Source organism: Pseudomonas jinjuensis (assembly GCF_900103845.1).
In the GTDB taxonomy this organism is placed as follows: Bacteria; Pseudomonadota; Gammaproteobacteria; order Pseudomonadales; family Pseudomonadaceae; genus Pseudomonas; species Pseudomonas jinjuensis.
In genome coordinates, this window is record NZ_FNIJ01000005.1 from 56370 (window position 1) to 114040 (window position 57671).

The following is a 57671-nucleotide window of genomic DNA, read 5'->3' on the forward strand; positions in this document are numbered from 1 at the left end:
ATGTTTCCGCATTGTGCCGGGCATTGCCAGGGGCTTCAATCTGGCTCCGTTGACATGCGATCCGAGCGTCCTATGCACGATTCTGTTATGTACCTTCTGCTGTTGGTCGGCACCTTTTTAGCTGCTGGTGTGGTGAAAGGCGTCACTGGTATGGGACTGCCTACGGTCGCCATGGGGTTGCTTGGAACAGTGATGCCCCCGGCTGCCGCTGCGGCAATTCTCGTCGTGCCTTCCTTCGTGACCAATGTGTGGCAGCTGTTTTCCGGCCCGTCGGTAGTACAGCCGGTACGCCGGCTCTGGCCGATGATGCTTTGCATCGTCATCGGCACGGTTGGAGGCTCGGCATTACTGGTTTGGGTCAATCCGGTTTGGTCCGGGTTCGGTCTTGGCGTAGCCCTGATTGTTTACGCAACCTATGCACTCGTCGCGCCGGCTTTTTCCGTCCCAAGACGAATTGAGTGGTGGCTGTCAGCAGTGATCGGTCTGATAACCGGAGTAGTTACCGGGGCCACCGGCGTTTTCGTGATGCCGGCGGTCCCGTATCTCGGGTCACTGGATATGAACCGGGAAGAACTGGTTCAAGCGCTTGGCCTGTCGTTCACCGTTTCCACGGTGGCACTGGCCATAGGGCTCTTCACGTATGGTGCATTTCAAGTAGGGCAGCTCGGTACATCCATGATGGCTATCGTTCCGGCTTTGATCGGAATGTGGGCTGGTCGATTCGTGCGGCTGCGGATCAGTCCCAGGCGCTTCCGCCAGTGCTTCCTGCTCTTCCTTATTGCGCTCGGCCTCGAGCTTTCGTTCCGACCTTTCCTTTGATCCTTCGACATCGGGACCCGGCGCCCGCTTCTGACTAACCCTTCAGCGCAGCTTCGATCGCGGCGATATCGATCTTGTGCATGCTCATCATCGCTTCGAACGCACGCTTGGCCGCTGCTCGATCAGGATTGGTAATCGCGGCCGTCAATACGCGTGGGGTGATCTGCCAGGACAGCCCCCACTTGTCCTTGCACCAGCCACAGGCGCTTTCCTGGCCCCCGTTGCCGACGATCGCGTTCCACAAGCGGTCCGTCTCGGCCTGGTCGTCGGTCGCCACCTGGAACGAGAACGCCTCGTTATGCTGGAACGCCGCGCCGCCGTTAAGTCCGAGGCAAGGAATGCCCATCACCGTGAACTCGACGGTCAGGACCTCGCCCTGCTGGCCCGCAGGATAGTCGCCAGGCGCGCGGTGGACGGCGCCCACCGCACTGTCCGGGAAGGTCTCGGCGTAGAAGGTCGCCGCATCCAGCGCGGTGCCGTCATACCAGAGGCATATCGTGTTTTTGCTGATCATCTCGGTTCTCCGCCATTGGAGCTGATGCGCGGGCTCTGGCCACGCAGCGGGTCTGGAACCCGACAGGGCATGCCGTTTCCAGTCTGCGGTCGGCGCGCCACTGGTGGGCGGCGACCCATGACGGACATCGAGCAAGCCGCGGGTTCCCCTGGGGTTTTCGATCAGGGTTGCGCTTCAAGCCCCACCGACTTGCATTCCGTCCTGGCCACGTAGTGTAGCGATGTCCCGCCTGGGGGGCGTGCCGAACAGGCGGCTGTACTCACGGCTGAACTGGGACGGACTTTCGTAGCCCACCGCGAAGGCAGCTCTCGATACGTCCAGGTGCTCATTGAGCATCGACCGCCGCGCTTCGTTCAGGCGCAGCCATTTCTGGTACTGCAGCGGGCTCATCGCGTTCGCCAGACTGACCGCGTTCTTCCAGAACAATCTGAAGTAGTTCCGCCCGGTGCTCCTTCCGCACGTCACCCGCCTGGTGCCGTGCGCCTTCGAGCCGGTTCGATCCGGCGATGCTCCGCTCCGGCGGAGTGACGTTCCATGCAACACAGGATTTGCCGTTCCATGATCCCAACCGCCCATTCTGCAGGCGCTCATCGAGCAGGCTGAATTGCCCGTCGATTTCCTTGCGGCGATGCCGACCTGCGCGAGCCGTACTGGCGCCGAGCGTGGCGCTTACCTGGTTTTCGGCAGCGCCCATTGCGCCGGCCTGCCAGCGGCAGGCGCCGGGTGTTCGGCCGTGCGCAGTTCGCGCACCGGGAAGGCGAATTCGACGCCCAGGGCTTCGAGCCCGGACAGCAGCTGCAGGTTGATCGCCTGCTGGACATCCATGTAGCGGTTGTAGTCGGCCGTCTGCATGATGTAGACGACCTCGTACAGCAGGCGGCTTTCCTCGAAGGAGAAGAGGTGCGCCCGGTCGAACTTCGCCTCGCTCTGCTTGCCGATGATCTCCCTGACCAGTTCCGCCACGGCCTTGGCCTGGTCGGCCGAGGTGCGGTAGCTGATACCGAACTGGAACACGATTCGCCGCGTATTCATGCGCTTGTAGTTGTGCAGCGTCTGCTTGAGCAGCTCGGTATTGGAACAGACGATCTGCTCGCCGCTGAGGCTGCGGATACGCGTGGTCTTGAGCCCGATATGCTCGATGGTGCCGGCCACGCCGCCGAACACCACGAAGTCGCCGACCTCGAACGGCTTGTCGAAGCCGATCGAGAGGGATGCGAAGACGTCGCTGAGTATGGTTTGCACGGCGAGCGCCACCGCAATGCCGCCGACGCCGAGGCTGGCGATCAGGGCGGTGATGTCGACGCCCAGGTTGGCCAGGATGGAGAGCAGCATCACGGCCCAGACGACGATGAGGATCACCACCGAAATGATCGTCGCCATCACCGGGTTCTGGATGCCGCCGAAGCGTGCGAGGGTCAGGTCCCCGGTCCACAGCCGCACGCAGGCGTCGAGCCAGAGCGCCACCTGCAGCGCCAGGACGACGAACCATCCATGGGCCAGCGCGGCCTCCCAGTTGGCGGGAAGGGCGACCAGCTTGAGGGCCAGCATGAGCGAGAAGACGAATATCAGGATGTTGCTGGTCCTGTTCGCGATGGCCGAGACATAGCGGGCCCAGTGGCTCGTCCTGCCCTCCAGGCGCTTGCGCAGGGCGCGGATGACGAAACGGAGCAGTCCGTAGCCGACGATGGCCGCGATCGTCACCAGCAGCAGATGGCTGAGGAAGGCGATATCCAGCCAGGAATTCAGCTGCGCCATGGTGTCCTCCTTGTCGACTCGGTATGAATAGTTTTTGTCGGGTCGAGGCCGGAGAAGTTCAGGGGAATCGATGATCTGCGCGGGTTAGGGCTGGTCCAGGTCGCAGGCCCAGAAGTCCACCGCCGGGGTCGCCGCCGTCGGCGGTCCCAGCCAGTGCGACAGTGCCCGGCAGCCCCGTTCCGTGCACAGCTGGTAGTCGCCGGCCTCGGGTGTGCGGCCGGCGTGCAGCGGTTGCAGTGGCGGCAGGTGGCGCCGGTAGTGCCAGGCGCCGTCGCGCAATACGGCGTCATCGGGTATCTCCATGCCGGCGCCGTTGCCGCGTACCCGCGCCTCGCCCAGCACCAGTCCGGCCGGAGTCACCCGGTAGTCCTCCTCCCAGCGGATCTTCTCGATGCTGTGCTGCCAGGCGAGGGTGAAATGCTGCAGCGGCAGGCTGGCCCAGATCACCCCGGCCAGCCCCAGGCACATCCCGGTCATGCCGGCTGCCCGGATGCCGCGCGATGGCGCCACAGGTGCCAGCCGACCAGCGCCGCGCCAAGGGCGAAGCCCGCCTCGTCGCTGATCGGCAGGGCGAGGATCAACAGCAGCCCGGCGGCGAACGCCAGAGCGCGTTCCCACCAGGGCATGGGCCCGCTGAAGTGGCCGGTGGAGGCCATGCCCCAGAGCGCCACCGCGAAGATCGCCTTGACCAGCATGTAGAGGGTGGCCATCCAGCTGTCGCCCTGCATCATCAGCGCCGGGTCGTATACCGCCATGAAGGGCACGACGAAACCGGCCAGGGCGATGCGTACCGCCCAGAAGCTGATCTTCAGGCCCTTCTCCTGGGCGATGGGCGCTGCGGCGAAGCAGGCCAGCGCCACCGGCGGCGTCAGGTCGGCGAGGATGCCGAAATAGAACACGAACATGTGCGAGACGATCAGCGGCACGCCCAGCTCCAGCAGGGCCGGGGCGGCGATGGAGCTGGTGATGATGTAGTTGGGGATGGTCGGGATGCCCATGCCCAGCACCAGGCAGGTGAGCATGGTCAGCACCAGCGAGAGGAACAGGTTCTCGCGACCCAGGTCGAGGATATAGCCGGCGAAGGTGGTGGCGACGCCGGTCAGCGAGATGACGCCGATGATCACGCCGACCAGGGTGCAGGCGATGCCCACCGGCACCGCGTGGCGCGCGCCCTCGGCCAGGGCCATGACGCAGGCGCGCAGGGTGGCGCGGCCGCCCCGGATGAAGAAGCAGGCCAGCGCCAGGGCGGCGATGACCAGCAGGATCACGCCGATGCCCAGGCGGAAAAAGCCCGAGCAGAGCACCCCCAGCGCTACCCAGAAGGCGACGCGCAGCCAGGCGTTGCTGGCGCGCAGGATGATTGCCGAGCCGAGAATCACGATTGCCGTCAGGGCCAGGCCGACCATGCCCGAGTACAACGGGGTGCGCCCGGAGAACAGCAGGGCGATCAGCACCAGCAGCGGGATCAGCAGGAACCAGCGCTGGCGCAGCGCGCCCCAGGCGCTGGGACATTGCTCGCGCGGCAGGCCGTGCAACTGGCTGCGCCGCGCCTCCAGGTGGACCATCCAGTACACCGAGCCGAAGTACAGCAGCGCCGGGATCAGCGCTGCCTTGGCCACCTCGGCGTAGGGCACGTTGATGGTCTCGGCCATGATGAAGGCCACCGCGCCCATTACCGGCGGCATGATCTGGCTGCCCATGCTGGAGGTGGCCTCGACGCCCCCGGCGAAGGCCGGCGAATAGCCGAAGCGCTTCATCAGCGGGATGGTGAACTGCCCGGTGGTGACCACATTGGCCACCCCGGAGCCGGTGATGGTGCCCATCAGCGCCGAGGAGAACACCGAGACCTTGGCCGGACCGCCGCTGCGATGGCCGAACAGGCCCATGGCGAAGTCGGTGAACAGGCGGATCATCCCGGCCTGTTCGAGGAAGGCGCCGAACAGGATGAACAGATAGATGTAGGTGGCCGAGACGTAGGTGGGCGTGCCGTACAGCCCCTCGGTGCCGAACGACAGCTGGTTGACCAACTGGTCGACGCCGTAGCCCCGATGCGCCAGGTCGCCCGGCAGGTACTGGCCGAACAGCCCGTAGGCGAGGAACAGGGCGCAGATGATCGGCAGGGCGATGCCCATGACGCGCCGCGCGGCTTCGAACACCAGCACGATCAGCAGCAGGCCGATGAGCATGTCGCCTTGGGTCAGTTCGCCGGAGCGCTGGATCAGGTCGGCCTCGAAGATCCACTGGTAGGCCGCCGTGGCCATGCCCGCCAGGCCCAGCAGCCAGGCCAGCGGCTGCCAGGGACGCTCGTGGCCGCGGGCGGGGTAGCACAGGTACACCACCAGCAGCAGGAAGCCCACGTGTATGGAACGCTGGACCTGGGTGGAAATCAGCGGGAAGGCCGCGGTGGCGACCTGGAATATCGAGAAGGCCAGGGCGACGGCGAACAGGCTGGCGGGCCAGCGTTCGGTGTCGGCGTGCAGACCGTGCGGGGTATCGCTCATGCGGGGGGCTCCTGCGGGGGCCGGCTCCTCGCGCGGGGCCGGCCCGATGGCTCAGGGAAGCAGACCTTTCTCCTTGTAGAAGCGCTCGGCGCCTGGGTGCAGGGGGATCGGCAGGTTCTTCGCCGCGTTCTCCAGGCTGATGTCCTTGGCCGCCGCATGGGCGGTGACCAGGCGCGGCAGGTTGTCGAACATCTGCCGGGTCATCTGGTAGGCCAGATCGTCGCTGACGCCTTCGTGGGTCACCAGGATGTTGACGATGGTGGCAGTAGGCACGTCCGTGCTCTGGCCGTCGTAGGTGTCGGCCGGAATGTTGGCGCTCTGGTAGGCGTTGTTGCCGATCTTCGCCACCACCTCGGCGGGAATCGGCACGAAGACTACCGGCAGGGTCGCCGCCAGGTCGCGGATCGACGCCTGGCCGAGGCCGGAGGATTGCAGGGTGGCGTCGAGCTGGCGGTTCTTGATCAGCTCCACCGACTCGGCGAAGGGCAGGTACTCGACCTTGCCCATGTTCTCGTAGGTCAGGCCGGCGGCCTTGAAGATGGCGCGGGCGTTGAGTTCGGTGCCGGACTTGGGCGCGCCGACCGAGATGCGCTTGCCCTTGAGGTCGGCCAGCGAGCTGATGCCCGACTCCTTGCTGGCGACGATCTGGATGTAGTTGGGATAGGTGCCGGCGATGGCCCGCAACTTCTTCAGCGGGGTCTTGAAGCCTGCTTCGGCGTCACCCTTCCAGGCATCGGCCACCGAGTCGCCGAGGGCGAAGGCCAGCTCGCCACGGCCGGCCTGCAGCAGGTTGAGGTTCTCCACCGAGGCCTTGGTGGCCTGCACCGAAGTCTTGCTGCCTTCGATGCCGTGGCTGTAGATCTGCGACAGGCCGACGCCCACGGGGTAGTACACCCCGCTGGTGCCGCCGGTAAGGATATTGATGAAGGTGGGAGCGGCCTGGGCCGTGGCGCAGACAGCGAGGAAGGCGGCGCTGGCCAGTGCCAGGCGGGTGCGTCGTATCATGGGTCGTCTCCAGACTGTTGTTCTTATGCCTGAATGACTAAACCTAGAACGATTGGCGATGGACTGCCCACTTTTTTGGCCAGGAGTCCGCTCGCGTGAGATCGCCCAAGGGGCCGGGACCGGCAACTCCGGAGCCCCCGCCGGCCTCATGGTGGAGGTGAAAAACCACGTCCACCCTACGCCTGCGGATGCATCCCGGTAGGGTGAATGACGCCTGAGGCGTTATCCACCATCCGTTCTGGCTGAAGCAGTCGCTGCATATTTCCACCCAGCTGCCCCGCGGTCGCGTGAATGCTCCGGCATCACCGTTCCCCATGATGGTGCCGCGCACCGCGGCTGGCGGGTCCGGCAGTCCTTTTGGGGTATCGCCCCTCGGTATCGATCGACTTATATATGCGGGTCATCCGTTTCCCCCGTGGGTCGGCCGTACCGCTGGCCTGTCATAGATCTGAGGAGCACCTCGATGCACATCAGCTATACGCCGGACGAACTCGCCTTCCGTGACGAAGTCCGCGCCTTCCTGCGCGCCGAACTGCCGGAGCGCCTGTCCCGTCGCGTCCTCCAGGGCAAGCACCTGAACAGGGAAGATTCGGTCGAGTGGATGCAGATTCTCAGCAAGCGCGGCTGGCTCGCGCCGGGCTGGCCGGTCGAGCACGGCGGCACCGGCTGGAGCGTGGTGCAGAAGGACATCTTCGACGAGGAATGCTTCGCCGCGGGCGCGCCCACGGTAGTGCCCTTCGGTGTGAAGATGGTCGGCCCGGTGATCATCAGGTTCGGCACCGAGGAGCAGAAGCGGCGCTTCCTGCCGCGCATCCTCGACAACAGCGACTACTGGTGCCAGGGCTATTCGGAGCCGGGCGCCGGTTCCGACCTGGCCTCGCTGAAGACCCGCGCGGTGCGGGACGGCGACCACTACGTGGTGAACGGCCAGAAGATCTGGACCACCTACGCCCACTACGCCGACTGGATCTTCTGCCTGGTGCGCACCGATCCGGAGGCCCAGCAGCAGCGCGGCATTTCCTTCCTGCTGATCGACATGAAGACCCCGGGCATCACCGTGCGGCCGATCATCACCCTCGACGGCGAGCACTCGGTCAACGAGGTGTTCTTCGACAACGTCCGCGTGCCGGTGGAAAACCTGGTCGGCGAAGAGAACAAGGGCTGGACCTGCGCCAAGTACCTGCTCACCCACGAGCGCACCACCATCGCCGCCATGGGCCAGACCAAGGAGATGCTGTCCCGCCTGAAGCACGTCGCCAGCACCGAGCTGCGCGATGGCAAGCCGCTGATCGAGGACCCGCTGTTCGCCGCGCAGATCGCCGACGTGGAAATGCAGGTCATGGCCACCGACATCCTCAACCTGCGCACCCTGGCCGCGGCCCGTGACGGCGGAGTGCCGGGCGCCGAAAGCTCGATCCTGAAGATCAAGGGCACGGAGCTGCGCCAGCAGATCGCCTGGCTCATCAGCAAGGCGGTGGGCAGCTATGCGCTGCCGTACGTCGAGGCGGAACTGGGTTACGGCAGCGGCGAAGATGAATTGCTGCACAGCGAGTTCAGCAGCGCCGCCACCAGTCAGTACCTGGATACCCGCAAGGCTTCGGTCTACGGCGGCTCCAACGAAATCCAGAAAAACATCATCGCCAAGATGATTCTCGAGCTGTAAGGGGAACGGACCATGGACTTCAAACTCAGCGAAGAGCAGCAGATGCTGCAGGACACCGCGGCCCGCCTGGTGCGTGACGCCTATGGCTTCGAGGAACGCGAGAAGTATCGTCAGAGCGAACTCGGTTTCAGTGAGGAAATGTGGCGGCAGTTCGGCGAGCTGGGCCTGGCCGCCGTGCCGTTCGCCGAGGAATCCGGTGGCTTCGGCGGCAGCGGCGTGGAAACCCGCCTGATCATGGCCGAACTGGGTCGCAACCTGTGCCTGGAACCCTACCTGCACTCGGTGATCTTCGCCGGCGGGCTGGTCGAACAGCTGGGCAGCGCCGAGCAGAAGGCCGAGCTGCTGCCGCAGGTGGCGAGCACCAGCCTGCAACTGGCGGTCGCCCTGGAAGAAGCGCAGAGCCACTACCAGCTGCACGACGTGAGTACCCGCGCCGAAATGGTGGAAGGCGGCTGGCGCCTGAATGGCCGCAAGGCCGTGGTGTTCGGCGGCCACAGCGCCGGGTTGATCCTGGTTTCCGCCCGGGTTGCCGGTGCGCAGCGCGACGAGGCGGGCATCAGCCTGTTCCTGGTCGATCCGCAGGGCGCAGGCGTGCGCCGTCGCGAGTACCCGACCATGGACGGCCGCAAGGCCTGCGAGCTGTTCCTCGACAACCTGGTAGTGCCCGCCAACGCGCTGCTCGGGGCGAACGGCGAAGCCCTGGCTGCGCTGCGCTACCAGCAGGGCCGCGCCATCGCCGCACAGTGCGCGGAAGCGGTCGGCAGCATGGAGGCCGCCTGCGCGCTGACCCTGGACTACCTGAAGACCCGCAAGCAGTTCGGCGTGGTGATCGGCCAGTTCCAGGCCCTGCAGCACCGCATGGTGGACATGCGCATGGAGCTGGAACAGGCCGCGTCGATCGCGATCCTCGCCGCCAGCGTGGCCGACGAGCCGGACAGCGAGGAACGCAGCCGCGCCCTGGCGGCGGCCAAGTACATCGTCAGCCGCGCCGGCCGCTTCATCGCCGACAACGCGATCCAGTTGCACGGCGGCATCGGCCTGACCTGGGAATACGTGCTGTCGCACCACGCCAAGCATCTGCTGATGCTGGCCCGGCAGTTCGGCGACGACGACCAGCATCTGCGTGATTTCGTGCGGTTGATGAAGAGGGCGTGAGCCGGGAAGCCACTGCAGGGTTGCACCCTCACCCAGAGGGTGAGGGGACCGGCAACTCCGAAGCATCCCGGCGGCGCCAACTGTAGGAGCGGGCCATGCCCGCGAACCCTCGCGGCCTCAATCCCGACCCCTCACCCCTGCATCCCATAGAAGCGCACCGCGTTGTCGCGGAAGATCGCCTTCAGCGCGCCCATCCCGTAGGGCGCGACCACCCGCAGATTGGCCTCGATGATGTCCGACAGCCGCGCGGTGACCTTGTCCATCGGGAAGTTCGACGCGAACATCAGGCGCTCCGGACCGAACACCCGGATCGCATGCTCGATGCACGGCGAAACCAGTTCGGCGATGGTCTCCACCCCGGCCAGTTCGCGCCGGCGGTGGAAGGCGTGGCCGAGCACCGGCATCAGCAGCCCCGAAATCTTCCCATGCACATGCCTGTGCTGCGCCAGTTCGGCGAGGTCGTCCTTCCAGCGGGCGTAGATGTCCGAGCGTTCGCCGACGCTGCGTCCGGTGAAGCGGCCGACCGGGCCGAACATGCCCACCGGGGTGGCGAGGTGGTCGATCACCAGCGGCACTTCCGGGAAGTTCTTCGCCAGTTGGATGACGTCCGGCAACTGGGTGGAATAGGCCCAGGCGTCGAAGCTCAGGCCGTGTTCGGCGAGGCGGGCATAGCCGCGCTGGAAGGCCGGGTCGCGGTACAGCCCCGGGCGCCGGCTCCAGTCATGCACGCCGGGGTCGTCGTGATGCGCGGCCATGCGGCGGATGCCGCGGAACAGCGGCGAGGCCTTGCGGTGTTCGGCCAGCACCTGGTCGAAGCAGGCGGCGGTCGGGTCGGCGGTGCCGATGATGGCGCCGAGCCGCGGCTTGTCCGCTCCGAACGGCAGTCCGGCGACCCAGCGGGTTTCGCCGACCACGCCGAAATCCCTGTGCTGGTGCCAGCCCGCCTCGATGTGCACCACCGCCTCGACGCTGTAGGCGCTGCAGTCCGCCGCATAGTTCTCCGGCCGGTAGGGCGCCAGCACGTGGTCGGTGAGGCCCACGGTATCCAGCGTGGCGCGCGGCTGGGTGGCGCGGACCACGCGCTCCAGCAGGCGCGGATGCCTGCCGAGCAGCCTGACCGCGAGGCCGGCTCTGTGCGGCGTGGTGTACGGGTCCCACTGGTGGATGTGGGGATCGACGATGGCGAAGGAGAGCGAGTTCAAGGTGATTCACCTTTTGCGCGGTGTTTTCGGCCCGGGCTGTTCAGGATAGATGGCAATCGGCCGGATGCTTGCGGTTGGGGGCGCTTGTTGGCGGTCCGGGTTTCATCCGGCGGCGGTGTGGCCGGGTAGCGAGATTTTCGCTGTGGAGGTCGCCGGCAGCTCGGGGAATCCCCCCTTTACGAGTAGTGCGTTTCGATTGTCGAGTACCTAAGGTAGTGCGATCGAATGTCTGGGGGCTTGTCGAATGAAACGTCGCGTCAACGTGCTGGGGGTGGGCGTCACCGGGTTCAGCCGCCCGGGGGATGCTCCGGGCTTTTCGCAGCTGGCCGCCGAGGCCGCTCATCTGGCGATCGCCGATGCCGGCGTCGATCCGGCGCAGATCAGGGCCGCCTATGCCGGCTTCGCCGGCGGTCATATCTCCCGCGGCTGCGGAGTGCAGGGCATGGACCTGGCGGGCCTCCCCGACCTTGGCGCCATCTGTTGCGGCTGCAGTACCGCGGCGTTCCATCTGGCCAGCCAGATGATCGAGACCGGCAGCGCTGAATGCGCGCTGGTGGTCGGCTTCGAGTGGCTGGAAGCAGGCGAGCCGGAGAGCGTGGCGCTGGATCTGGACCGTTCCTTCGCTGCCCAGCTGCAGGCCCTGCAGGGCAGCCGGAAGCTTGCCGGCCGTGGGCTGGCGCAGCAGATCTTCGCCGGCGCGGCGCGCGAATACATGCAGCGGCATGGCGCGCGCCGGGAAAACTTCGCCATGGTCGCGCTGAAGGCGCACGAGCATGCCAGCCGCAATCCCCGGGCCTTGTACGCACGCAGCCTGACGCTGGACGAGGTGCTGGCGGCGGAACCGGTCATCGACCCGCTGACCGCGCTGCAATGCAGCCAGCCCGCCAACGGCGCGGCGGCGGTGGTGCTGTGCTCCGACGACTTCGCCAGACGCCACGCCGGCGCGCGGCCGGTGCGCATCGCGGCGCAGGCCAGTGCGCGGATGCTGCTGGGGGAGGGTGGCGACGGCTCCTTCACCTGGGCTGCCGGCCACGGCCTGAACGCGACGGCGGCGCAACTGGCCTACGAACAGGCGGGCATCGGCCCTGACGAAATCCAGGTCTGCGAGCTGGACGACAGCTTCACCGCCAGCGAAGTGCTGCTCTACGAATCGCTCGGCTTCTGCCGCGAAGGCGGGGCGGAAGGCTTCATCGAGGACGGCGACAACTCCTACGGCGGCAGGCTGGTGGTCAACCCATCCGGCGGCGCGCTGTCCTGCGGCTACGCCCGTGGCGCCATGCCACTGGTGCAGTGCGCCGAACTGGTAACGCAACTTCGCGGCGCCGCCGGCCCGCGCCAGGTGAAGGGAGCGCGCAATGCGCTACAGCAGTTCCTCGGCCTCGGGGGCAGCAGCGTGGTGACCATTTACCAGGTGTGATCGGGGCTGGGGGCGATAGCGCCCGTGACATCATGTTCATATCGTTCCCACGTTCCCGCGTGGGAACGCAGCTCTCGACCCTCCCGCGTCGCCTTGCCCTTGTCGTCGGTGTGGAACCAGTACTTGTCGATGCACACCCTGGCGCCGGTCGTTGTCACCTGAATTCCTATAGGTGTTTTCCGATGCCTACGAGCAGTCGGAGGGCGTTCTCGTGGGCGACAGGTTGCACTGGCATGTCCGTATGACAAAACCTGGCTGGGCTACTCATATCCCATACCCACATCAGATTCATGGATAAATTAAGAGTGCTCTGAAATATTTTTCCGTGAATCTTCTTTACCTTCAGCCTAGCCAAAATTGCTGCAGGTCTATCCATGTAAAGATGAAACTTCTGCAGTACCGGCTCTCCAGTGTTGGCTGCAATTTATTACGGCGCGTCTCTATATTGCAGTGGGCGGAATAAACGAACTGGTTGGCAGTTGATGCTCGCAATTTTTGTTGGCCCTTATTCGCTTGCCTATTTGTAATGAACATAAATAGCAACCAATACCTTTTCGCAATGTCGCCAGTTCCTGGATTGCATCGAAATGCACAGTCGCCTGCTCTGGCGATACGGCGTCTGCCTCCATTTAATTCCGCACTTCTGCCAAGCCGCCACAGCGCCGTGATGATATGCGCCGGAGTAGTAATTCGCGCCTGCGGTCGCCCGCCATGTGCTGCGTGCTATCGAAGTTGTTTCCCCAATCCTGCTTCCCCCTGAAACGTCCGTCGATTCAGTAATAAATCGTTGTGCTGTAACCCATTCCAAATTATTTCCCATTGAAATCAGTAGTGGGCCGTGCGCCTGCCCAGAGGTTTTTGTGAACAAGACTTATCGAGTTGTCTGGAGCGAAAGCAAGGGTGGTTATGTCGCTGTTGCAGAGACGACAAAAAGTCGCAAGAAAACCAAGTCGATAGTTTCCAGCGTGGTACTTGCAACTGCGCCATTGTTCCTGGTTGGGGGGATTTATAGCTCGGCAATGGCGGCACCGACGTCAACCATCCCCGGCGTGCCTGCTGGAGCTCCGGGATCCAGCGGCTCTAATGGTCAGCCGGGCATATGGGTCAACGACAGCACGGATGGGGGCTGCATCGTGGCCTATGACGCCAGCAGTGGTTCCGGTGGCGGAACTGGAAACCAGTGGTATGGCATCAATGGGTCCACGTACAAGAACTACCTGCCAGGTTGTGACGCCACTGGTAATCTGGGGGCCGGTGCCTACAATACCCAGACGAATCGGACACTGTTCTTCGGCGACGGCACCAGTGCCATATCGCTGAGCCTTGGCGGAAGCCTCTATGTCAACTCTGGTCGTGTGGGCCTGAACAACAAGGTTGATGGCACCAACTCCATGGCGATCGGCAACGTCGACGAAAACGGAGGAGGAACGTCGGCCACCGGGAATGACTCGATCTCGATAGGCAATGATGCCCAGGCAGCGGGAGACAACAGTACCGCGCTGGGTACGGATGCCCAGGCATTGGAAAACAACGGTACCGCGTTGGGTGCGGACGCCAAGGTATCCATAGCGGACGGCGTGGCTATCGGTAGCAAGTCGGTTTCAGACAGGCCGGCGGACGTGGATGGATATGTGCCGACTGGCGCTAGAACAGAGCTAAAAGCCGCAATCGAGGCCACCAGGAGTACGCTGGGTGGCTTGAGCGTCGGCGATCCCAACAATGCCACCTTGAAGCAGTACCGCCAGATCACCGGAGTTGCCGCAGGCACCGAGGATTCCGATGCCGTCAACGTGGCGCAGCTCACGGCCGCACAGACTCACTACTACAGCGTGAACGACAACGGCGTCGTTGGTGGCAATTACGCCAACGATGGAGCCGCGGGCCTAGGTGCATTGGCCGCCGGCATCGCTGCCGGCGCCACCGGAGATAACGCCACGGCAGTGGGTGCGAGCGCCTCGGCGAATGCAGATGCGGCTACAGCGATTGGCTATCAGGCTATGGCGCTTGTGACCAACTCGATCGCCCTGGGTAGCGGAGCGAAGGCTTCCGTCACCGACGGCGTTGCTCTTGGCGCAGACTCGGCGGCCGATACTGCTGCTGGTGTTGCGGGGTACGACCCATTAACGAAACTGGCTTCCACCGACACCAGCGCTACCTGGAAGAGCACCCAGGGTGCCGTCAGCGTGGGTGATGTCGCCACTGGCAAGACCCGTCAGATCAACAGCGTCGCAGCCGGTACAGCCGACACCGATGCGGTCAACGTTGCCCAATTGAAGAAGTCGATTTCCGGCTCGGCAACACATTATTACAGCGTCAACGACGGCGGCACTGTAGGCGGCAACTACAACAACGATGGCGCCACGGGCGCGAACGCACTCGCTGCCGGCGTGAAGGCCGTGGCCAGCAGCCAGAAAAGCATTGCCATCGGTTACGACGCGCAGGCCACCGGCACCACTGGCGACGCCATTGCCATCGGCTCCGGCTCCAGGACTACGGGCGACCAGGCTGTGGGGATCGGAAAAGGCGCTTCTGCCGGCGGAGGCAGCGCCGTGGCAATCGGATCGGCAGCGACTGCTACGGGCGGATCCAACGTCGCCATTGGCAATAACGCAAAGGCGGAGGGCGGTAGCTGGGCTACGGCAGTAGGCTTTGGCGCAAAGACGAGCGACGTCGCGGCTGCGGCGCTGGGCTACAACGCGCAGGCGGGCTACTACGGCACTGCACTCGGAGCAATTGCTGTGGCGGGAAACAATGCGACGGCGGTGGGCACCAAGACGACCGCCAGCGGAAGCACGTCGCTGGCCGCGGGCTACTCCGCGAACTCCTCCGGGCAGTACTCCACGGCCGTCGGCCCGTACGCCAAGGCATCTGGCCAGGGCAGCACGGCGCTGGGCGGTGACTACAACCTGGGAGCCAGTGCGGTTTCGGCCAATAGCGTTGCGCTCGGCTCCGGTTCGGTTGCCAACGTGAACAAGAATATCGTGGGCGTCGATCCGCGGACCGGCCTGGCTTCGACCAGCGTGACGTCCGTCTGGAAAAGTACGACTGGCGCGGTAAGCGTGGGCGACGTCGCCAACGGGGTTACCCGTCAGATCGTCAGCGTGGCAGCCGGCACGGCCGACTCCGATGCGGTCAACGTGGCGCAGTTGAAGTCGGCCACCACGCACTACTACAGCGTGAAAGACAACGGCACGACTGGTGGCAACTACGCCAACGATGGCGCCACGGGATCGGGGGCGTTGGCCGCTGGCTTCAGTAGCGCTGCCGCCGGAACCCAATCCACGGCAGTGGGTTACAACAACAACGCCAGCGGGGATTCGTCCGTTGCCGTGGGCAGCCGCAACCTTGCGACTGCCGATGGCGCCATTGCCATCGGCAACCAAACAAAGGCGACAGCCGCGAATACGGTGGCTATCGGCACCTTTGCGCAAGTAGACAACGCCTATGGTGTTGCCATTGGCTACCAGGCCGCTACATCGACTGGGTCGGCTGGCGTTGCCGTGGGCGATCAGTCCAAGGCCACTGGCACCGGTGCCGCCGCTTTGGGCTATGGGGCCAAGGCTAATGGAGATAATTCGACGGCATTAGGCGCAGGGACCAATGCCACCGAATATTCGACGGCGGTGGGTATTTCTTCCGTGGCGCAAAAATCCTCGTTGGCTGCAGGGTATTTTGCCAGCGCTACCGGCAATAATTCGGCCGCCTTGGGCTACCGCGCCAATGCCCTGGGGGACTTCTCCGTGGCGCTGGGTACTCACGCCAATGCCTCTGCGGCGGACAGTGTGGCGCTGGGCAGGTATGCGGTGGCCAACACTGCCGCAGGTGTGGCGGGCTATGACCCTGTCACCCAGGCTGCATCCACCCAAACCTCCGCGACCTGGAAGAGCACCCTGGGCGCAGTCAGCGTGGGCGATCTCGCCAATTACCGGACGCGCCAGATCACGGGCGTGGCCGCAGGCGCGCTGGATACCGATGCCGTGAACGTGGCGCAGCTCAAGGGCGTGCAGGACCTGGCCACCGCCGGCTGGAACGTCAGCGACGCCGACGGCAACAGCGCCAACATCGGCCCGAACGGCAAGGTCACCTTCAATGGCGACAGCAACATCGACGTGGCCCAGAGCGGTGCGGACCAGGACGGCAAGATAGCTGTCACCCTCAACCGCGACCTGGACCTCGACAGCGTCACTCTGGGCGACACCCTGATCGACACCACCGGCCTGACCATCGCTGGCGGTCCGAGCATCACCACGTCCGGCATCGATGCCGGCGGTCTGGTGATCTCGAACGTGGCACCGGGCGTGGCGGGCACCGATGCGGTGAACGTCGACCAGCTCAAAGATCTGGCCGATACCCCGCTGACCTTCACCGGCAACAGCGGCAGCGTGGAGCGCAAGCTCGGCGATACCCTGACGATCACCGGTGAAGCCGGCACCACTGGCGACTATTCCGGCGCCAACCTGAAAACGGTGGTTGACCCGGCGACCGGGGTGATCAGCCTGCAGATGGCCGAGTCGCCGAAGTTCGGCAACGTCACCATCAACGCTGCCGACAGCGGCAAGATCACCGGCCTGACCGCCGGTACCGACGACACCGACGCGGTGAACGTCAGCCAGCTCACCGAGGTGAAGGACCTGGCCTCGGCCGGCTGGAACGTCAGCGACGCCGACGGCAACAGCGCCAACATCGGCCCGAATGGCAAGGTCATCTTCAGTGGCGACAGCAACATCGACGTGGCTCAGAACGGTGCGGACCAGGACGGCCAGGTGGCCGTCACCCTCAACCGCGACCTGGACCTCGACAGCGTCACCCTGGGCGACACCCTGATCGACACCACCGGCTTGACCATCGCTGGCGGCCCGAGCATTACCACGTCCGGCATTGATGCCGGCGGCCTGGTGATCTCGAACGTGGCGCCGGGCGTGGCGGGCACCGACGCGGTGAACGTCGATCAGTTGAACGAGACCAACGCCAACATCACCAACATCTACGAGACCGGCACCAAGTACTTCCACGCCAACTCCACTGGCGCCGACTCGATCGCTTCCGGTATAGATTCGGTGGCCATCGGCATGGGCGCGGTATCCAGCCATGACGGCAGCGTTGCTCTGGGTGCCGGCTCCCTCGCGGACGGCAGCACCCTGGAGCATGAGGCCTATCTGGTGGGTGGTACCGCCACTGGCGAAGTGAGTATCGGCGACCGCCGCATCACCGGCCTGTCGGCCGGCGCAGATGACACCGATGCGGTCAATGTGGGGCAGCTCAAGGCAGTCACTTCCGCGTCGGTCGCCGATGCGGTGATGTACGACGACAGCACCCACAACAGCGTGACCTTGGGTGGCGACACCTACAACAGCGTCACCAAGACCGGCGGCACCCGCATCAGGAATGTGGCAGCCGGCGTGGATGGTGGCGATGCGGTGAACGTCGATCAGTTGAACGCACAGGGCGACGAACTGACCGCCAAGGGCCTGGACTTCGCCGATACCGCAGGCAACATTCTGCACCGTGATCTGGGCGAGCTCCTGACCATCAGTGGCGAGGGCAGCACTGCCGGCGACTACTCCGGTGCCAACCTGCAGACGGTGATCGATCCGCTGACCGGCACCCTGTCGCTGCAGATGGCCGAGTCGCCGAAGTTCGGCAATGTCACCATCAACGATGGCGGCAGCGGCAAGATCACTGGCCTGACCGCCGGTACCGACGGCACCGACGCGGTGAACGTCGACCAACTGACCGCCCTTGCTGATCAAGCCGTCCAGTACGACCTTAATGGCGACGGCACCGTCAACTACAACTCGGTGACCCTGGCTGGCGACACCTACGACACCGTCACCAAGACCGGCGGCACCCGCATCAGGAATGTGGCAGCCGGCGTGGATGGTGGCGATGCGGTGAACGTCGATCAGCTCACCGACATGGGTGACGACCTGACCGCCAAGGGCCTGAAGTTCGACGGTAACGAAGGTGGCATCGTCCACCGTGACCTGGGCGAGACCCTGGTGATCACCGGTGAAGCCAGCACTGCTGGCGACTACTCCGGTGCCAACCTGAAGACCGTGACCGACCCGCTGACTGGTGCGATCAGCCTGCAGATGGCCGAAGCGCCGAAGTTCGGCAACGTCACCCTCAATGATGGCGGCAGCGGCAAGATCACCGGCCTGACCGCCGGTACCGACGACACCGATGCGGTGAACGTCAGCCAACTGACTGCAGCCACCGCCGATGCGGTGATGTACGACGACAGCACCCACAACAGCGTGACCCTGGGTGGCGACACCTATAACAGCGTCACCAGGACCGGCGGCACCCGCATCAGGAACGTGGCGGCCGGTGAGGACGGTGGCGACGCGGTGAATGTCGATCAGCTCAACGACGTGAAGGACCTGGCCTCGGCCGGCTGGAACGTCAGCGATGTCGACGGCAGCAGCGCCAACATCGGTCCGAACGGCAAGGTCACGTTCACGGGCGACAGCAACATCGGCGTAGCCCAGAGCGGTGCGGACCAGGACGGCAAGATAGCTGTCACCCTCAACCGGGACCTGGATGTCGACAGCGTCACCCTGGGCGATACCCTGATCAACAACGCCGGCCTGACCATCAACAATGGTCCGAGCATCACTGTGGGTGGTATCGACATGCACAACACCAGGATCACCAACCTCGCCAAGGGTGAGGATGGTGGCGACGCGGTGAACCTCGATCAGCTCAACGAGATGGGTGACGGCCTGACTACCAAGGGCCTGAAGTTCGCCGGTAATGAAGGCGATACCGTGCATCGTAATCTGGGTGAAACCCTGGCTATCAGCGGCGAGGCCAGCGCGGCGGGCAGCTACTCGGGTGCCAACCTGAAGACTGTGACCGATCCGCTGACCGGGACGATCCATCTGCAGATGGCAGAGTCGCCGAAGTTCGGCAACGTTACCCTCAACGATGGCGGCAGCGGCAAGATCACCGGCCTGACGGCAGGTGAGGACGACACCGATGCGGTGAATGTCAGCCAACTGACTGCGGCCACCGCCGATGCGGTGATGTACGACGACAGCACCCACAACAGCGTGACCCTGGGTGGCGATACCTACGACAGCGTCACCAAGACCGGCGGCACGAAGATCACCAACGTGGCCCGTGGCGAGGACGACAGCGACGCGGTGAACAAGTCGCAGCTCAACGAGACGAACGCAAACGTCACGCACCTGGGCGACACCATCACCCACATCGCTGGCGACACCAGCACCACCTACACCGACGTGCATGGCATGGGCATCCGTTACGTCCGCACCAACGAAGCCGGTCTGGTGGAGAGCGACTCCTCGGCCGAAGGCCAGGGCAGCACCGCGGTGGGCTATAACGCCATCTCCATGGGTGAAAGCAGCCTGGCCCTGGGCCGTGAGGCGCAAGCCAACAACACCGGGGACGTGGCGCTGGGCGCAGGCTCGGTGACCGATGCAGCCGTAGGCACGGCCGGCGTGACCATCGCCGGCACCGACTACGATTTCGCCGGCACCAGTCCGACCAGCACCGTCAGCGTTGGCTCGGTGGGCAACGAGCGGACCCTCACCAACGTCGCCGCCGGCCGCCTGAGTGCGACCAGCACCGACGCGGTGAACGGTTCGCAGCTGTATGCCACCAACCAGGCCGTCGAAGACCTGAGCACCCAAGTCGTCAATATCCATGACAACGGTGTGAAGTACTTCCACGCCAACTCGACCAAGGCCGACTCGACTGCCAGCGGTGCGAACTCCGTGGTTGCCGGTCCGGCTGCCGTCGCCAGCGGTGCCAGTTCCGTCGCCATGGGTGACGAAGCGCAGGCAACCGCCGACAAGGCGACTGCCGTCGGCGCCAATGCCACGGCATCGGGTACTGGTGCTTCGGCCTTTGGCAACAACGCCAAGGCAGAGGGCAATGGTTCGCTGGCCATGGGCGATGGCGCCAGGGCCACCAAAGAGAAGAGCACGGCCATCGGTAGCGGCGCGGAGGCTACGGCCAGGAACGCTGTTGCCCTGGGTGCCGATTCGGTGGCCGATCGCGACGACAGCGTATCTGTTGGCAGCAAGGGCAAGGAACGGCAGATCACCAACGTCAAGGCCGGTACGGCTGATACCGATGCGGTCAACGTTGCCCAGCTCAAGGGTGTCGACCAGAAGATCACCAATGTCGCTGGTGATGTGACTGACGTGAAGAACGATGTGAAGAACATCGACAATCGTGTCACCAAGGTCGAGAACGGCGAGGCCGGCATGTTCCAGGTCAACCAGACCAGCAAGCCGGTTGCACCCAAGCCCACGGGCGTGGATGCGGTTGCGGGTGGTTCGGGTGCCGAAGCTTCCGGGAAGAACAGCGTTGCCATCGGTACCAAGTCCAGGTCTTCGGGTGAGAACTCGGTTGCCATGGGTAACGGCTCCAGCGCCACGGCGAAGAACTCGGTGGCTCTGGGCACCAACTCGGTGGCGGATCGCGAGAACAGCGTGTCGGTGGGCAGTGCGGGCAACGAGCGGCAGATCACCAACGTGAGGGCCGGTACGGCCGATACCGATGCGGTCAACCTCAGCCAGCTGAACAAGAGCGTGGGTGATGTCCTCAACAACGCCAATGCCTACACCGATGCGCGTTACAGCGACCTGAAGCACGACATCGCCGAGCAGGACAATACCCTCAGCGCGGGTATCGCCGGCGCCATGGCCATGGCCAGTCTGCCGCAGCCCTACGAGCCGGGCGCCAGCATGGCCGCCGTCGGTGTCAGCGGCTATCGCGGCCAGTCGGCGCTGTCGGTCGGCGTGTCGCGCATCTCCGACAACGGCAAATGGGTGACCAAGCTGCAGGGCAGCGCGGACAGCCAGGGTGAAGTGGGGGTAGGGGTTGGCGTCGGCTACCAGTGGTAAGTCAGCCCAGCCCCGGGCCCGGCATTGGCCGGGCCTTCACCCACGACAGGAATTCAAGGTACTCAACATGTTCAAGGCAACCCGCAATACCCTCCGCTTCGCCGTAGCGGCGACCGCCCTGGCGGCCCTTGCCGCCTGCGGCACCCGCACCATCAGTGACGTCGATTCCCAGGGCATCACCCAGGAACCGGTATTCCCTGAAACCAGCCAGGCCACCCGCCCTGACGGCAGCTACGCCAACCTGGAAAACCTCGGCAAGATCGCGAGCGGCATGACCAAGGCGCAGATCCAGGAACTGATCGGCTCACCGCACTTCAAGGAAGGCATGTTCGGTGTGCGCGAGTGGGACTACATCCTGAAGTTCCGTCAGCCGAACGGGCAGCCGGACCAGGTCTGCCAGTACAAGGTGCTGTTCGACGAGAACCTGCTGGCACGTTCCTTCTACTACTACCCGGAGGACTGCCGGGCCAGGGCTGAAGAGCAACCGGCGCCGGTGAAGAGCGAATCGCTGACACTCTCCGCCGATGCCACCTTTGCCTTCGGCAGTGCGGTGCTGAGCGAGCCGGGCAGAACCGAGCTGGCCAGCCTGGCCGGCTGCCTGGGTGGCGCCGGTAACTTCCGGATCGCCAGCAAGCTGGCTCCTACAGGGGATAGTGTTCTGGCTGAGTAATGGGGGGCACGCGGCGGGTTGTACCGCCCTACGCGGAACTCAGGGGGGCAGCGAACGTAGGGTGGATGGCGCTCTTCCATCCACCATTCCGGGGCCGCCTGCGCGGCCGTGGTGGATCGATGGAGCGTGATCCACCCTACGTACTGGCCTTGCCCCCACGGGTAGAGGCACGGTATCTACGAGTGTCTCAGGCCCGTTCGGACGCGGGGCGTCGGGGGGCTGCTCTTCGTAGGAGCCAGCTTGCTGGCGATGGATGTGCCAGCCGGCTGCCTGGGTGGCGCCGGTAACTTCCGGATCGCCAGCAAGCTGGCTCCTACAGGGATAGTGTTCTGGCCGAGCTACGCCCACGCGGCGGGTTGTACCCGCCCTACGCGGAACTCAGGGGGGGCAGCGAAACGTAGGGTGGATGGCGCTCTTCCATCCACCATTGCGGGGCCGCCTGCGCGGCCGTGGTGGATCGATGGAGCGTGATCCACCCTACGTACTGGCCTTGCCCCCGCGGGTAGAGGCACGGTATCTACGAGTGTCTCAGGCCCGTTCGGACGCGGGGCGTCGGGGGGGCTGCTCTTCGCAGGAGCCAGCTTGCTGGCGATGGATGTGCCAGCCGGCTGCCTGGGTGGCGCCGGTAACTTCCGGATCGCCAGCAAGCTGGCTCCTGCAGGGATAGTGTTCTGGCTGAGCTACGCCCACGCGGCGGGTGGCACCCGACCTACGATTTTCCCAGTTGTCTGACGTCGATATGTTAGGGATTTCCTGCCGGAGCTGTAGGAAGGAGCGGGCAGCAATTGCCCGATCTGTAGTCACTTTCCATGCTCGCAGGATGGCCGAGGGACTGCTTTGAGAGTTCGCAGGCTGTCTATTACGCGGCTTCCCGGCATGCCGCTGCGGCGGAATAGCGCACGGGTAGCGTGCCTGCAAGCTTCCCAAACTCAGAGCCACTCCTACAGATGAAGCCAAAGTGCTCTGACATATTCCTCCTTCAGCCCTCCGTAGCCTTCGCGCATCGAACGCCGCTGGCGGGTGCTCCAGGGTGGAGAAGAAACACCGCACCGGTTCGGCAGTATCGAGGCATCGGTGTCGACCGCCATCCTTTCATGGATCCGCCAATACCGCGGTGCCTTCACTGATCGAACTGGCAACCCGCGCCAGATAGCTCGCGTTCGCAAGTTTTTACTCCTTTCCCAGTTATCCCGGGGCACGGTTCCCGGCAGGAGTTTCATTGTGAACAAGATCTATCGTCTGGTCTGGAACACTTCCCAAGGCGGCTGGGTGGTCGCCTCCGAGCACGCCAAGGAGCATGGCAAGCAGGGCGGCTCACATGTAATCGGCGAGGGCGAGGCCCTAGTGGGCCGCGAGAGCGACGGCTTCCTGCGCGTGATGGCGCATCCCTCGACGCCGATCGGCGCGGTCCTGACGCTGACGGCTGCGCTGATGGGCGGCGGCATGTCGGAAGAGGCCATTGGTGCTCCCGGGTTGTTCGTCAATGACAGCGACAAGGTATCGGGGGCTGACAGCGGTTGCATTCGTGTCCTCGATACCGGTGCTCAGGGACAAACCGGCTGGCAGTACCTGACACAAGCTGACAATCCCAATGCGATCGCCAACTGTGATTCCGGCGACAAGGCATCGCAGACCGGCCGCGTCCTGTTCTACGGATCGGGCACCCAGACCGGCAGCGACTCGCTGACTCTCGGCAACGAGCTGTTCGTCAACGGTGGCCGCCTTGGCCTGAACGATGTGCGCAACGGCACCAACGCCATGGCGATCGGCAACGTCTCCGCCACCGATGGCACCACCGCCACCGGCCAGGACTCCATCGCCATCGGCAACAACGCGCAATCCTCCGCAGCGAGCGCCCTGGCCCTGGGTACCGGCGCAGTATCCAGCCATGATGGCAGCGTCGCCCTGGGTGCCGGCTCCGTCGCGAATGGCACCACCCTGGTTAATGAGGCCTACCTGGTGGGCGGTACCGCCACCGGCGAAGTGAATATCGGTGACCGCCGCATCACCGGTCTGTCGGCCGGCGCGGATGACACCGATGCGGTCAATGTGGCGCAGCTCACGGCCGCACAGACTCACTACTACAGCGTCAACGACAACGGCACGGTGGGCGGCAACTACAACAACGACGGCGCGACCGGTATCAACGCACTGGCGGCTGGTGTAGGCGCGACGGCCACCGGTCGAAGTGGCATTGCCATGGGGGATGCGGCGAGGTCCACCAACAACGACACCATTGCAGTGGGGCACAACGCAGTAGCGTCGAGTGCGAATTCGGCGCATACCGACATGATTGCGATTGGCCTGAATTCAAGCGCTTCGAACGACCATGCCTTGGCCATCGGAACATCGGCAACCGCGTCGAGCAACAACACGACGGCCGTGGGCGCGAATGCCGTGGCGAGCGGAGCTGCGGCTTCTGCATTGGGTCACTCTGCCACTGCCAGTGGCTCCTTCAGTACGGCGGTGGGCTCGAACGCCGTCGCGTCCAGGGGAAGCGCGGTTGCGATCGGCAACGGATCGAATGCGGCCGGCGACAATTCGGCGGCGATTGGCTATCAGGCTGCTACGTCGGCGACCAATGCTCTCGCCATTGGTAACAATGCCAAGGCCCAGACGGGGGCCAACAGTGCCATTGCCATCGGTAACGCCGCGGTGGTTTCGACCGGAGCTGTCAACTCGATCGCCCTGGGCAACGGAGCGACAGCTTCCATCACCGACGGTGTTGCCCTTGGCGCAGGCTCGGTCGCCAATACTGCTGCCGGTATCGCGGGGTTCGACCCGTTGACGAAGCTGGCTTCCACCGATACCAGCGCTACCTGGAAGAGCACTCTGGGTGCCGTCAGCGTAGGCGATGCGGCTACCGGAAAGACTCGCCAGATCACCGGTGTGGCCGCAGGTTTGCAAGAGACCGATGCCGTCAACGTGGCGCAGCTCAAGGGCGTGGCCGATCTGGCCTCGGCCGGCTGGAACGTCAGCGACGCCGACGGCAACAGCGCCAATATAGGCCCGAATGGCAACGTTACCTTCAGTGGCGACAGCAACATCGGCGTGGCCCAGAGCGGTGCGGACCAGGACGGCCAGGTGACCGTCACTCTCAACCGTGACCTGGACCTCGACAGCGTCACTATGGGCGACACCCTGATCAACAACGCCGGCCTGACCATCAACAATGGCCCGAGCATCACTGTGGGTGGCATCGACATGAATCACACCAGGATCACCAACCTCGCGCCCGGCGTGGACGGTGGCGATGCGGTGAACGTCGATCAGCTCACTGATGTGAGGGACCTGGCCTCGGCCGGCTGGAACGTCAGCGACGCCGCCGGCAACAGCGCCAACATCGGCCCGAACGGCAACGTTACCTTCAGCGGCGACAGCAACATCGGCGTGGCCCAGAGCGGTGCGGACCAGGACGGCCAGGTGACCGTCACTCTCAACCGTGACCTGGACCTCGACAGCGTCACTATGGGCGACACCCTGATCAACAACGCCGGCCTGACCATCAACAATGGTCCGAGCATCACTGTGGGCGGCATCGACATGAACCACACCAGGATCACCAACCTCGCGCCCGGCGTGGACGGTAGCGATGCGGTGAACCTCGATCAGTTGAATGCGCAGGGTGGCGAACTGACCACCAGGGGCCTGGATTTTGCTGGCAACGAAGGCGACCCCGTGCATCGTAACCTGGGAGAAACCCTGATCATCAGGGGTGGGGCCACCACCGCAGGCACCTACTCCGGCGCCAACCTGAAGACCGTCGTCGATCCGAATACCGGTATCGTCTCGCTGCAGATGGCCGATGCGCCGAAGTTCGGCGACATCACCATCAACGACAACGGCAAGATCACCGGCATCGCCGACGGTGACGTCAGCGCGGACAGCACCGATGCGATCAACGGTTCGCAGCTGTTCGACGTCAGCAACCAGATCAACAACATCAACAACGGCGGCGGCATCAAGTACTTCCATGCCAATTCCGTGAAGGCCGACTCGCAGGCTATCGGCACCGACTCGATCGCGGTCGGCCCCAACGCGCAGGCATCGGGCGCCGGCTCGATAGCCATGGGTGACGAGGCCAGTGCGTCCGGCGCGGGCAGCACCGCCGTCGGCCAGGGTGCCAATGCCTCGGCCAGCGGCAGCGTGGCGCTCGGCCAGGGCGCCAGCGACAACGGCCGCGGTGCGGAAAGCTACGTCGGCAAGTACTCCAATGCGCAGAACGACACCGTCGGCACCGTCTCGGTGGGTAACGCCGCCACCGGAGAAACCCGCACCATCAGCAACGTCGCCGACGGCAGGCAGGCCACCGATGCGGTCAACCTGCGGCAACTGGACGGCGCGGTAGCCGAGTCGAAGCAATACACCGACGACTCGATCAACCAGGTCAACACCACCGTCACCAACGTGGACAACCGCGTCACCAACGTCGAGGGCACCGTCAACCGGATCGATACCTACGTGACCAACATCGACAATGGCACGGAAGGCATGTTCCAGGTGAACAACACCAGCCGCCGCGCGCATCCGCGGCCGACCGGAGCCGACGCGACGGCTGGCGGCGCTGGTGCCATCGCCTCCGGCGCCAACAGCACGGCTATCGGCTCCAACGCCCAGGCCACCGCCGACAACTCCGTCGCCCTGGGCGCCAACTCGGTGGCAGACCGTGCCAACAGCGTGTCGGTGGGCAGCGCCGGCAACGAACGGCAGATCACCAACGTGGGGGCCGGTACCGCAGGTACCGACGCGGTCAACCTCGACCAGTTGAACAAGAGCGTGGGTAGCGTTGCCAACAACGCCAATGCCTATACCGACTCGCGTTACAACGCCCTGAAGAACGACCTCGACGAGCAGGACGACACCCTCAGTGCGGGGATCGCCGGGGCCATGGCCATGGCCAGCCTGCCGCAGCCCTACGAGCCGGGCGCCAGCATGGCCGCGGTCGGCGTCAGCGGTTATCGCGGCCAGTCGGCGCTGTCGGTCGGCGTGTCGCGCATCTCCGACAACGGCAAGTGGGTGACCAAACTGCAGGGCAGTGCGGACAGCCAGGGTGAAGTGGGCGTCGGGGTCGGCGTCGGTTACCAGTGGTAACCCTTCGCCGCTAGGCCCGGGCCCGGCGCTCGCCGGGCCTCACCCACTACAGGAATTCGAGGTAATCAACATGTTCAGGGCAACCCGCAATACCCTTCGCTTCGCTGTGGCTGCAGCCGCACTGGCAACCATCACCGCCTGCACCAGCACCGTCAGCAAGGTCGACTCCCAGGGCATGACCCAGGAGCCGGTATTCCCCGCCGTCAGCAAGGCCACCCGTCCCGACGGCAGCTACGTCAACCAGGAAAACCTCGGCAAGATCGCCGACGGCATGACCAAGGCGCAGATCCAGGAGCTGATTGGCCCGCCGCAGTTCAAGGAAGGCATGTTCGGCGTGCGGGAGTGGGATTACATCCTGAAATTCCGCCAGCCGAACGGGCAGCCGGACAAGGTCTGCCAGTACAAGGTGCTGTTCGACAAGGACATGCTGGCGCGTTCCTTCCATTTCCAACCGGCAGACTGCCTGGCCCAGGCTGAAGAACCGGCCCCGGCGAGGGCGGAATCGCTGACCCTGTCCGCCGACACCACCTTCGCCTTCGGCAGCGCGGTACTCAGCCCGCGCGGTGAAACCGAGCTCGGCCATCTCGCCGACCAGCTCGCGACCCGCCAGGTGCGGAGCATCCAGGTCACCGGCTACACCGACCGGATCGGCAGCCAGGAGAGCAACCTGGAACTCTCCCGCCAGCGCGCCGCCAGCGTGCGTGATCTGCTGGTACGCCGTGGCGTGCCGGCCAACGTGATCAGCATCGCCGGCCTCGGTGCCGCCATGCCGAAGATCGAATGCCCCGGCCCGGCCACTGCCCATGTGATCGAATGCCTGGCGCCGAACCGCCGGACCACGCTGGATATCGTCTATCAATGACCGCTGCGGGCCCGGGCGGCGTGGCCCCCGGTGCCGCACATCCAACCGGAAGCCCGGCGCTATCCTGCGTAGCGCCGGGCTTCCGGCTGTCCGCTGGCTGCCGATCCGTGGTGAACTAAGCTACAGCGTCGGGAAATGCCGCAGACGGAAACTCTGCCATGAGCACAATCCTGATCGCGGATCGTCTTCCGGTGATCCGCGCGGCACTGCGTTCGATGCTGGAACGCGCAGGACACGAGGTCATCGGTGAGGCGGACAACGGACCGGACGCCCTGTCGCAGTGCCGGCAGCTCAAGCCCGATCTGCTGATCACCGAACTCGGCATACCGCGCCTGGGCGGCCTGGATCTCGTCCGTCGGCTGAAGTCCGGCGGCAACGGCACGCGGGTGGTGATCTACAGCAGCCAGGAAAGCGACCTGTATGCCAGCCGTTCCATGCAGGCCGGGGCGGATGCCTATGTCAGCAAGATCGAGGCCCTGGACGACCTGGAAATCGCGGTCAGTTCGGTCCTGCACGGTCGCTGCTATTTTCCCAGCGTCGTGGCCCAGTCGAAGGATTTCGACACCTCCGCAGCACAGCGGCGAAACGAAATCGGACAGCTGTCCGCGCGCGAACTGACCGTGCTGCAGCTGCTCGCCAAGGGCTTGAGCAACCAGCAGATCGCCGATCAGTTGGCACTCAGCTACAAGACGGTCAGCACCTACAAGGTACGGCTCCAGCAAAAGCTCCATGTCAGCTCGACCTTCCAGTTGCTGGAGGTGGCGCGCACCACCGGGTTGGTGAAAACGGTAGCGGATGTCTCCGCTCCGCCCGCCGAACTGCCCCAGGCCGCCGAACTGGAGAAGGAGCACACCATGCTGCGGGCGCTGGTGGACGCGGTTCCTGCGCCGATGATGGTGAGGGACCGCGAGGGGCGGCTGCTGATGTGCAACAGTCATTTCCTCGAACGGGTGGGCGTCAGGAGCTTCGAGGAAATCTGTGGGCTCCGGCTCGAGGATTCGCCCTGGTACTCGCCGGAGTTGCGCGAACGCATCGCGCGGCGTTACCGGGAAGCCGTCGAGAACGAGGAGTCCCTGGCCCTGGAGAGTGTCATCGAGGAACACGGCCAGGCCCAGCCGACCTATGTCTGGTGCACGCCCTACCGGGACTCGCAGGGCAGGGTGATCGGCATGGTTGGCGGTACGCGCAATCTCTCCCGGCGGGACTCCGTGCTGATCGAGCTGCGCCACGAGAAGGCGCTTGTCGAATCGATGAGCCGGATGAAGAGCGAGGCACTGTCGGCCGTTGCCCTGGAGCTGTATCCGCTGCTGAAGGTCATGGATTCGCTGATGGCGGCGGCGAACCGGCTGGACGATATCGAGCAGATACGCAAGGCGCTGGGGAATGGGGCCCACGTGCTGAGCGACATGCAGAAGGTGCTGGACAAGGTGGAACTGCTGATCGACCTGGACCTGCTGCAGACTGCGCCAGGCACCGAGGCGCGTCATCTGGGCGAGCTGACCGGAGAGATTCTCGAAGCGCTGCGTGGCCAGTTGCTGGAGGGAGGAGGGGAACTGGTGATCGATTCGCACGATCTCGCCCTCACTGTGGCCTGGATCGATGTCGCGCATTACTCCCAGTTGCTCGATTCGTTGCTGCGGCTGCTGGTCCGCGGCGAGGCAAGGCCGCGAATACGTCTGACGCTGCATTCGAGCGTCATTCCCGGCGGCTTCATGAAGTTCCTGCTGGAGATCCATTCGACGGGGGAACATGCCGCTGGGGCTCTGGACGGGCAGGGCTCCGACCGGTTGACGCTGGTACATCTGCGGAGCCTGCTCGATGTCCTGGGCGCGCAGATCCGGCGGCAGGATCCGGCGGGCGGCGCTGACGGGGAAGTCTGGCTGCTGGAGTTCAAGTTGCCGCTGGCCAGGTCAGCGCCCGGATCGGTCTGAGCCAGCCGCGCGAGGCCGTCACCCATCCCCGAATGCCGCTCGCAACGGCTCCGGCATGAGCTCACCCAAGCTTCCGTCGAGAGCCCCCGCCGCGGCGGGGGCCGGATGGGCGCGCACTGAACCCGGGGTTGGGAAGTTCCTACCCAACGGCGCAACGACAACGCCCTCTGCGGGGCTGTTCATGGCGCCGGAACAGCTCCGGAAAGCATGAATATCACCCTCGAGGGTGACCCCAAAAATCACCCGAGCAGGCGCTTTGGCGGGTTCCGGCGGCTGATTAGCATGCACTCACTAAACGCAACATCCACTTGGAGCACCGCATGCCAACAATAACAATGCGCGGAATTTTCCGACCGCATGCCCTGGCCGCCGCTGTAACCCTGGCGGTCGCCTCTCAGGCTCAAGCCGTGAACTTTTCCATTGGGGAGATCGAGGGGCAGTTCGATTCGTCGCTGTCTGTAGGCGGCAGCTGGTCCACCACCAGCCCCGACAAGGATTTCATGTCCAACAACGGCGGTGCCACCGACGGCCGGGCTTCGACCCGTACCGCCGACGACAACCGCCGGAACTTCAAGAGTGGCGAGAACTTCTCGACCATCTTCAAGGGCGTGCATGACCTGGAACTGAAATACGGCGATGGCGGTGCTTTCGTGCGTGGCAAGTACTGGTACGACTTCGAGCTGAAGGACGGCCACCAGCACTTCTACGACATCGACGACAGCGGCCGTGATCGCGCGGCGAAGTCTTCCGGGGCGATGTTCCTCGACAGCTTCGTCTACTACAACTACAACCTCGCTGACCTGCCGGGCAACGTGCGCCTGGGCAAGCAGGTGGTGAGCTGGGGCGAGAGCACCTTCATCCAGAACAGCATCAACTCGATCAACCCGATCGACGCCGCCGCCCTGCGCCGTCCGGGCGCCGAGGTGAAGGAAGGCCTGATTCCGGTCAACCTGCTCTATGTCTCCCAGGGCCTGACCGAGAACCTCACCGCCGAGGCCTTCTACCAGCTCGAGTGGGACAAGACCGTCACTGACAACTGCGGCACCTTCTTTGGCAACGACGCGCTTCCGCAAGGCTGCAACGACCGCCTGGTGGCCGCCGGCCTCGACCTGCCGCAGGGAGTTTCCGACAACGTGGGTCTGCCGGATGCCGACACCAACGTCTTCGTCCCGCGTATCAAGGACAATGACGCCAAGGACAGTGGCCAGTTCGGCATCGCCCTGCGCTGGTACCTGCCGGAGCTGAACGACACCGAGTTCGGTGCCTATGCGATGAACTACCACAGTCGCAACCCGTACCTGAGCACCGTTCGCACCACCGGCGCGGGTGGCGCAACGATCCCCGCCCTGGCGCAGATCAACTCGATCCGCAATAGCGGCTATTTCATCGATTACCCGGAAGACATCCGCCTGTATGGCCTGAGCTTCCAGACCAACATCGGCGGAGCCGCGCTCGGCGGCGAAGTCAGCTACCGTCCGAACATGCCGCTGCAGCTCAATACTGCCGACCTGCTCAGCGCGACCTTCGGCTCGGCGGTTTCGCCGCTGGCAACCACCGGCTTCATCACCACGACTCCGGGCGGGGTGGTCAACGGTTACAAGCGCATGCCGGTCCTCCAGGCACAGACCACCGTGACCAAGTTCTTCGACCAGGTGATGGGCGCCGAGCGTCTGACCGTGGTCGGCGAAGTGGGCTACAACCGCATCAATGGCCTGGGCGACAGCGACGGCACCGACCTGCGCTTCGGTCGCAGCCCGATCTTCGGCTCGGGCATCCTGCCCGGCGCAGCCGGTCTGGCGAGCTGCCGTGGTACCGGCGTGGGTACTCCCGCTGCCAGCAACCCGGCGCAGGAGTGCAACAGCCACGGCTTCTACACCACCAACTCCTGGGGCTACCGCCTGCGCGGCTCGCTGGATTACCCGAACGTGATCGCCGGCATCAACTTCAAGCCGAACATGGCGTGGTCGCACGACGTGGAAGGCACCGGCCCGAACTTCGACGAAGGTTCCAAGGCCATCAGCGTCGGTGTGGATGCGGACTACCGCAACACCTACACCGCGAGCCTCAGCTACACCGATTTCTTCGGTGGCGACTTCAACACCAACACTGACCGCGACTTCGTGGCGCTCAGCTTTGGTGTGAACTTCTGATCATTCAGAAATACGAGGGTTATTACATGAAAACAAGAACAATGATCCATGTCGGCGCCCTGGCCATCACGCTGCTCGCCAGCAGCGTGATGGCCGCGGTCTCCCCGGAAGAGGCGGCCCAGCTGGGCACCACGCTGACTCCGCTGGGTGCCGAGAAGGCCGGAAATGCCGACGGCACCATCCCGGCCTGGACCGGCGGCCTGCAGCCTGGCGCGGCCAAGGTGGAAAACGGTTTCCTCAGCGATCCGTTCCCGGATGACAAGCCGCTGTTCACCATCACCGTCGCCAACGCTGACCAGTACAAGGACAAGCTGACCGCTGGCCAGATGGCGATGTTCAAGCGCTATCCGGATACCTACAAGATTCCCGTGTACCAGACCCGTCGCACCGCCGCGAGCCCTCAGGCGATCTATGACGCCGCAAAGCGCAGTGCGCTGCACACCGAGGAGGCGAATGATGGGAACAGCCTCGCCAACTTCACCGATTCGCGCAACTACGCCTTCCCGATTCCAAAGAACGGCCTGGAGGTGGTGTGGAACCATATTACCCGCTACCGTGGCCCGAACCAGCGCCGGCTGACCGCCCAGGCGGTGCCGCAGGTCGATGGTTCCTTCACTCCGGTGACCTTCGAGGAGGATCTCGGCTATCCGCAGTTGCTCAAGGATGACGATCCGAAGCAGACCGAGAACGTGCTGTTCTACTACAAGCAGCGCGTGACCAGTCCGGCGCGTCTGGCCGGCAACGTGCTGCTGGTGCACGAGACCATCGATCAGGTGACCGACGGCCGCCAGGCCTGGGCCTACAACGCCGGCCAGCGCCGCGTGCGCCGCGCCCCGCAGGTCGCCTACGACGGTCCGGGCACCGCTGCCGACGGCCAGCGCACCTCGGACGACTCGGACATGTACAACGGCGCTCCGGATCGCTATGACTGGAAGCTGATCGGCAAGAAGGAAATCTACATCCCCTACAACAACTACCGGCTGTGGTCGCCGAAGCTGAAGTACGCCGACATCATCCAGCCCGGTCATATCAACCAGGACCTGACCCGCTACGAACTGCACCGCGTGTGGGAAGTGGAGGCTACCCTCAAGCCCGGCCAGCGCCACATCTACGCCAAGCGTCACTACTACTTCGACGAGGACACCTGGATGGCGGTCGAGTCCCAGCTGTATGACGGTCGCGGGCAGCTCTGGCGTGTCGGCGAAGGTTTCGCGGTGAACAACTACGAGCAGGGCACGGCGTTGTACGCGGCGAACTCTTTGAACGACCTGATCTCCGGCCGCTACCTGGTCATGGCGCTGCAAAACGAATCCAAGCGTGGAATCGACTTCACGCTGCAGGCCAAGTCCAGCGACTTCACCCCAGCCGCCCTGCGCAACGCGGGCATCCGCTGATACAGCGCAACCGACGCCGCTCCTTCGGGGGCGGCGCCGGTGCGTCTACTCCACCGCTACTCCGTAAGGGCGATTGTCCCGCAAAGGTGTGAATGGTCTGCTGACGCCAGAAGAACAATCCAGTCGGCGGAATTCACATGTCCAGCTCCAGTCCCCGGGTTTTCTGTCACGGTCATTGTCCTGCGCTGCCTGCGGCGCACGTACCGCGTTCCCGTCTGCTCGACCTGCTGCGTAAACCCAGGCGCCTTCGCCTGCTGCGCGCGCCTGCCGGTTACGGCAAGAGCACGTTGCTCAGCGAATGTCTGCAGAGCCTGCCGGCGGGGCAGGTGCGCGTCTGGATCGGCTTCGGCGGCCAGGCACTGTCGATGGAGCGCTTCTGCGCTCATCTCGCTCGCGCACTGGGTTGCGAATCCCTCGATCGCGCGAGTCTGCGCCGCCTGCTGGAGGAGCGCCGGGAGCCGCTGTGGCTGGTTCTCGACGACTACCCGCAGCATGCCTGTGCGGAAATGGATGAATGGGTCGACGATCTGCTTGCCCAGCCCGACCTGCCGCTGCAATTGCTGGTGAGCAGCCGTCAGCGGCCGGCGTGGAACTTGCCGCGCCTGCTGCTGGAGGACCAGTTGCTGGAACTGGATGCCCGTGAACTGGCGTTCACCCGCGACGAATTCGACGCACTGGCTTCCCGTCTCGACGGGCATCCTGCACCGCGCGCGGCCGAGCGAATCTGGCGAGACACCCATGGCTGGTGCGCCGGGGCCTGCCTGTCGCTGCTGGCACTGCGCGATGGCAGCGATGCTACGGCCTGGCTGCGGGGGTTCCTGCAGCGCGAACTGCTCGGTCGCCTGGATGCCGCCGAGCAGGCGGCGCTGGCGAGCATCGCCCATCTGCCCAAGGTTTCCGAGACGCTGTGCGACCAACTGTGGGAAGGGCAGGGCGGTGGTGCGATGTTCCGCTCCCTGCTGCAGAAACAGTCGCTGTTGCAACCGGTGCCTGCCCGTGAGGGCTGGTACCAGTTGCTGCCGGCCTTCGTCCCGGCGCTGCGCGAACTGGCCGACAAGGCGACGCTGGGCCGCCTGCAATTGCACGCCTGCCGCATCCTCGGCAGGCTGGGCGAGGTGGACGACGCCATCGACATGGCCCTCGGCGCCGGCCAGCCGGAAGTTGCCGTCAGCTTCATGGATCGCCTGGGGCTGGACTGGCTGCTGACCGAGGACCACATGAAACAACTGCTCGACTGGCGTCGAAACCTGCCCGCCGAGCTGATGGAAAGCACGCCCCGGCTGATCTTCCAGAACACCCGGGCCCTGCTCTTCAGCTGGCGCCTGGACGAGGCGCAGGTCTGCCTGGACAGGCTCGGCAACTACCTGCCGCAGCCGAGCGCCGCACGCAACATTCGCCTGCTGGCCAACTGGCAGGCCCTGCACGGCGCGGTGCAGGGCCTACGCGGCAATGCCGCGGCGGCGCGTGAACATTGCCAGGCCGCGCTGGGCTGGCTGGGCGACAGTGACGGCCGTGCCGCCTTGCTCTGCCATTTCACCCTGGGCAGGGTGGCGATGGCGAGCGGGCAGCCGGAGGAAGCCCGGCGCCTGATGCAGGCCGCCCTCGAACTGGCCAGGCGCGAGGAGTGCCTGGCCAGCGAAGTGCTGGTCAACTGCGACCTGATCCGCCTGGAACTGCTCGCCGGCGAACACCAGCGTGCCGCCGTTCTGCTCGACGAGTCTCTGCACCTGGTGGAGCGCAGCGGCCGGCAGCACGACCTGCTGCTCTGCCGGCTGCTCCTGCTGCGGGGCGAGATCCACTTGCTGCGCGGCGCTCTGCCGGCGGGCGAGGAGGTGCTGCTGGACGCCGTGCGGCATGCTCGCTCGGCCGCCGATCCGTTCATCCTCCATGGGTGTCTGTGTCTGGCGGAAATCGCCGCCATGCGTGGCGAACACGATCGCGCCCGCTCGCTGCTGGACGAGGCTGAACGGCACATGCACTGCGCCCGGATCCTGCCGTTCTGCTACGAAGGAACCCTGCAAATGTTCGGCATGCGCCTGCTGGCGCGGCAGGGCGACTGGCAACGGGTGTTGCGCATGGCCCGGGACGAAGAGGTCGATGCGACGCGGCTACCGCCCCTGCACGTGCCATCCCTGCGCCAGCGCTGCCAGTTCCTGCAGGCGCTCGCCGAGCTTGGCAGCGGTCAGCATGCCCAGGGGTGGGCGCGTCTGGAGGCATTGCGCCAGACTTGCGAGCGCCTGCAGTTCCGCAACGTCGCCAGCCTGGTGCAGAGAGCCTTCGGCTGGCTCGACAGCGAATGCCGGTCGTCCGGCGGCACTGCGGTGGAATGCCAGGCAGGCCCCGATGCCGGCCTGCAGCGCGCCCTGCAGAACTGGCTGACGCCCGCGCCGGCGGAATGCTCCCGCGCCGAACCGGCGGTGATGCCGGAAAAGGAACCGGACAGCCTTCTGACCCGCCGCGAGGTATCGGTGCTCAAGCTGCTGGCCGACGGCCTGTCCAACGAGGAAGTCGGCGCCAGCCTGTACATCTCCCTGAACACGGTGAAGACCCACACCAAGAAGATCAACAGCAAGCTCGGCGTCAACCGCAGGACCCAGGCGATCATGCGGGCGAAGGCGATGGGGATTCTGGCCTGAGGGCGTTGGCGGTATCGGAGGCTTTCTTCGCGAGCAAGCTCGCTCCTGCAGGCAAGGTCACGCTCTCCATATGCAGGAGCGAGAGGTCACGTTTTTGTAGGAGCGAGCTTGCTCGCGAATAGTAGGAAGGTAGGCCGTAGGGTGGAAAACGCCTGGCGCTTTCCACCCTCAGGTCAGTCCAGCAACCCCCTTGCCCGCGCGATCGCCACCGCCTCGACCCGCCCCTGGGCGCCGAGTTTGGCGCTGATGTTGCGCAGATGGGTCTTCACGGTGAATTCGGAGAGGAACATCTTCTCGGCGATCACCTTGTTGCGGTAGCCCGCCGCCAGCATGCGCACCACCTGAATCTCCCTGGCGGTCAGCGCCTCCTGGGAGCCGCCGGCCCGTGCCGGGTTGGCCGCTTCGTCCGCGCTGCCGATGCGCTGCAGCAGACGGGCGAGGAAGCGCGGCTCGATGCCCAGGCGGCTGCTGGTGGCCTGGAACGACCTGGCCCAGTCCTGCAGCAGCCTGCCGAACGTGGGACCTTCGTCGAGGAAGATGCGGATGAAACCCTCGTGGCTGGCGAAGCGCAGCGCCTCGGTCAGTTCGTCGAAGGCCGCCTCCTGCTCGCCGAGGCCGTCCAGCGCCAGGGCGTGCAGCAGGCGCAGCTTGAGTACCCGGCGGCAGAGTTGCTTCTGCTGGTTCAGTTCTATGGCCTGGTGCAGTGTCTCGGCGGCGTCGGCGAACTGGCCGGTGGCGATGCGCAGGCGCAGGCGGGCGATGCTCGGCGTTTCGGTGTCGTTGGCGTAGAAGTGGATATCCGGGTCTTCCCAGTCGCCATAGATCTCCGCCGCCTGCAGCAGGTGTTCGGCGCTTTCCAGGCGGTTCTCCAGCACCGCTATCCGCGCCCGCTCGAGCCGCGCCGAGCAGACGATGCGCGCCGAGCCCGAACGGGTGCCGATCAGCTCCAGATCCGACAGGTAGCGCTGGCAGCTGTTCTGTTCGCCACGCAGGTAGGCGATGCGCGCCAGCAGGACATGGCAGTTGATCAGCGAATCCGGCGGGCTGGCGTCCTTGACGTAGGGCATTGCATCGGAGAGGCGCTGGGCGACCTCTTCCAGTTCATCGACTTCGTAAAGGGTTGCCGCCAGCACCATGTCCAGCGACGGCTGGCCGCCGAAGACCTTGCCGGTGTTGCGTGCGAGGTTGCTCTCGAGCGTCGCCTGCAGGCGCGACAGCGCGGCGCCGATCCGACCCTGGACCAGATCGATGATGCCTTCGATGCTGGTGGTGATGATGCGCAGGAAGCTCGAACGATGCGAGTCGCGCAGGGTGGCACGCGAAATCAGGCGCCGGGCTTCATCGTAGCGGCCGATGGTGAGCATGCTGAAGGAGAGGGCGTTGACCACCACGCCGTACTGGAAGGTTTCTTCGGGCGGCAGCCGATCGATGTGACGGACGCCGGCCTCGTAACATTCCTGCGTGCGGTCGGTGAGGACCAGTACCAGGCAGCGGACGGTTTCCGCCTTCAGCCGCAATTCCTCGTCATGCATGCCTTCCATGCGCTGCACCCACTTCATGGCTTCGTCGTAGCGCCGATGCAGCGCCAGGCTCCAGGCATAGGCCAGGCACAGATGTGGGTAATGCTGCAGGATGTCCGTCGGAATCTGGTCCGGCCAGCGCAGCAGCAGGCGCGAACGGCCGGCATCGGTGAGTTCCACCACGTGCCGGTCGATCTGCTCGGCGGCTTCGGCCTTGGCGCCGGCCAGCAGCAGGTGCTCGATGGCGGTGACCGGCCGCTGCTGTTCCAGGAACCAGTGCGCCGCACTGCGGTGCAGCGTTTCGGCGCGGCCGGGATGGCTGCGCTCCAGGGCGTCGCGCAGGAAGCTGGCGAACAGGCTGTGGTAGCGGTACCAGTGGCGGTCGTTGTCCGTGGGATAGAGGAACAGGTTGCTGCGTTCCAGGTGCTCGAGCATCTCGGCGCAGTCGTTGCGCCCGGTGACCGCCGCGCAGAGTGGTGCGCTGAGCTGGGTCAGCACGCTGGTATCGAGGAGGAACTGGCGGCACGACTCGCTCTGCCGGGCGAGGATGTCTTCGGTGAGGTACTCCGCCAGCTCCAGGTTGGACCCGGAAAACGAGGCGACGAAGGCCGCGCGGTCGTCGCGCCCCTGCAGGGACAGGCTCGCCAGGTAGATGGCGGTGATCCAGCCCTCGGTACAGTTATAAAGAGTGGTGATCTCCCGATCGCCCAGCGCCAGCTGGTGTTTTTCGCGGATGAAGCGGGTGGCTTCGTCGAGGGAGAAGCGCAGCGCTCCGGGGTTGATCTCCAGCAGCTGGCCGCGCGCCCGCAGGCGGCCGAGGCCGATGTCCGGGGTGGTGCGCGAGGTGACTACCAGCACGCCACAGGCCGGCATGAATTCCAGCAGGCGCTGGATGAAGTTGAGCAGGGAAGGGTTGTGCAGCACCTCGAACTCGTCGAGGAAGATGGCGAATGGCCCATCCAGCAGATTGATCCGCTCGAGCAGCTCCAGGCCGAGATCCTGCTGGTCCATGGCGGCCGGCACGGGATCCGCCGCCTCGCCCGCGGCGAGCCGCGACAGGCCGGCCTCCAGGTGGGTGATGAAGCGGGACAGGTCGTTGTCCGCCGAGTCGACGTTCAGCCACAGCGTCTTGCGCCCATTGGCCTGGCAGCGGTGGTGGAACTGCTGCATCAGAGTGGTCTTGCCGAAGCCGGCGGCGGCGCGGATCAGGATCAGGCGCTTGCCTTCCAGCCGCGACATCTGCTCCAGCAGATCTTCACGCAGCAGGTGGCTGCCGAGGGTGGCGGGAACGGCGAGCTTGCCGGGCTGGATGCGGCAGGTGACGGGGGCGCCGATGTCCACAGAGTGCGGATTGGGCAGGAATTCACCGGTGTCCGCCGGAATAACGCCTTGGAAAAGGTCCGGTTTGCGTGGCATGGAAACTCCGCTTGCGAGTCACCGGTATGTGGGGCATGCCGGTGTGCATCTTGTTCTTGTGGGTGGGTCGATTCTGCCACGTTAGCACTAGCTCCGACCTTACTCCATTTGGCGTATACATCCCGTCGCAGGGCATTCCGCCGGGGGCGTGCGCTCCTTCGACCTGTCGCGACTGCATTCCGGCCTCCTCGTGCCCTCACCCCGGCGGGGGATGCGGGCTGTGCCGATGAATACTCCAAATCTCACTCGTTCGACCGAGGCGTGTGCTGTGCCCGATCCCTAGCATCGAAAAACACAACAACAAGTTCCTCAGGAGACGAGTATGTACCTGACCCAAGGGCTGCATCGCATGCTGCAGCAGCAGCCCGATCAAGTCGCCACGATCTTCCGTGGACGCACTCGCACCTTCCGCGAGGTGGTCGACCGCGTGGCGCGCCTGGCTGCAGGCTTCCGCTCTCTCGGCATGTGCGATGGCGATCGCGTCGGCATGCTGGCTCTGAACTCGGACAGCTTCTACGAATACATGTACGGCACCTGGTGGGGCGGTGGCGTGCTCAATCCGGTGAACATCCGCTGGAGCGTGCCGGAAATCGTCTATTCGCTGGACGATTGCGACACCCGCATTCTGCTGATCGACGACAATTTCCTGCACATGGCTGCGGAGATCGTCGCCACTGCCAAGGTTCCTCCCGTACTGGTGCATGTCGGCAGCGGCCCGGCGCCGGAAGGCATGCTCTCGTACGAGGGCCTGATCGCCGAGCACCAGCCCATCGCGGACGCGCTGCGCGGCGGCGACGATCTTGCCTCCATCATGTACACCGGCGGCACCACCGGACGGCCGAAGGGCGTGATGCAGTCGCACATGAACCTGTGGTCTTCCGCGATCATGCGCATGGCCGACTACGCGTCCATCGAGGGGAGCGTGACCCTGCACGTGGCTCCGATGTTCCACACCGCCTGCATGGCGCGCGTGATAGCCCAGACCATCTCGGGGCGGCCGCACGTGTTCGTGCCGTCATTCGATGCGCTGGACGTGCTGCGCACCATCGAGAGCGAGAAGGTGGTCGACATCCTGCTGGTCCCGGTGATGCTGCAGGCGCTGATCATGCACCCGGAATTCCCCAACTTCGACCTGAGCAGCCTGAAGCGCCTGATCTACGGTGCCTCGCCGATCACCCAGCCGGTGCTGGAGCGGGCCCTGCAGCTGCTGCCGGGCGTGCAGTTCCAGCAAGGCTACGGCATGACCGAGGCGTCGCCGAGCATCTCCATCAGCGGTCCGGAAAACCATACCGCCGAGGCGATCGCCAGCGGGCGCGTGCGTTCGGCCGGACGGCCGCTCATCGGCGTCAACGTGCGCGTCGTCGACGAGGACGGCAACGAAGTGCCGCGCGGCATCGTCGGCGAGGTCATCGCCCGCGGCCCGAACGTCATGCTCGGCTACTGGAACCGGGCGGAAGAAACCGCCGAAACCCTGCGCGATGGCTGGCTGCATACCGGTGACGGCGGCTACATGGACGAGGATGGCTACCTGTACATCGTCGACCGGATCAAGGACATGATCGTGACCGGTGGCGAAAACGTGTACTCGGCGGAAGTCGAGAGCGCGCTGGCCGGCCATCCCGCCGTGGCGGCCTGTGCCGTGATCGGCATCCCCAGCGACCGCTGGGGCGAAGCGGTGCATGCCGCGGTCGTCCTCAAGCCGGGCCAGCAAGCCGGCGAGACAGAAATCATCGAGCACTGCCGCAAGTTCATCGCCGGCTACAAGTGCCCGAAATCCGTGGAGTTCATGGCGGCGCTGCCGATGTCCGGTGCCGGCAAGATTCTCAAGCGCGACCTGCGCGCCCCTTACTGGAAGGACAAGACCCGCGCCGTCAACTGACGTCACGGCCTCCCTACTCATCCCTGGAGAAATAGCATGAGCAACAAAGTAGTTGTGGCCGGCGTCGGCATGATCCCGTTCACCAAGCCGGGTGCCAGCGACGAATACCACATCATGGGCGCCAACGCCGCCAAGGCCGCCCTGGCCGATGCCGGCATCGATTACCACCTGGTGCAGCAGGCCTATGCCGGCTACGTCTTCGGTGACTCCACCTGCGGCCAGGCTGCACTCTATGGTGTTGGCCTGACCGGCATCCCGGTGGTGAACGTCAACAACAACTGCGCCACCGGTTCCACCGCGCTGTTCCTGGCTCGCCAGGCAGTGGAAAGCGGCGCCGTCGATTGCGCCATCGCGCTGGGCTTCGAGCAGATGGTTCCGGGGGCCCTGAAAGGCGCCTATACCGACCGCACCGGCCCGATGGACCGCTTCGCCAGGACCATGAACGAACTGCAGGGCTTCGAGGAGCAGACTCCGCGCGCCGCGCAGTTCTTCGGTGGCGCCGGTCGTGCCTACATGAAGGAATACGGCATCGGCCGCGAAATCTTCGCGATGATCCGCGCCAAGGCCAGCCAGCACGCCGCACGCAACCCGCTGGCGGTGTTCCGCAACGTCGTCAGCACCGAAGAAGTCCTCGCCACGCCGATGATCTTCGACCCGCTGACCCGCCTGCAGTGCTGCCCGCCGACCTGCGGCGCGGCTGCCGCGATCGTCTGCTCCGAAGCCTTCGCCAAGAAGCACGGTCTGCGCACTGACGTGATCATCGCCGGCCAGTCCATGACCACCGACCGCAACAGCACCTTCGACGAAGGCGACATGCGCAAGGTGATCGGCTACGACATGGCGCGCAATGCCGCCCTGAGCGTGTACGAGCAGGCCGGTGTCGGCCCGCAGGACGTGCAGGTCGTCGAGCTGCACGACTGCTTCACCGCCAACGAGCTGCTGACTTACGAAGCCCTGGGCCTGTGCCCCGAAGGCGGTGCCGAGAAGTTCATCCTCGACGGCGACAACACCTACGGCGGCCGCGTCGTCACCAACCCGTCCGGTGGCCTGCTGTCCAAGGGCCACCCGCTGGGTGCCACCGGTCTGGCTCAGTGCTTCGAACTGACCCGCCAGCTGCGCGGCACCGCCGACGCCACCCAGGTGGAAGGCGCGCGCTTCGGCCTGCAGCACAACCTCGGCCTGGGCGGCGCCTGCGTCGTCACCCTGTACCAGCGTCAGTGATCGGAGCCCATCCATGATCGACAAGAGCCATATCGGCGCGGTGGTTTCCAGCCACACGCAACTGATCGAAGCCGGCCGTCTGCGCTTCTTCGCCAAGGCCACCGGCCAGAAGGACGCGCGCTACACCGAAGGCGACCGCCTGCCGGTACCGCCGACCTTCCTGTTCTGCCTGGACATGGAATCCGGTGGTTCGGGCTCGACGCTCAAGCGCCTGGGTATCGACATCGGCCGCATCCTGCACGGTGAGCAGAGCTTCACCTACCACAAGATGGCCTTCGCCGGTGATCGCCTGAGCTTCGAGACCAAGATCGTCGACATCTACGACAAGAAGGGCGGCGCCCTGGAGTTCGTGGTGCGCGAAACTCGCGTGACCGACGAGCAGGGCGAACTGGTGGCGGAGCTGCGCAACAGCCTCGTCGTGCGTAACTGAGGAGCCGACCGTGAACTTTGCAAACCTGGAAATCGGCCACGAACTGCCGTCGTTCACCACCGCACCGATCAGCCGCCTGGACCTGGCGCTGTACTGCGGCGCCTCCGGTGACCACAACCCGATCCATGTCGACATCGACTTCGCCAGGAAGGCCGGCATGCCCGACGTGTTCGCCCACGGCATGTTGTCGATGGCGTTCCTGGGCCGCCTGCTGACCGACTGGGTGCCGCAGGAGCAACTGCGCCACTTCTCCGTGCGCTTCGTCGCCATCACCCACATCGGCGATGCGATCACCTGCTCCGGCAAGGTGATCGAGAAGGACGAAGCCAGCCGCACCGTGCGCCTGGAAATCACCACTCGCAACCAGGCGGGTGAAATCAAACTGTCCGGCGAAGCCGTCGTGGCCCTGGACGCCTGAACAAGAAGGAAAAAGCAATGAGCAAGAAACTCGAAGGCAAAGTCGCCCTGGTAACCGGCTCCGGCCGTGGCATCGGCCGTGAAGTGGCCCTGCAACTGGCTGCCTACGGCGCCAAAGTGGTCATCAACGACCTGGACGCCGCTCCGGCCGAGGAAGTGATCGCGGAAATCCGCGCCGCCGGCGGTGAAGCCGTTGCCTGCGTGGGCAGCGTGACCGCTCCGGACTTCGCCGATCGTTTCGTCAAGACCGCGGTCGACAACTTCGGCGGCATCGACATCATCATCAACAACGCCGGCTTCACCTGGGACAACGTGATCCAGAAGATGTCCGACGAGCAGTGGCAAGCCATCATCGACTGCCACCTGACCGCTCCGTTCCGCATCCTGCGCGCCGCCCAGCCGATCATCAGCGCCGCCGCCAAGGCTGAAGCCGCCGAAGGCCGCGAAGTGTTCCGCAAAGTGGTCAACATCTCCTCCGGCGCTGCTGGCGGCAACGCTGGCCAGAGCAACTACTCCGCCGCCAAGGCCGGCATCCTCGGCATGTCCAAGACCCTGGCCAAGGAGTGGGGCCGCCTGAAGGTCAACGTCAACGCCGTCGCCTTCGGCCTGATCGACACCCGCCTGACCCAGGCCCTGGCCGGCGACGCCAGCAAGACCGTCAACATCGAAGGCCGCGAGATCAAGGTCGGCGTACAGCAGGCGCGTCTCGACGCCGCCAGCACCGTCATCCCGCTGGGCCGTCCGGGCAAGGCTGAAGAAGCTGCCGGCGCTGTGGTCCTGTTCTGCCTGCCGGAATCGAACTACCTGTCCGGCCAGGTCGTGTACTGCGGCGGTGGCCCGGGCCAGAACTTCTAAGTAGTGCCCCAGCGCGCCCTGCATTACGCAGGGCGCGCTTCCCCAAAAAATTCCCTGATTGCCTCCGTACCTGAGGAATGCCATGACTGCCTACCAATCCCCGTGGATCGTCGACGATCTGCCGATCTTCCAGGAATCCGTGCGCCGCTTCGTCGCCGAGGAACTGGTCCCCAATGAAGAGCGCTGGGCCCAGCAGCATCACGTCGATCGTGAAATCTGGACCAAGGCGGGCGAGTGCGGCATGTTGCTGCTGAGCATCCCGGAAGAGTACGGCGGCATGGGCGGCAACTTCGCCCACGACGCGATTCTGACCCTGGAGCAGTCCCGCCAGATCAGCAGCAGTCTTGGTACCAACGTACACAGTGGCATCGTCGCCCACTACCTGCTGCGCTACGCCAGCGAAGAGCAGAAGAAGACCTGGCTGCCGAAGATGGCCAGCGGCGAGATGGTAGCTGCCATCGCCATGTCCGAGCCGGGCGCCGGTTCCGACCTGCAGGCGATCAAGTGCCGCGCCGTGCGTGATGGCGACCATTACGTCATCAACGGTTCCAAGACCTTCATCACCAACGGCTACCACGCCGACCTGATCCTGGTGGTGTGCAAGACCGACCCGGAGAAGGGCGCCAAGGGCACCTCGATCGTCGTGGTCGAGACCAAGGACCTGCCGGGCTTCCGCCGTGGCCGCATCCTCGAGAAGATCGGCCAGCGTGGCCAGGACACCGCCGAGCTGTTCTTCGACGACGTCCGCGTGCCGGTCGCCAACCTGCTCGGCCCGGAAGAGGGCAAGGGCTTCATCCAGCTCATGCAGCAGCTGCCGCAGGAGCGCATGATCATCGCCCTCGGCGCGCTGGGCAGCATGGAGCGTGCGCTGGCCGACACCATCGAGTACACCCGCAGCCGCAAGCTGTTCGGCAAGCCGTCGCTGGACCTGCAGAACACCCGCTTCAAGCTGGCGGAAATGCAGACCACCTACACCATCGCCCGTACCTTCATCGACGACTGCATGGTCAAGGTGCTGAAAGGCGAGCTGAGCGGTGAGGTCGCGGCCATGGCCAAGTGGTGGGCCACCCAGCGCAACTGCGAAATCATCGACGAGTGCCTGCAGCTGCACGGCGGCTACGGCTACATGGTCGAGTACCCGATCGCCCGCCAGTACATGAACGCCCGGGTCAGCAAGATTTTCGGCGGTTCCAACGAAGTCATGAAGGAAATCATCGCCCGCACCCTGTGACGGACGAGGCCGCCCGTTGCCTGCGGGCGGCGCTTTCCTTTGTTCATGGCTGAGGAGAAAAGTCCATGTCGACCATACAACTCACCATCAATGACGGGCTGGCCACGCTGGTCATGAGCCGCCCGGAACGCAAGAACGCAATGACCGGGCAGATGTTCGTCGAGTTGCTCGACGCCCTGACCGAGCTGCGCCGCAATCCTGATGTACGCGCCTTGCTGCTGACCGGCGCCGGCAGCGACTTCTGCTCCGGCGGCGATGTTTCCACCATGCAGGGCGGCGTCGAAGCCAGCTTCATGCGCATGCGCATGACCGAGAACAACCGCCTGCTGGCGGCACTGGCGGACTTCGACCGTCCGGTAGTCGCAGCCGTGGACGGCGTGGCCTTCGGCGCCGGCTTCAGCGTGGCGCTGGCAGCCGATTTCATCATCGCTTCCGAGCGCGCGCGTTTCTGCATGGCCTTTGCCCGCATCGGCCTGGCGCCCGACCTTGGCGCCTCGTATTTCCTGCCGCGCCTGGTCGGCCTGCCGAAGGCCCGCGAGATCATCTACACCGCGCGCGAGATCGGCGCGAATGAAGCACGTGAACTGGGCCTCGCCCTGGAAGTGGTGCCGGCCGGGGAACTGCACGCCCGCGCGGAGACCATTGCCCGCAGCCTGTCCATGCAGTCGACCTGCGCCTTCGCCATGACCAAGCGCCTGCTCGGCCGTTCCCTGGAAAGCGGATTGCACGAGCTCCTCGATGCCGAGGCCGCCGCCCAGGCCGTGGCTCTCAGCTCCGATTATCTCAAGGAAGCTTCCGCGCGCTTCGTGCGCAAGGAGCCGCCACTGTTCCAGTGGCCGGAGCGCGATTGATCCACTGACAAGAACGACAAAAGAACGCATAACGGAGTTATCGCGATGAGTGACAAGCAAACCGAATACAGCGCCGCCGAGATCCGTGCGGTGCTGGACAAGCAGCGCGCCGCACACTTGGCTGGCGCGCCCATGAGTGTCGAGCAGCGTATCGAGCTGATCGACCGTGCCATTGGACTCCTGGTCGACCACCAGGAAGAGATCGTCGAGGCGGTCTGTGCCGACTTCGGTCATCGCAGCAAGGACTTTTCCCGTGTCACCGAAGTGCTCTCGCCGCTGATGGTGCTGAAGCAGAGCAAGGCCCAGGTCGCCGGCTGGATGAAGCCGGAGCCTCGCCACACCGACCGTGGCGAGGCCTGGGTGGAATACCAGCCGCTGGGCGTGATCGGCATCGTCAGCCCGTGGAACTTCCCGGTGAACCTGGCCTTCGGCGGCCTGGCCGGCGCCCTGGCCGCGGGCAACCGGGTGATGATCAAGCCCTCCGAATTCACCCCGAAGACTTCCGAGCTGATCGCCCGCATGATCCGCTCGGTATTCGCCGAGGAAGAAGTCGCGGTGATCACCGGCGGCCCCGAGACCGGCCATGCGTTCTGCTCGCAGCCGTTCGACCACCTGCTGTTCACCGGCGCCACCAGCATCGGCAGGCACGTGATGCGCGCCGCCGCGGAGAACCTGGTACCGGTGACCCTGGAACTGGGCGGCAAGTCGCCGACCATCATCTCCCGCAGCGCGGACTTCCAGAAGGCGGTGACCAAGATCGTCTCCGGCAAGATGCACAACGCCGGGCAGATCTGCGTGGCGCCGGACTACGTGTTCGTGCCCGAGGAATCGCTGGAAGACTTCGTCGCTGCGGCCAAGGCCGTGGTCGCCGGCTTCTTCCCGACCCTGAAGGACAACCCGGACTTCACCTCGGTGATCAACGCCCGCCACTTCGAGCGCCTGCAGGGCTACCTGAGCGAAGCGCGCGACGCCGGCGTCGAGCTGATCGAGCTGAACCCGGCCAACGAGGACTTCGCCGGCCAGGCGCACCACAAGATCGCCCCGACCCTGCTGCGCAACCCCGGCGACGAGCTGAAGGTCATGCAGGACGAGATCTTCGGCCCGCTGCTGCCGATCAAGCCGTACAAGGACATCGCCGAGGTGGTCGCCTACATCAACGCCCGTCCGCGTCCGCTGGCCCTGTACTGGTTCGGCAGCGACGCTGCGGAAGAGCGCTACGTGCTCGATCGCACCCTGTCCGGCGCGCTGTGCATCAACGACGTGATCCGCCACGTCGGCGTCGAGAGCCTGCCGTTCGGCGGCGTCGGTGCCAGCGGCATGGGCGCCTACCACGGCTTCGACGGCTTCAAGACCTTCAGCCATGCCCGCGCGGTGCTGCGCACCGCCGATGCCCCGGACCTGATGCGTCCGCCCTTCGTCGAGCAGGTCCGCCAGATCGTCGGCTCCCTGATCGCCCGCTGAACCTCACCTTCCCACCCGGGTCGCTGACCCGGGTTACTGCCAACTACTAGAGGTGCTCCATGAAAGCAGCCGTTTTCCATCAGCCCGGTTCCCCGCTGACCATCGAAGAAGTCAGCATCAGCAAGCCCGGCCCGCGCGAGGTGCTGATCCGCACCGTCGCCAGCGGCGTCTGCCACTCCGACCTGCACGTGGTCGACGGCACCTATCCCTACCCGCTGCCGGTGCTGCTGGGCCATGAGTCGGCCGGCATCGTCGAAGCGGTTGGCGCCGATGTGCGCAGCGTCAAGCCGGGCGACCACGTGGTCACCTGCCTGTCGGCGTTCTGCGGCTGCTGCAGCGATTGCGTGACCGGCCACATGAACCGTTGCCAGTCGCCCAGCACCAAGCGCGCTGCCGACGAAGCGCCGCGTCTGAGCTACGTGCAGAAACCGATCCCGCAATTCATGAACCTCGGCGGCTTCGCCGAGCAGATGCTGGTTCACGAGAACGCCTGTGTGGCGATCCGCCGTGACATGCCCCTGGATCGCGCAGCGCTGCTCGGTTGCGCGGTCATCACCGGCACCGGCGCGGTGTTCAACACCGCCCAGGTGCGTCCGGGCGAGACCGTCGCGGTGATCGGCTGCGGCGGTATCGGCCTGGCCACCATCAACGGTGCGGCGCTGGCCGGGGCAGGGCGGATCATCGCCATCGACATGCTCGACTCCAAGCTGGAACTGGCCAAGCAGTTCGGCGCCACCGACGTGGTCAATGGCAAGGATGGCGATGCGGTACAGCAGGTCCTCGAACTGACCAAGGGTGGCGTGCACTATTCCTTCGAGTGCATCGGCCTCAAGCAGACCGCTGAACAGGCCTTCGGCATGCTGCGCCGCGGCGGCACCGCCACCGTGATCGGCATGATCAAGCCGGGGGTGAAGGTCGAGCTGCACGGCCTGGACTTCCTTGGCGAGCGCAAGATCCAGGGTTCGTTCATGGGCTCCAACCGCTTCCCGGTGGACCTGCCGCGCCTCGTCGACTTCTACATGCAGGGTCGCCTGAAGCTCGACGAGATGATTTCCCAGCGCCTCAAGCTGGAGCAGATCAACGATGCCTTCGACGAACTGCGCCGTGGCGAGCTGGCCCGCTCGGTGATCATGTTCGACCAGTAATACGGATGCCAATGGTTCCCGCGCTCCCGCGTGGGAACCCATCCGGGGACGCTCCGCGTCCCATGGCGCGGGAGCGCCACAGGCTGCATTCCCACGCAGGAGCGTGGGAACGATGAAACCACGCAGAGGCAACAGAACACGATGAAAACTCGCATTACCGAACTGCTCGGCATCCGCTACCCGATCATCCAGGGCGGCATGATGTGGGTCGGCCGCGCCGAGATGGCCGCGGCGGTTTCCAATGCCGGCGGCCTGGGAATCCTCACCGCGCTGACCCAGCCGACTCCCGAAGCGCTGGCCGCGGAGATCGAACGCTGCCGCTCCATGACCGACAAGCCGTTCGGTGTGAACCTGACCCTGCTGCCGTCGATCAATCCGCCGCCCTATGCCCGCTACCTCGACGTGATCATCGAGAGCGGCGTGACGGTGCTGGAAACCGCCGGCAACAACCCCGGCGAGCACATCGCCCGGGCCAAGGCCGCCGGCCTCAAGGTGATTCACAAGTGCGTGGCCATCCGCCATGCGCTGAAGGCGCAGAGCCTCGGTGTCGATGCGATTTCCATCGACGGCTTCGAGTGCGCCGGCCATCCGGGCGAGGACGACGTGCCCGGCCTGGTGCTGATCCCGCTGGCGGCGCGCAAGCTGGACATTCCGGTGATCGCCTCCGGTGGCATCGCCGACGGCCGTGGCCTGGCCGCCGCCCTGGCGCTCGGCGCCGAAGGCGTGAACATGGGCACGCGCTTCTGCGCGACCCAGGAAGCGCCGATCCACGAGAACATCAAGCAGGCCCTGGTGAACGCCAGCGAGCGCGACACCAACCTGATCTTCCGCACCCTGCACAACACCGCGCGCGTGCTGAAGAACCCGATTTCCGACGAAGTGGTCGGCATCGAGCGCAAGGGCGGGGCGAAGTTCGAGGACATCCGCCATCTGGTCGCAGGCGCCCGTGGCCGCGCCGCGCTGGAAGCGGGCGAGCCGAACGACGGCATCGTCACCGCCGGCCAGTGCGTCGGCCTGATCGACGACATCCCCACCTGCGCCGAGCTGATCGAGCGCATGGTCGCCGACTGCCGCGAGCGCCTGAGCGTCGCCTCCGCCTGGGCCGAATGATGGCCTCGAACGGCGGATAACGGCGGATAACGGCTGTCCCGTTGTCGACGCAGGGCGGATGAAGCGGAACGCTTCATCCGCCGAAGGGATGGGCGCGGAGGATTGTGGCGGATAACGCTGGCGCGTTATGCGCCCTACGTTCGGTCGACGCTCTCGAAGGGGATAACACGGAGGAATGCACGGTGGATTTCGCTTTCAGCGATGAACAGCAGATGCTGCGCGACATGCTCGCGCGCTATCTGGACGAGCAGTACGGCTTCGACCGGCGCATGGCGGCAGTCGCGTCGGCCGAGGGCTGGCGGCCGGAGTGCTGGCAGGCGTTCGCCGGCGAGCTGGGCATTCTTTCCGCCGCCTTCCCCGAGTCCCTGGGCGGGCTCGGCGGCGGCGCGGTCGAGAACCAGATCGTGATGGAGGCGATCGGCCGCTCGCTGGTGCTGGAGCCCTACCTGTCCACCGTGGTGCTGGCTGGCGGCCTGCTCCGGCGTGCCGGCGGCGCGCTGGCCGAACGCTTCATCCCCGGCATCATGGCCGGCGACGTGCGCATCGCCTGGGCGCAATCCGAAGTACAGGCGCGCAGTTGCCTGCACGACATCGAGACCCGCGCGCGCCGCGAAGGCGACGCCTACCTGCTGAACGGCCACAAGACCATGGTGCTGGATGCGGCCTCGGCGACGCATCTGCTGGTCAGTGCGCGTACCGCAGGCAGCCGGCGCGATCGCGACGGCATCAGCCTGCTGCTGGTGGAGAAGAACGCCGCCGGCATCCGCACCCGGGACTACCCGACGGTGGACGGCGGACGGGCTGCGGAAGTCTGGTTCGACGACGTCCGCGTGCCGGCATCCGCATTGCTCGGCGCCGAGGGTCGTGGCATGGACCTGCTCGAGCCGGTGTACGACGAAGCGCTGGTGGCGCTGTGCGGCGAAGCGGTCGGGGTGATGCAGAGGATGCTGGCGGACACCGTCGCCTATGCCAAGGAGCGCCGCCAGTTCGGCGTGCCGATCGGCTCGTTCCAGGCCCTGCAGCACCGCATGGTGGACATGCACATCCATATCGAACAGGCCGCCGCGCTGACCTGGATGGCGGTGATGCAGCTCGACGCTCCGGCGCGCGAGCGCGGCATGGCCGCCAGCGCCGCCAAGGTGCGCATCGGCAAGGCGCTCAAGGCCGTCGGCCAGGGCGCGGTGCAGATCCACGGTGGCATGGGCATCACCGAGGAACTGGCGGTGGGGCACTACTTCAAGCGCGCCACGGTGATCGAGCAGCAGTTCGGCTCGGTCGACCATCATGTGCGCCGCTACGGCGAACTGGCGGGGGAGAGCAGCCATGAATCTTGAGTATTCCGCCGACGAACAGGCTTTCCGCGAGGAAGTCCGCGCCTGGATCGCCGAGGCCTACGACGACGAACTGCGCGAAATGATGGCGCAGTCGAAGAACGGTTACCTCGACAAGGAAGGCCAGCGCCGCTGGCAGAAGAAGCTCCATGCCCGCGGCTGGGTTGCGCCGGACTGGCCGGCCGAACATGGCGGCCCCGGCTGGACGCCGACCCAGCGCTATCTGTTCCAGGCCGAGATCGCCGCCGCCGACTGCCCGCGGGTCTCGCCGATGGGCATCATGATGGTCGCCCCGGTGATCATGCGCTTCGGCAGCGACGCGCAGAAGGCGCGCTTCCTGCCGCCGACCCTGGCCTCCGACATCTTCTGGTGCCAGGGCTATTCCGAGCCGGGCTCGGGCTCCGACCTGTCGTCCCTGCAGATGAAGGCGGAGCGCGACGGCGACCACTACGTGCTGAACGGCTCGAAGATCTGGACCACCCAGGCGCAGTGGGCCGACTGGATGTTCTGCCTGGTGCGCACCAGCCGTGACGGCAGCAAGCAGGCCGGGATTTCCTTCCTGCTGGTGGACATGACCACGCCCGGCATCAGCGTCGATCCACTGCCGCTGCTGGACGGGCCGATGCCCGGCGAGCAGGAGGTCAACCAGGTGTTCTTCGCCGACGTGCGCGTCCCCGTGGAGAACCTGATCGGCGAGGAAGGGCAGGGCTGGACCTGCGCCAAGTACCTGCTCGAATTCGAGCGCGGCAATGCCTACGGTCCGTCGTTGCGCCAGCAACTGGACAAGGTGCGCTGGATCGCCGCGCAACAACCTGGCGATGACGGCGGCTGCCTGCTCGACGATGCGGATTTCCGCTGTCGGCTGCTGGAGCTGGAAATCCAGGTCGAGGCGGTCAACGCCGCAGAACTGCGCGTCTTCTCCGGCATCGCTTCCGGCACGTCCATCGGCGCCGCCTCGAGCATGATCAAGCTGGCCGGCACCGAGACCAAGCAACTGATCAGCGAGCTGGCGGTGGAAGCGGTCGGGCCCCAGGGCTGGCCGTTCATCCGCGACACCTGGGCGGAAGTCCAGGGCCGCGCCACCGCACCGCGTCCCGGGCCGGATTACGCCGGGCCGCTGCTGCCGCGCTACTTCAACTACCGCAAGACCTCGATCTACGGCGGGTCCAGCGAGATCCAGCGCAACATCATCGCCAAGCTGGTGCTTGGCCTGTAGACCGACGCGCCCAGTCAACGGAGAACAATAATGAGCGCCATGGACATTTCCTCCCCGATCCCCGACGGCTTCGTGCCGATGGTGCGGCTCAACAACGCTGCGCCGGGGTTCGTTCAATGCTGCCGCGGCATCTACTTCAAGCCGGAAACCGGCGAAGTCGCCGCGTTCATCCTCGCCGAACACCTGAACCCGCTGAACATCGCCCACGGCGGCTTCCTCGCCACCCTGGCCGACACGGCCTTCGGCGCCTACATCCGCGTCCAGGGCGGGCTCGAACTGCCACCGGCGACCATCGAGCTGAGCGTCGACTACATCAGCCCGGCGCGGCCGGGGCAGTGGATCACCGCGCATGTGGAGATCCACAAGATCGGCCGCACCCTGAGCAATGCCAGCCTAAGCCTCATGGATGGCGAGCGCCTGGTATCCCGGGCCAAGGGCACTTTCATCTCCAACACGCGGAGCCTGCACGCGCCGGTTTCCACGTCCCAGCAATCTTGAATCCATCAGGAGCATCTCATGGCAGCAAATGAGCAGCCTGCCGCCGCGGCCGTCGGGCCCGAGGCGCAATACCAGAACTTCCTGCAACAAGGCCGCTTCATGCTGCAACGCAGTGCGTCCACCGGTCGCTACGTGTTCTACCCGCGCGTGCTGATTCCCGGCAGCGGCGAAACCGACCTGGAATGGGTCGAGGCCAGCGGCACCGGCACCATCTACGCGATCACCGTGAACCGTGCGCGCAACGGCAGCCACAACGTGGCGCTCATCGACCTCGACGAGGGCGTGCGCATGATGTCACGCATCGAGGGTGTGGAAACCGCGCCGATCGGCAGCCGCGTCAAGGCGCGAATCGTCGAGGTGGATGGCGTGGCCGGAGTGGTGTTCGATCTGCTGGAGGACAAGGCATGAACCAGGCAATCCGCGGCAAGACCGCCATCGTCGGCATCGGCAGCGCCGGTATCGGTGAAGCCCACGGCTTCAGCCCCATGGAACTGCTCGGCCAGGCTTCGCTGAAGGCCATCGCCGACGCCGGCCTGAAGCTCTCGGACATCGACGCCGTATTCGCCGCCACCAGCTCCCATGCCTTCCCGACCCTGTCGGTGTGCGAGTACCTGGGCATCAAGCCGAAGTTCGTCGACGGCACCAACGTCGGCGGCTCCAGCTTCGAGATGCACCTGCTGCAGGCGACCCTGGCCCTGGAGGCCGGCCTGTGCGACGCGGCGCTGATCTGCTACGGCTCCAACCAGCGCACCGCCGGCGGCCGCCTGGTGTCGATGAGCGAACCGCAGTGGCACGAGACCTTCTACAAGCCGCGCCACCCGATCACCTCCTACTCGCTGGCGGCCAGCCGCCACATGCACCAGTACGGCACCACCCGCGAGCAACTGGCGGAAGTCGCCGTGTCGGCGCGCAAGTGGGCCAACCTCAACCCCGAGGCCTTTGCCCGCGGCCCGCTGAGCATTCAAGACGTGATGGCCAGCCGCATGGTCAGCGACCCGCTGACTTCCGCCGACTGCTGCCTGGTCACCGACGGTGGCGGCGCCTGCGTGATGGTCCGTGCAGACCGCGCCCGCGACCTGCCGCACAAGCCGGTCTACTTCCTCGGCGCCAACGGCGCGCAGTGGCATCGTTCGATCCAGGCCATGCCCGACCTGACCGTCACCGCCGCCTCGGAAAGCTGCCCGCGCGCCATGGAAATGGCCGGGGTGAAGCACGCCGACGTCGACCTGGTGATGCTCTACGACGCCTTCACCATCAACACCATCCTGTTCCTCGAGGATCTCGGCTTCTGCCCGAAGGGCGAGGGCGGTCGCTTCGTCGAAGGCGGGCGCATCGCCCCCGGTGGCGAGCTGGCGGTGAACACCAACGGCGGTGGCCTGTCCTGCGTCCATCCGGGCATGTACGGCATGTTCCTGATCCTCGAGGCGGTCACCCAGATCCGCCGTCAGGCCGGCGAACGCCAGCTGGACAAGTGCGACATCGCCCTGCTGCACGGCAACGGCGGCACGCTGTCCAGCCAGGTCACCGCGTTCCTCGGCAGCGAAGCGGTGCTCTGATCTGTAGGAGTGGGCCATGCCCGCGACCCAATGCCTGGGCATTGGCCTGGGGTTCGCAAGCAAGCTCGCTCCTACGAAGAGCAGGTGCTACCTGTAGGAACGAGGGGGGGCGCCTAGCCCTTGCTCGCGAACAAAGCCGCAAGCCCGCCAGCCCGGCGGGTTTCACCCGGCAATACCCCTCAAATTGCTCCGAACGAACTAGGGCCATCCTGCGCCCACTTCCCGATACTCGAAGACCGATATACCTGCGGCCGGGGCGACCTGGCCGATGCCAGAGCCGGCGGTACAGCCGGTCCGACAACAATGCTTGAGGAACTCCTCGATGGATATCCATTACACGCCCGAAGAGCTCGCCTTCCGTGAAGAAGTGCGTGCCTTCCTGCGCGAGAAACTGCCGGCCGACCTGGCGGCCAAGGTCAAGCTGGGCAAGCGCCTGAGCAAGGAAGACAACATCTTCTGGATGCGTACCCTGAACGAGCGCGGCTGGCATGCCTCGCTGTGGCCGGTTGAATACGGCGGCACCGGCTGGAGCGTGGTCGAGAAGTACATCTTCGAGGAAGAATGCGCCACCTTCGGCGCCCCGCGCGTGCTGCCGTTCGGCGCCGTGATGGTCGGCCCGGTGATCATCAAGTTCGGTACCGAGGAACAGAAGGCGCACTACCTGCCGCGCATCCTCGACATGACCGACTGGTGGGCGCAGGGCTACTCCGAGCCGGGCTCGGGCTCCGACCTGGCCTCGCTGAAGACCCGTGCCGTACGCGATGGTGACCACTACATCGTCAACGGCCAGAAGACCTGGACCACCCTCGGCCACAACGCCGACTGGATCTTCTGCCTGGTCCGTACCGACCCGGAAGCCAAGATGCAGCGCGGCATCTCCTTCCTGCTGATCGACATGAAGTCGCCGGGCGTCAGCGTGCGTCCGATCATCACCCTGGATGGCGAGCACGAAGTCAACGAAGTGTTCTTCGACGACGTCCGCGTACCGGTGGCCAACCTGGTCGGCAAGGAAAACGAAGGCTGGACCTGCGCCAAGTACCTGCTTACCCACGAGCGTACCGGCCTGGCCGGCATCGGCTTCTCCAAGCAACTGCTCAAGCAGCTCAAGGCCATCGCCAGCCGTGAACTGAAGGGCGGCAAGCCGCTGATCGAGGACCCGCTGTTCCGCGCGCAGATCGCCGAAGTGGAAATGCAGCTGATCGCCACCGAGATGAGCAACCTGCGCATCCTCGTCGCGGCCCGCGATGGCGGCGGCACCGGTGCGGAAAGCTCGATCCTCAAGGTCAAGGGCACCGAGCTGCGCCAGGCGCTGACCCACCTGCTGCGCAAGGCCGTCGGCCCGTACGCGCTGCCGTTCCTCGAAGAGGAAATGGACCAGGCCTTCGGCGGCGAGCTGCTGCACGCCGACTACAGCGCAACCCTGGCCAGCCAGTACTTCATCATGCGCAAGCTGTCGATCTACGGCGGCTCCAACGAAATCCAGAAGAACATCGTTTCCAAAGTGAACCTCGGACTCTGACAGGCTGCCGACCATGGACTTCAAACTGAGCGAAGAGCAGCAGATGCTGCAAGACACGGCGGCGCGTCTGGTACGTGACGCCTACGGTTTCGAACAACGCGAAGCCTACCGCCGCAGCGAACTGGGCTACGGCGCCGACTTCTGGAGCCAGCTCGGCGAGCTGGGCCTGACCGGCGTGCCGGTCCCGGAAGCCTTCGGTGGCTTCGGCGGCAGCGGCGTGGACACCATGCTGGTGATGACCGAGCTGGGCCGCGGCCTGTGCCTGGAACCCTACCTGCAGTCGGTGGTGTACGCCGGCGGCCTGCTCGCCCAGCTGGGCAGCGACGTGCAGAAGGACGAGCTGCTGAGCCAGGTCGCCGCCGGCCAGCTGCAACTGGCGGTCGCCTTCGAGGAGCCGCAGAGCCACTACAACCTGAATGACGTCGCCACCCGCGCCGAAGCGGTGAACGGCGGCTGGCGCCTCTCCGGCCGCAAGGTCGCGGTGATCGGCGGCCACAGCGCCGGGCTGATCCTGGTGTCGGCGCGCGTGTCCGGCGGCCAGTTCGACGAGGACGGCATCGGCCTGTTCCTGGTCGACCCGCAGGAAGCCGGCGTGAACCGCCGCGTCTACCCGACCGCGGACGGCTTCAAGGGCTGCGAACTGTTCCTCGACGGCGTGTTCGTCGGCGCCGAGAAGGCGCTCGGCGAGCCGGGCAAGGCCCTGTCCGCCATGCGGTACCAGGAAGGCCGCGCCATCGCCGCACAGTGCGCGGAAGCCGTGGGCACCATGGAAGCCGCCTGCGACCTTACCCTCGACTACCTGAAGACGCGCAAGCAGTTCAACGTGACCATTGGCAGCTTCCAGGTCCTGCAGCATCGCATGGTCGACATGCGCAGCGAGCTGGACCAGGCCACCTCCATGGCCATGCTGGCCGCCTGCGTGGCCGACCAGCCGGACAGCGACGAGCGCAGCCGCACCCTGGCCGCGGCCAAGTTCATCACCACCCGCGCCGGTCGCTTCATCTGCGAGCAGACCATCCAGCTGCACGGCGGCATCGGCCTGACCGACGAGTACGTTGGTTCGCACTATGCCAAGCACCTGGTGATGATCAGCCACCAGTTCGGTGACGACGACCATCATCTGCAGGCCTTCAGCCGACTGATGCAGGTCGCCTGAGTCCGGCTCGCAGCGAAAACCGGCTGGACGGGTTCTCCCGTCCAGCCGGTTTTTTGCGTTTTGCTGGAGAGATTCTTGCTTTCCTTCTGGACAGGATAAAAACAAGCGACAACAAGGAACCTCGCGATGAAAAAGAACGTCTTGCGTGTGGGCGTGATCGGCACCGGTGCCATCGGCGGCTTCTACGGCATGCTGCTGGCGAAGGCCGGTTACGAAGTGCATTTTCTCCTGCGCAGCGACTATGCCGCGGTGCGCGAACTCGGCCTGACCCTGAAGAGCCCGGCGCTCGGCGACTACCGTCCCGAACCGCTGCACATCTACGCCGATGCCGACGCCATGCCGCCCTGCGACTGGCTGCTGGTGGGAGCCAAGACCACCGCCAATCCCGGCCTGGGGGCGGTGATCGACCAGGTCGCCGCGCCGCAAGCCAGGGTGGTGCTGCTGCAGAACGGCCTGTCGGTGGAAGACGACATGCGTCCGCTGATCCGTGACGACCTGCACCTGCTCGGTGGGTTGTGCTTCGTCTCCACCCATCGCCGGGGGGCCGGCGTGATCGAACACTACGGCGGCGGTCGGCTGACCCTCGGCTACCACTCCGGCCCGGGCGACGCGGCAGGCGCGGTGCTGGAGGAGGTCGAGGCGCTGTTCGCCGCTACCGCCATCGAGGCCAGGGCGATGGACGACCTGGACCGGGCGCGCTGGCAGAAGCTGCTGCTCAACGTGCCGCTGAATGGCCTGTCGGTATTGCTCGGCAGCGGCTCGCTGGAGCTGATGAGCCGGCCCACCACCCGTGCGCTGGTCAGTGAGCTGATGGAGGAGGTGTTCGAAGGCGCCGCCGTCTGCGGCCATGCGCTTTCGGCCGAAAGCCTGGAGGCGGCCTGGAAGGCCACCGACGTGCGGACCGACTACTACCCGAGCATGTACCTCGACTACCAGGCCCGGCGGCCGCTGGAGATCGAGGCGATCTATGCCGCGCCCCTTCGCGCCGTGGCCTGCGCGGGTGGCGAGATGCCGAAGATCGAGATGCTCTACCAGTCGCTGAAGTTCCTCGACGAGCGCAATCGCGGGTAGGGCGGTTGGATGCTGGAGCCTGTAGGAGCGGGCCATGCCCGCGACCTTGTGGCGGGTCGCGGGCATGGCCCGCTCCTACGGCTCAGCGCCGCTACCGCGAAAACCGCCGCCGATAATCCCGTGGCGAAATGGCCAGGTTGCGCT

The 57671-nt window shown here is 65.3% G+C and carries 38 protein-coding genes and 1 pseudogene (1 of these 39 only partly in view); 30 read left to right on the forward strand and 9 right to left on the reverse strand.

Features of this window, described 5'->3' with window-relative positions:
- The first annotated feature begins 87 nt into the window (after positions 1–87).
- Positions 88–819, forward strand: a complete 732-nt coding sequence (locus BLR75_RS08525) for a sulfite exporter TauE/SafE family protein (RefSeq protein ID WP_245726120.1) — start codon at positions 88–90, stop codon at positions 817–819.
- Between the two features lie 34 nt (positions 820–853).
- Here the strand turns inward: BLR75_RS08525 and BLR75_RS08530 are convergent, their stop codons facing one another.
- From BLR75_RS08530 to BLR75_RS08555, 6 genes and pseudogenes are all read right to left on the reverse strand, one after another.
- Positions 854–1333 carry a VOC family protein gene (locus BLR75_RS08530; protein ID WP_084313268.1) on the reverse strand — a complete coding sequence of 160 codons (480 nt, stop codon included), beginning with the start codon at positions 1331–1333 and terminating at the stop codon, positions 854–856.
- A gap of 174 nt (positions 1334–1507) precedes the next feature.
- Positions 1508–1801, reverse strand: a pseudogene (locus BLR75_RS08535) (helix-turn-helix domain-containing protein); the annotation flags it as partial.
- A gap of 201 nt (positions 1802–2002) precedes the next feature.
- The gene (locus BLR75_RS08540) at positions 2003–3088 is read right to left on the reverse strand and encodes a mechanosensitive ion channel family protein (RefSeq protein WP_084313269.1); all 1086 of its coding nucleotides are present in this window, start codon (positions 3086–3088) and stop codon (positions 2003–2005) included.
- A gap of 84 nt (positions 3089–3172) precedes the next feature.
- Positions 3173–3565 carry a DUF1850 domain-containing protein gene (locus BLR75_RS08545; protein ID WP_084313270.1) on the reverse strand — a complete coding sequence of 131 codons (393 nt, stop codon included), beginning with the start codon at positions 3563–3565 and terminating at the stop codon, positions 3173–3175.
- Entirely contained in the window at positions 3562–5589 is a 2028-nt protein-coding gene (locus BLR75_RS08550; protein ID WP_084313271.1) for a TRAP transporter permease, read from the reverse strand. The genes BLR75_RS08545 and BLR75_RS08550 overlap by 4 nt, the downstream gene beginning before the upstream one ends.
- A gap of 51 nt (positions 5590–5640) precedes the next feature.
- Positions 5641–6594 carry a TAXI family TRAP transporter solute-binding subunit gene (locus BLR75_RS08555; RefSeq protein WP_084313272.1) on the reverse strand — a complete coding sequence of 318 codons (954 nt, stop codon included), beginning with the start codon at positions 6592–6594 and terminating at the stop codon, positions 5641–5643.
- A 463-nt stretch (positions 6595–7057) separates the two neighbouring features.
- Between BLR75_RS08555 and BLR75_RS08560 the strand changes: the two genes are divergently transcribed.
- Positions 7058–8257 (forward strand): acyl-CoA dehydrogenase family protein, encoded by a 1200-nt coding sequence (locus tag BLR75_RS08560; protein ID WP_084313273.1) that lies wholly within the window; start codon positions 7058–7060, stop codon positions 8255–8257.
- A 12-nt stretch (positions 8258–8269) separates the two neighbouring features.
- Complete coding sequence (locus BLR75_RS08565) at positions 8270–9412, forward strand: acyl-CoA dehydrogenase family protein (RefSeq protein ID WP_084313274.1); 1143 nt, start codon at positions 8270–8272, stop codon at positions 9410–9412.
- Positions 9413–9543: 131 nt separating this feature from the next.
- Here BLR75_RS08565 and BLR75_RS08570 read toward each other — a convergent pair whose 3' ends face one another.
- Positions 9544–10614 carry an amidohydrolase family protein gene (locus BLR75_RS08570; RefSeq protein ID WP_084313275.1) on the reverse strand — a complete coding sequence of 357 codons (1071 nt, stop codon included), beginning with the start codon at positions 10612–10614 and terminating at the stop codon, positions 9544–9546.
- A gap of 244 nt (positions 10615–10858) precedes the next feature.
- Between BLR75_RS08570 and BLR75_RS08575 the strand changes: the two genes are divergently transcribed.
- The 9 genes from BLR75_RS08575 (at position 10859) to BLR75_RS08615 (ending at position 35644) form a co-directional block, all read left to right on the forward strand.
- Positions 10859–12031, forward strand: a complete 1173-nt coding sequence (locus tag BLR75_RS08575) for a thiolase C-terminal domain-containing protein (RefSeq protein ID WP_084313276.1) — start codon at positions 10859–10861, stop codon at positions 12029–12031.
- 713 nt (positions 12032–12744) lie between these two features.
- A complete protein-coding gene (locus BLR75_RS26700) occupies positions 12745–20910 on the forward strand; it encodes a YadA-like family protein (protein ID WP_090416035.1) in 8166 nt (2721 codons plus the stop codon).
- Positions 20911–20977: 67 nt separating this feature from the next.
- A complete protein-coding gene (locus BLR75_RS08585) occupies positions 20978–21580 on the forward strand; it encodes an outer membrane protein assembly factor BamE (protein ID WP_084313277.1) in 603 nt (200 codons plus the stop codon).
- Positions 21581–22801: 1221 nt separating this feature from the next.
- Positions 22802–26671 (forward strand): YadA-like family protein, encoded by a 3870-nt coding sequence (locus BLR75_RS27190; protein ID WP_169720223.1) that lies wholly within the window; start codon positions 22802–22804, stop codon positions 26669–26671.
- Positions 26672–26741: 70 nt separating this feature from the next.
- Positions 26742–27533 (forward strand): OmpA family protein, encoded by a 792-nt coding sequence (locus BLR75_RS08595; RefSeq protein ID WP_084310672.1) that lies wholly within the window; start codon positions 26742–26744, stop codon positions 27531–27533.
- Positions 27534–27691: 158 nt separating this feature from the next.
- Positions 27692–29464 carry a response regulator gene (locus BLR75_RS08600; protein WP_084310671.1) on the forward strand — a complete coding sequence of 591 codons (1773 nt, stop codon included), beginning with the start codon at positions 27692–27694 and terminating at the stop codon, positions 29462–29464.
- A gap of 320 nt (positions 29465–29784) precedes the next feature.
- On the forward strand, positions 29785–31614 hold the full coding sequence (locus BLR75_RS08605; protein ID WP_084310670.1) for a DUF1302 domain-containing protein: 1830 nt from the start codon (positions 29785–29787) through the stop codon (positions 31612–31614).
- A 26-nt stretch (positions 31615–31640) separates the two neighbouring features.
- Positions 31641–33008: a DUF1329 domain-containing protein gene (locus BLR75_RS08610; RefSeq protein WP_084310669.1), complete on the forward strand. Its 1368-nt coding sequence runs from the start codon at positions 31641–31643 to the stop codon at positions 33006–33008.
- A gap of 137 nt (positions 33009–33145) precedes the next feature.
- A complete protein-coding gene (locus BLR75_RS08615; RefSeq protein WP_090416036.1) occupies positions 33146–35644 on the forward strand; it encodes a helix-turn-helix transcriptional regulator in 2499 nt (832 codons plus the stop codon).
- Between the two features lie 173 nt (positions 35645–35817).
- On the opposite strand, the gene BLR75_RS08620 is transcribed toward BLR75_RS08615, so the two are convergent.
- The gene (locus BLR75_RS08620) at positions 35818–38580 is read right to left on the reverse strand and encodes a winged helix-turn-helix domain-containing protein (RefSeq protein ID WP_084310667.1); all 2763 of its coding nucleotides are present in this window, start codon (positions 38578–38580) and stop codon (positions 35818–35820) included.
- Between the two features lie 322 nt (positions 38581–38902).
- Between BLR75_RS08620 and BLR75_RS08625 the strand changes: the two genes are divergently transcribed.
- From BLR75_RS08625 to BLR75_RS08710, 18 genes are all read left to right on the forward strand, one after another.
- The gene (locus BLR75_RS08625) at positions 38903–40459 is read left to right on the forward strand and encodes an acyl-CoA synthetase (RefSeq protein WP_084310666.1); all 1557 of its coding nucleotides are present in this window, start codon (positions 38903–38905) and stop codon (positions 40457–40459) included.
- A gap of 36 nt (positions 40460–40495) precedes the next feature.
- Entirely contained in the window at positions 40496–41680 is a 1185-nt protein-coding gene (locus tag BLR75_RS08630; RefSeq protein WP_084310665.1) for a lipid-transfer protein, read from the forward strand.
- A 13-nt stretch (positions 41681–41693) separates the two neighbouring features.
- Positions 41694–42110 (forward strand): MaoC family dehydratase N-terminal domain-containing protein, encoded by a 417-nt coding sequence (locus BLR75_RS08635; RefSeq protein WP_084310664.1) that lies wholly within the window; start codon positions 41694–41696, stop codon positions 42108–42110.
- A gap of 10 nt (positions 42111–42120) precedes the next feature.
- Entirely contained in the window at positions 42121–42528 is a 408-nt protein-coding gene (locus tag BLR75_RS08640; RefSeq protein WP_084310663.1) for a MaoC family dehydratase, read from the forward strand.
- 17 nt (positions 42529–42545) lie between these two features.
- On the forward strand, positions 42546–43382 hold the full coding sequence (locus BLR75_RS08645; protein ID WP_084310662.1) for an SDR family NAD(P)-dependent oxidoreductase: 837 nt from the start codon (positions 42546–42548) through the stop codon (positions 43380–43382).
- An 82-nt stretch (positions 43383–43464) separates the two neighbouring features.
- Entirely contained in the window at positions 43465–44613 is a 1149-nt protein-coding gene (locus BLR75_RS08650; protein WP_084310661.1) for an acyl-CoA dehydrogenase family protein, read from the forward strand.
- A gap of 65 nt (positions 44614–44678) precedes the next feature.
- Complete coding sequence (locus BLR75_RS08655; protein WP_084310660.1) at positions 44679–45464, forward strand: enoyl-CoA hydratase/isomerase family protein; 786 nt, start codon at positions 44679–44681, stop codon at positions 45462–45464.
- 45 nt (positions 45465–45509) lie between these two features.
- Positions 45510–46925 carry a coniferyl aldehyde dehydrogenase gene (locus BLR75_RS08660; RefSeq protein WP_084310659.1) on the forward strand — a complete coding sequence of 472 codons (1416 nt, stop codon included), beginning with the start codon at positions 45510–45512 and terminating at the stop codon, positions 46923–46925.
- Between the two features lie 59 nt (positions 46926–46984).
- Positions 46985–48070: a Zn-dependent alcohol dehydrogenase gene (locus BLR75_RS08665; protein ID WP_084310658.1), complete on the forward strand. Its 1086-nt coding sequence runs from the start codon at positions 46985–46987 to the stop codon at positions 48068–48070.
- Between the two features lie 87 nt (positions 48071–48157).
- Positions 48158–49180 (forward strand): NAD(P)H-dependent flavin oxidoreductase, encoded by a 1023-nt coding sequence (locus BLR75_RS08670; protein ID WP_255312775.1) that lies wholly within the window; start codon positions 48158–48160, stop codon positions 49178–49180.
- A gap of 182 nt (positions 49181–49362) precedes the next feature.
- Positions 49363–50514 (forward strand): acyl-CoA dehydrogenase family protein, encoded by a 1152-nt coding sequence (locus BLR75_RS08675; protein WP_084310656.1) that lies wholly within the window; start codon positions 49363–49365, stop codon positions 50512–50514.
- On the forward strand, positions 50504–51727 hold the full coding sequence (locus BLR75_RS08680; protein ID WP_084310655.1) for an acyl-CoA dehydrogenase family protein: 1224 nt from the start codon (positions 50504–50506) through the stop codon (positions 51725–51727). The genes BLR75_RS08675 and BLR75_RS08680 overlap by 11 nt, the downstream gene beginning before the upstream one ends.
- Before the next feature lie 30 nt (positions 51728–51757).
- Complete coding sequence (locus tag BLR75_RS08685) at positions 51758–52225, forward strand: PaaI family thioesterase (protein WP_084310654.1); 468 nt, start codon at positions 51758–51760, stop codon at positions 52223–52225.
- A gap of 18 nt (positions 52226–52243) precedes the next feature.
- Positions 52244–52633, forward strand: a complete 390-nt coding sequence (locus BLR75_RS08690) for a Zn-ribbon domain-containing OB-fold protein (protein ID WP_084310653.1) — start codon at positions 52244–52246, stop codon at positions 52631–52633.
- Positions 52630–53781, forward strand: coding sequence for a thiolase (locus tag BLR75_RS08695; protein ID WP_084310652.1), 1152 nt, complete (start codon positions 52630–52632; stop codon positions 53779–53781). Before BLR75_RS08690 ends, BLR75_RS08695 begins: the two co-directional genes overlap by 4 nt.
- A gap of 322 nt (positions 53782–54103) precedes the next feature.
- Positions 54104–55300 (forward strand): acyl-CoA dehydrogenase family protein, encoded by a 1197-nt coding sequence (locus BLR75_RS08700; protein ID WP_084310651.1) that lies wholly within the window; start codon positions 54104–54106, stop codon positions 55298–55300.
- A gap of 13 nt (positions 55301–55313) precedes the next feature.
- Positions 55314–56456 (forward strand): acyl-CoA dehydrogenase family protein, encoded by a 1143-nt coding sequence (locus BLR75_RS08705; RefSeq protein ID WP_084310650.1) that lies wholly within the window; start codon positions 55314–55316, stop codon positions 56454–56456.
- Positions 56457–56582: 126 nt separating this feature from the next.
- The gene (locus BLR75_RS08710; protein ID WP_084310649.1) at positions 56583–57527 is read left to right on the forward strand and encodes a putative 2-dehydropantoate 2-reductase; all 945 of its coding nucleotides are present in this window, start codon (positions 56583–56585) and stop codon (positions 57525–57527) included.
- Between the two features lie 91 nt (positions 57528–57618).
- On the opposite strand, the gene BLR75_RS08715 is transcribed toward BLR75_RS08710, so the two are convergent.
- Positions 57619–57671 carry the final stretch of a GlxA family transcriptional regulator gene (locus tag BLR75_RS08715; RefSeq protein ID WP_217633596.1) on the reverse strand. The gene runs 928 nt beyond the window's last position, so only the last 53 of its 981 coding nucleotides appear in the window; its start codon lies off the right edge, out of view — the gene reads right to left on this strand; it ends in the stop codon at positions 57619–57621.

Excerpts from the sequence above, each read along its gene's own strand:
- BLR75_RS08700 (WP_084310651.1), top strand. The coding sequence starts at position 54,104 with ATGGATATCCATTACACGCCCGAAGAGCTCGCCTTCCGTGAAGAAGTG.
- BLR75_RS08575 (WP_084313276.1), top strand. The coding sequence starts at position 10,859 with ATGAAACGTCGCGTCAACGTGCTGGGGGTGGGCGTCACCGGGTTCAGC.
- BLR75_RS08550 (WP_084313271.1), bottom strand. The coding sequence starts at position 5,589 with ATGAGCGATACCCCGCACGGTCTGCACGCCGACACCGAACGCTGGCCC.
- BLR75_RS08615 (WP_090416036.1), top strand. The coding sequence starts at position 33,146 with ATGTCCAGCTCCAGTCCCCGGGTTTTCTGTCACGGTCATTGTCCTGCG.
- BLR75_RS08540 (WP_084313269.1), bottom strand. The coding sequence starts at position 3,088 with ATGGCGCAGCTGAATTCCTGGCTGGATATCGCCTTCCTCAGCCATCTG.
- BLR75_RS08555 (WP_084313272.1), bottom strand. The coding sequence starts at position 6,594 with ATGATACGACGCACCCGCCTGGCACTGGCCAGCGCCGCCTTCCTCGCT.
- BLR75_RS08705 (WP_084310650.1), top strand. The coding sequence starts at position 55,314 with ATGGACTTCAAACTGAGCGAAGAGCAGCAGATGCTGCAAGACACGGCG.
- BLR75_RS08525 (WP_245726120.1), top strand. The coding sequence starts at position 88 with ATGTACCTTCTGCTGTTGGTCGGCACCTTTTTAGCTGCTGGTGTGGTG.
- BLR75_RS08600 (WP_084310671.1), top strand. The coding sequence starts at position 27,692 with ATGAGCACAATCCTGATCGCGGATCGTCTTCCGGTGATCCGCGCGGCA.
- BLR75_RS08560 (WP_084313273.1), top strand. The coding sequence starts at position 7,058 with ATGCACATCAGCTATACGCCGGACGAACTCGCCTTCCGTGACGAAGTC.
- BLR75_RS08665 (WP_084310658.1), top strand. The coding sequence starts at position 46,985 with ATGAAAGCAGCCGTTTTCCATCAGCCCGGTTCCCCGCTGACCATCGAA.
- BLR75_RS08585 (WP_084313277.1), top strand. The coding sequence starts at position 20,978 with ATGTTCAAGGCAACCCGCAATACCCTCCGCTTCGCCGTAGCGGCGACC.
- BLR75_RS08610 (WP_084310669.1), top strand. The coding sequence starts at position 31,641 with ATGAAAACAAGAACAATGATCCATGTCGGCGCCCTGGCCATCACGCTG.
- BLR75_RS08595 (WP_084310672.1), top strand. The coding sequence starts at position 26,742 with ATGTTCAGGGCAACCCGCAATACCCTTCGCTTCGCTGTGGCTGCAGCC.
- BLR75_RS08635 (WP_084310664.1), top strand. The coding sequence starts at position 41,694 with ATGATCGACAAGAGCCATATCGGCGCGGTGGTTTCCAGCCACACGCAA.
- BLR75_RS08545 (WP_084313270.1), bottom strand. The coding sequence starts at position 3,565 with ATGACCGGGATGTGCCTGGGGCTGGCCGGGGTGATCTGGGCCAGCCTG.
- BLR75_RS08650 (WP_084310661.1), top strand. The coding sequence starts at position 43,465 with ATGACTGCCTACCAATCCCCGTGGATCGTCGACGATCTGCCGATCTTC.
- BLR75_RS08605 (WP_084310670.1), top strand. The coding sequence starts at position 29,785 with ATGCCAACAATAACAATGCGCGGAATTTTCCGACCGCATGCCCTGGCC.
- BLR75_RS08625 (WP_084310666.1), top strand. The coding sequence starts at position 38,903 with ATGTACCTGACCCAAGGGCTGCATCGCATGCTGCAGCAGCAGCCCGAT.
- BLR75_RS08680 (WP_084310655.1), top strand. The coding sequence starts at position 50,504 with ATGAATCTTGAGTATTCCGCCGACGAACAGGCTTTCCGCGAGGAAGTC.
- BLR75_RS08710 (WP_084310649.1), top strand. The coding sequence starts at position 56,583 with ATGAAAAAGAACGTCTTGCGTGTGGGCGTGATCGGCACCGGTGCCATC.
- BLR75_RS08630 (WP_084310665.1), top strand. The coding sequence starts at position 40,496 with ATGAGCAACAAAGTAGTTGTGGCCGGCGTCGGCATGATCCCGTTCACC.
- BLR75_RS08565 (WP_084313274.1), top strand. The coding sequence starts at position 8,270 with ATGGACTTCAAACTCAGCGAAGAGCAGCAGATGCTGCAGGACACCGCG.
- BLR75_RS08660 (WP_084310659.1), top strand. The coding sequence starts at position 45,510 with ATGAGTGACAAGCAAACCGAATACAGCGCCGCCGAGATCCGTGCGGTG.
- BLR75_RS08645 (WP_084310662.1), top strand. The coding sequence starts at position 42,546 with ATGAGCAAGAAACTCGAAGGCAAAGTCGCCCTGGTAACCGGCTCCGGC.
- BLR75_RS08695 (WP_084310652.1), top strand. The coding sequence starts at position 52,630 with ATGAACCAGGCAATCCGCGGCAAGACCGCCATCGTCGGCATCGGCAGC.
- BLR75_RS08530 (WP_084313268.1), bottom strand. The coding sequence starts at position 1,333 with ATGATCAGCAAAAACACGATATGCCTCTGGTATGACGGCACCGCGCTG.
- BLR75_RS08620 (WP_084310667.1), bottom strand. The coding sequence starts at position 38,580 with ATGCCACGCAAACCGGACCTTTTCCAAGGCGTTATTCCGGCGGACACC.
- BLR75_RS08655 (WP_084310660.1), top strand. The coding sequence starts at position 44,679 with ATGTCGACCATACAACTCACCATCAATGACGGGCTGGCCACGCTGGTC.
- BLR75_RS08685 (WP_084310654.1), top strand. The coding sequence starts at position 51,758 with ATGAGCGCCATGGACATTTCCTCCCCGATCCCCGACGGCTTCGTGCCG.
- BLR75_RS08690 (WP_084310653.1), top strand. The coding sequence starts at position 52,244 with ATGGCAGCAAATGAGCAGCCTGCCGCCGCGGCCGTCGGGCCCGAGGCG.